Origin of the sequence: Kocuria sp. JC486 (assembly GCF_011602805.1) — a bacterium.
Taxonomy (GTDB): domain Bacteria; phylum Actinomycetota; class Actinomycetes; order Actinomycetales; family Micrococcaceae; genus Kocuria; species Kocuria soli.
In genome coordinates this window covers 1-57,671 of sequence record NZ_JAAOZS010000017.1, presented here as the reverse complement: position 1 = coordinate 57,671, position 57,671 = coordinate 1, and the positions used below count along the sequence as shown (strand labels likewise).

Genomic DNA, 57,671 nt, shown 5'->3' with positions numbered 1-57,671 from the left:
CCAGGACGGTGCCCACCTCGGCGACGTCGACCAGGGGGTCCCAGCGGTGGATCAGGAACCGGTCCACCGCGTCCACGCCCAGCCGGGCCAGGGATCCTTCCAACCCGTCACGCAACGTGGCACGGTCCAGGCGGTAGTGGACGGGTGCATCCTCCGGCGCGGTGTTGCCCGGAAGGCGGATGCCGGCCTTGGTCTGCAGGGTCAGTTCCGGGCGGACAGGGTTCTCGGCCAACCACTGCCCGACGACGGACTCGGACTTCCCCGCGGTGTAGATGTCGGCCAGGTCGATCACGCGGAATCCGGCGTCATGAGCCGCCGAGAGAGCGGCGAAACCGTGTGCGAACTCCTGGTCCGTGAGATCGGCCCCGTCCCAGGAGCCGCCCAGCGCCATGGCCCCGTAGACCAACCGTGTGGTGAGTCTCTCGCCGTGAGCCGTGCCGTGCGCGTCGTGGTCGGAGACAATGGAGGATGAGGCATCGGCTGGTTGCATGTCGACATTATCGCCGAGTCACGTCCCGTCCCAGAGCCCAGGAGGCAACCGCATGCTCGCGTTCATGCGCCACGGTGAAACCGATTGGAACCGCGCGCAGCGTCTGCAAGGGGGATCGGACATCCCCCTCAACCGGACCGGCAGGGCGCAAGCGGTGGAGGCCGCCGAACGCATGCGGGGAATGGACCCGGGGTGGGACCTGGTGGTCACCTCCCCGCTGGTCCGGGCCCGCGAAACCGGGCAGATCGTGGCACGTGAACTCGGCGTGGAACTGGGCGGAACCTACCCCGGGCTCGTCGAACGGTCCTTCGGCCCCAGTGAGGGGCTGTCCATCGAGGGCATCACGCCCACGGAGTACGACCGCCTTCTGGAAGGTGCCGAGCTCGAACACCTGGTCGTCGACCGGGCACTGGCCGTGCTTCACCAGGTGAAACGCGAGTTCCCCCAACGCAACGTCCTGTTGGTGGCCCACGGGGCCCTCATCCGCTTCACGGTGGCCCACCTGCAGGACACCGAGCCCGTGCGGGTCAAGAACGCGGAAGTGGTTCCGGTGGACGAGGGGCTGCTCTCCGTGCCCACCGCGTGACCCCCCGGGAGGGCGGACCACCGCGTGACCCCGGGCGGGTGCCCGCCGTGAGTCACACGGCGGGGTACCGGGACGGAAGACTCATGCCACGCTGGGCCATGATCTCCCGCAACTGCCACGGATAATCCGTGATCAGCCCGTCCACGCCCCAGTCCATCAACCGCTGCATGTCCGAGGCGTCGTTGACCGTCCACGGCACCACCTTGAGTCCCAGGTCATGGGCCTCGGCGATGTCGTCCTCCGACGGGATGGTGTGGTTCGGGACCCACACGTCATACCCGCGGCGGGCAACCTCCTGCGGGTTCTGCCCGGCGCCGCTGGGGTTCTTCGCCGTCGCCAACGCACCCAGACGCACCTCGGGTGCGGTGACGGCCACCCTGTCCAGCACCGCCCAGTCGAAGGACTGGATCTGCGTTCTGCCCGGGTCACCGGCGGCGTAGACCTCCTGGAGCACTGCATCCGTGTGCAGGTTCCGCTCGGCGGCGTCAGAGGGGTCCTCGATCTTGATCTCGATGTTCCACCACATGCTTTCTGCGCCGCGCTCGCGGGCGAGGGCCAGGAACTCACTGAGCGGGGCGATGCGGTGCCCGGTCACGACCTCTTGGTCCGGGAAGCCCGGGGCCGGTTGGAATCCGCAGTCCACCGACTGGATCTGTTCCAGAGTCAGGTCGCGCAGGTGGTCACCGACGTACGGGTATGCCGGGTCACCGTCCGTGACCGGCCCGGTGTCGCGGCACTTGTCCGCCTGCAGAGTGCTGTCGTGCCACACGACCACCACGCCGTCTCGGGTCAGTTGGGTGTCCACTTCCACGGCGCCGACCCCCGTGTCCAGGGAGCGGCCGGTGGCGTGGAGGGAGTTCTCCGTCCAGTGCCCCCGGCCCGCGCGGTGTGCCTGTAGCTCGAACTCGTCGGTGGTGCGGGACTGGTTCGAATCGGTCATGGGATCCTCGCTGTCGGTTGCGTGTACCGGGGGCGTGCCTGCCGCGAACAACATCGACGCTACACAGCAAGCCAGGACTCGGGTCAGAAAACGTGGACGGCGGGTGGGTCGGTCGGTGCGGTACGGGGTGTTCGTCGGATGGCTCGATCCAGCACGGTGCACAGTCGCCTCCAGCTACGTGGGAAGAGGTCAGTCGACCCTCGTGGAGTCGACCACTGACCCGGCCCACGCTAGGAACGCGCCAGTAACTATCAGTTGACATGCGGAAATGTCAGGAAGTCGGCGTTGTGACCGGGGAGTGAACTGCGGGCCCTGGGAAAAGTGCTGATCACGACTAGGGTGAGTGTCGTCTCCTACCGTGCGCGGGCCCGGACGGCCACCGTCGCCCGTCGCCCGTCGCCACCTCACAATCCCTCACAAAGGCGTGATCGAGCAGTGACACAAGACCATTACCGTTCAGAGGTCTCGGACCGAACCGACGTGATTCCCGTGGTCGGCCGGCGGCCGCAGTTCACCGGTCCGGACGCCTGGATCCAGGCCTACTACGACAACGTCTCGGCCGAGGACCTGACCTCCCGGCCCGTCGAATCCCTGGTCGAGCGCGCCAGGCACCACCGCGCGCTGGCGAACCGGCGTGCTCCGGGGGAGACCCTCATCCAGGTCGAACGGGAGCCGCAGCGGTCGGTGCTCTACGTGGTCACGGACGACGTCCCGTTCGTCGTGTCCACGATCAACACCCAGATCGCGCGGAACTGGGGCGGTGCTCGACTGGTGGTCCACCCCATCCTGCTTGTCACCCGCGACGACGACGGCGTCCTGACCTCCGTGGGCGAGGTCCCGGACTTCGCGGCGCATTCCAGCGGGGACACTCAGACGATCCCGGCCGTGGGCGGGCTGGGGGAGCGGACCGCCGTCGAATCCTGGGTCCAGGTGGTGCTCACCCGCGAGTGCGACGACGAATCGGCCCAACAGCTCGTCGAAACGCTGCGGCCCGTCCTGGCCGACGTCGCACTGATCTCGCACGACCAGAACGCACTGCGGGCCGCGGTCGAGAACCTGGTGGGTTCCCTGGACGGACTTGCCGACCGGGACAGGTCCGACGGGTTGGGGCTGGGGGACGTCACGGAGACCCAGGAGTTCCTGCGCTGGATCCTGGACGCGAACTTCGTCCTCATGGGCTTCAAGGAGTACGACCTCAACGGGCCCGACGACCAGCTGTACCTGGAGTCCCGCCCGGACACCGGTTTGGGCCTGCTGAGCGAATCCGGGGAGGGGACGCACCGTAGTCGACTCACCAGCCAGGCACAGGAGCACGCCAAGGACCGGGAAACCCTGTTCGTGACCAAGGCCAACGCCCGCTCGGAGATCCATCGCAGCGAGTTCCTGGACTACATCGGGGTCAGGCGCTTCGACGACGAGGGCCGGGTCAACGGTGAATACCTGATCATCGGGCTGTTCGCCCGCAAGGCCTACTCAACCCCTGCGCAGGAGACCCCGTGGGTGCGGCGCAAGATCGACGCCGTGACTCGGCGGTTCGGCTTCCGCGAGGACTCCCACTCCGCCCGCGACCTGCTGAGCCTGATGGAGGAGTACCCCAGGGACGAGCTCCTGCACATGTCCGTGCCGGAGCTGCAAGAAGTGGCCGAGGGCGTTCTGGGACTCGACGAGCGGCGCGTGACCAAGACCTTCGTGCGCCCGGACCTGTTCGGACGCTTCGTCTCCGCGGTCATCTACGTGCCGCGGGATCGGTACAACACCTCCGTGCGGCAGCGCATCGAGGAGGTCCTGGTGGATCTCTACCAGGCCACGGACGTGGACTTCCAGATCCGGTTGTCCTCGTCCTCCCTGGCACGGTTGTTCTTCCGCCTGCGGCTGCCCAGCGACACCCCGCCCCCGGTCAACATGGCCGATCTACAGTCCAGGGTCCGTTCGGCCGTGCGGTCCTGGCCCGACGCCTTGGTGCGCGCGATCGGGGAGGAATTCGACGAGGAGCAGGCCCGCGAGTACGCCTACGCCTGGGCAGAGGCCTTCCCCCCGGCCTACCGGGCGGATTACGAGATCGACGAGGCGGTGGCGGACCTCCAGCGCTGCGAGATGCTCTCCGGCCGTGACCCGGATCTTCCGGCGGAGGTCCGTGTGGCCACCATCGGAGAGGCGGGCGAACCCGCGGAAGTCCCGGGCCAGGTGCGGGTCAACATCTACCTGACCCGCCGGTTGAGTCTGACCGAGTTGCTGCCGATGGAACAGAACCTGGGCATGACCGTGCTGGACCAGAAGCCTTACGAGATCACCCCGGCCGACGGGCGTGAGTTCCAGCTCTATGACTTCGGTGTGGAACTGCCCGCGGGCGTCGACCCGGTGGGCCCGGACGAGGCCCGGACGGAGGACCTGATCGAAGAGGTCCTGTGTGCGGTACTCTCCGGCCGCTCGGAGTCCGATGCGCTGGACCGGTTGGTGCTCGCCGAGCGGTTGCACTGGCGGACCATCGCCGTGCTGCGTGCCTACGTGAAATACCTGCTACAGCTCGGGGTCCCGCACTCCTTCGACTTCATGGCCAACACCTTGTTGGCCCACCCGGGTGTCACGCGCGCTGTCGTCGAGCTGTTCGAGACCTCCTTCGACCCCGACCTGTTCACCACCTCCGGTGGCGACGACGACGCCGAGGCCCGGGCGGCCGCGCGTCGTGAGGCCCACGACCGGGTCACCGCGGAACTCGAGAACGTCCCCACGCTGGACGCCGACCGGTTCCTGCGCGCACTGGTGGAAGTCGTGGACGCCACCGTGCGGACCAACGCCTACAAGCCGGACCGGCCGGCCATCGCGTTCAAACTGAACCCACGCAGGATCTCCGTGGCACCGTTGCCTCGCCCGGCCCATGAGATCTGGGTGTGGTCCCCGCGGGTGGAGGGCACCCACCTGCGCTTCGGCCCGGTCTCCCGCGGCGGCCTGCGGTGGTCCGATCGTCAGGAGGATTTCCGCACCGAGGTCCTGGGGCTGGTCAAAGCCCAGATGGTCAAGAACGCGGTGATCATCCCGAACGGCGCCAAGGGTGGCTTCTACCCCAAGCAGCTGCCGGACCCGTCCGTGGACCGGGAGGCCTGGGGGGCTGCGGGCGAGGATGCCTACAAGGAGTTCGTTGGCGCGCTGCTGGACGTCACGGACAACTTGGAGATCAGTACCGGCGACGGCGAAGACCGCACCGTGCCGCCTCACCGCACGATTCGCCGCGACGGTGACGACTCCTACCTGGTGGTCGCCGCGGACAAAGGCACGGCCCGATTCTCGGACACGGCCAACGCGATCAGCCTGGAACGCGGTTTCTGGTTGGGCGACGCCTTCGCCTCCGGTGGCTCGGTCGGCTACGACCACAAGGCCATGGGCATCACAGCTCGTGGCGCGTGGGAATCCGTGAAACGACACTTCTTCGAACTCGGTCACGACACCCAGACGGAGGACTTCACCGTGGTGGGCGTGGGCGACATGTCCGGGGACGTGTTCGGCAACGGGACGCTGCTGTCCGAACACATCAAGTTGGTCGCGGCCTTCGACCACCGGGACATCTTCCTGGACCCGAACCCGAACCCAGCCGTGTCCTACGCGGAGCGGGAGCGGTTGTTCGGGCTGCCCAGGTCCTCCTGGCAGGACTACGACGTCGCCAAGATTTCCGAGGGTGGTGGGGTCTACTCCCGCCAGTCCAAGTCCGTGCCGGTCACCGAGCAGGTCCGGGCGGCCCTGGACCTGCCGGACGGCACCGATGCCCTGTCCCCGATCGAGCTCATCCGGGCCATCCTGCAGGCACCGGCGGACCTGTTCTACAACGGTGGTATCGGCACCTACATCAAGGGTTCTGAGGAATCGCACGCCGAGGTCGGGGACAAGGCCAACGACGCCATCCGGGTCGACGGGCGGCAGCTGCGGGTCAAGGTGGTCGGTGAAGGCGGCAACCTGGGTGCCACCCAGCTCGGCCGGATCGAGGCGGCGCGCAACGACGTGCTGATCAACACCGATGCCATCGACAATTCGGGCGGTGTGGAGTCCTCCGACCGGGAGGTCAACATCAAGATCCTGGTGGACAGGATGGTCACCGCCGGGCGTCTGTCGGAAGAGGACCGGGCGCAGTTCATCGAGTCCATGACCGATGAGGTCGCCGATCTGGTGTTGCGCACCAACGTGGCGCAGAACGTCACCCTCACCGTGGACCGGTGGAAAGCCGACGACTACATGGTGACCTACGAACGCCTCATGGACTGGCTGGAGGACACCGCCGACCTGGACCGGGCCATCGAGTACCTCCCGTCCACGGACGCCATGGAGGAGCGCATCGCCGCGGGAGAGACCATGACCTCCCCCGAACTGTCCGTGCTCACGGCGTACGCCAAGATCCAGCTCTCCGAGGCGCTGGTGGAGTCGGACCTGGCGGAGGACCCCTGGACCGACCGGGTGGTGGATGCCTATTTCCCGGCGCCGGTGCTGGAGCGCTTCGGCGGCGATCTCCAGACCCACCCGCTGCGTCGCGAGATCGTGTGCACGATCGCCGCGAACCACATGATCAACGTCGGCGGCGCGACTTTCGCCTTCCGTGCCATGGACGAATCCTCCTGCTCGGCGGGTGAACTCGCCAAGGCGTTCCTGGCCACGGTGGAGATTTTCGACGTCGATCCCTACCTGGACGCGGTGGCCCACCTCCCCGCGGAGATCCCCACGGAACTGTGGGTGCGGATGCTCCAGGACCAGCGGCGCTTGGTGGACCGCGCGGTGCGCTGGCTCGTGCGGCGCAGGGAGACGGCGCAGCCGATCGCCGAGGTCACCGAGCGCTACGCGCCGATCGCCGGACTGCGCAGCAGTGACACTGTGCTGTTGGGGCATGAGTCCGCGACCCGGGACGACGAACTGTTGGAGATCGCCCAACGCCAGGGCGTCCCGCAGGAGCTCGCCCGGGAATGGTCCTGGATCCTGGATTCCTACCCACTGCTGGACGTCGTGCGTCTGGGCAGCCAGGCGGGGGAGGACCTGGAACTGGTGGGCCGGGTCTACTTCCTGCTCTACGACCGGTTCGGCATCGAAGCGCTGCTCAAGCGCATCGGGGCCTTGCCGCAGACCACCCGGTGGGAGTCACTGGCGCGCATGTCCATGCGGGAGGACGTCTACACCACGTTGGTGTCGATGGCCGCTGAAGCCCTGCAGGCCGAGGGAGAGACGGCCGAGGACCACGTGGACACGTGGGAGCGGGAGAACCAGATCCAGTTGACTCGCCTGCGCTCGACCTTGGAGGACATCGCGGCGAGCGAGACCGGCGATCCCGCCGCGGATCTCGCGGCCCTGTCGGTCGCGCTGCGAACCATGCGAGCCTCCATCCAGGACTGACCCGTGCGGACGCCACCGGGTCAGCGGGATCGGCCTGGCTCGGTGGCGTCCGTCGCGGCGCTGCCGGGCGCGGGCTCAGCCCGTGCAGACGTCGGCGTAGCGGGTGCCGGCCAGTTCGTTGATCTGCGAGACGTAGTTCTCCGTCTCCTCGAACTCCGGGACCCCGCCCTCTTCCAGGACGGCGGTCGGTCCGGCGTTGTACGCGGCCAGCACCAGATCGAGCTCCTCCTGCTCGTCGGCGGGCTCGAGCTGGGCCATCATGCGCCGCAGATCGCGCAGGTAGTGGCCTTGCGCAGCGATGGAGGCCTCCGGGCTGGTGGCTTCACCCTGCCCGTACTGGTCCCAGGTCTCGGGCATGAACTGTGCCAGGCCCTCCGCGCCCACGGGGCTCTCGGCCTCCGGATCCCAATTGCTCTCGGTCTGGATCTGAGCGGCGATGACCGACGGAGAGAAGCCCGAGATTTCCGCGGCGTTCACGACGTCGTCGGACCAGTCCTCAGGGATCACACCGTTCCGGTCGGCGCAGGTGGGGTTCGTGTTCTGGATGACTGCCCCCACGGCCCCGATCACCAGCAGACCCACCGCGGTGAAGGGCAACCAGTTGTTGGTGAGTGCACCGCGTGCCTTGCCTGCGCGCCCGGCTGAGGCTCCCTTGGAGCCCGGGGTGCGTGAGCGCCGCGAAGTGGCGGACTTCGTGGACTTGGCGCGCTTGGGGGATTTGGCTGAGGAAGCAGACATCCCGGTCAGCGTAGGCCATGAAGTGGGCCTCGGCTGACCGGGATGTCGGCGTTTTCGGACGGTGAACGCTCAGCGCTTGTCGCCGTCGTTCCGTTCGCTCACTTCACCCAGGGGTGCGGAACCGGGAACACCCATGGTCCGGCTGCGGATGACCACCCCGTCGTCATCGCTGTGGATGACGGGGATCTGCTCCGTGTTCCCGCTCGAGGTCTGCAGCTCGATGGTCTCGATCTCCTCGCCGTCGGTGGACGTGGTGGCGGTCGTGACCGAATCCACCAGGACCTGACGCGCCAGCTGATGGCGCAGCACCAGCGGATCGTTGCTGAGGTCCTTGTAGATGGCCACGCACAGCAGGAGCATCACGACGACGAACGGCAAGGCCGAGACGATCGTGATGTTCTTCAGGCCGTTCAGAGCCTCGCTGGGGTCGGAGCCACCCGCAAGCAACATGGCTGCGGCAACGGCACCGGTGGCCACGCCCCAGAACACCACGGAGCCCTTGGACGGTTCGACCGACCCGTTCTCCGAGATGCCGCCCATGACGATCGAGGCCGAGTCGGCACCGGTGACGAAGAAGATCGCCACCAGGATCACCGCGAGAACCATCAGGATCACCGTGACGACCTGCGGAACCGGCAGGGCGTTGAGCAGGTCGAAGAGGATCAGGTCGAAGTTCAGATCCGGGCCTTCGGCCGTCTGCTGGGCCAGCATGGAGCCGGTGTCACCGGCGCGCTCAGCGCGCTCCTGCAGACCGATGGCACCGCCACCGAAGATCGCGAACCAGATCAGGGACACGATCGACGGCACGAACATCACGCCCGCGATGAACTGGCGGACAGTGCGCCCACGCGAGATACGGGCGATGAACATGCCCACGAAGGGCGTCCAGGAGATCCACCACGCCCAGTAGAAGATCGTCCAGGAGGACAGCCATTCGGCCACCGTCTCGTCGCCCACGGCGGAGGTGCGGGAAGCCATGCCCGGCAGCTCGGAGATGAAGTTGCCGATGGCCGACGGGATGATGTTCAGGATGAACAGGGTGGGGCCGCCGATGAACACGATCACGGCCAGCAGCACGGCCAGCACCATGTTGATGTTGGACAGCCACTGGATGCCGCGCTCCACGCCTGAGACCGCGGAGGCCACGAAGCAGGCGGTCAAGATGGCGATGATGGCCACCAGGATGACCGACGACATCTGTTCGAACAGCCCGGCAGCCTGAAGGCCACCGCCGATCTGCAGTGCACCCAGGCCCAGCGAACAGGCGGAACCGAACAGCGTGGCCGCGATGGCCAGGATGTTGATGATGTTTCCGCCCACGCCGTTGACGGCCTTGTGGCCGAAGAGGGACGTGAACATGGAGGAGAACAGCTGGGAGCGGCCCACACGGAACGTGCCGTAGGCCATGCCCAGACCGACCAGGGCGTACATGGCCCACGGGTAGATGGTCCAGTGGAACAGTGTGGTTCCCATGGCCGTCGCGGCGGCCTCGACGGTCTGACCGTCAACCGTGCCGGGCGGGGGTGACATGTAGAACCACAGGGGCTCGCCGACGCCGTAGAACATCAAACCGATGCCCATACCGGTCGCGAACATCATCGCGATCCAGGAGGTCGTCCGGAATTCCGGGCTCTCGCCGTCGCGCCCCAGAGGGATCTGCCCGAAACGGGACAGGGCGATGAAGACCACGAAGACCACGAAGACCACGAAAACCGTGGCCGAGATGACGAAGAGCCAACCGAAGTTGGACATGGTCCACGCAAGGGCGTTGGACGAGAAGACCCCGAGGCTCTCACTGCTGGCGAAGCCCCAGGTGATGAAGGCGAGGGCCAGGATGCCGGCGATGCCGAAGACCACCTTGTCCAGACCCTTGCGGATCTCGGGTTCGGGGCGGGTCAGGGATTCCTTGAGGCGGGTCAGCAGGTGCTGCTGACGTTCCTGGGCCGTCTCGGGGGAGACGTCGAAGGCCGATTCAGTGGACTCTCCGGGGGTCGACTCGGTATCCGCATTCGGGGTGTCGACGGCGTCAGGATCGGTCTGTTCGGGGAGATCGGACGGTGGTGCACTTTCTGTGGTGCTCACGGGTTCTCCTGTGCAGGATTAGCTCGTTGCTTGCTTGGACAAGTACTGGACAAGAAATACAACTTATCAAATTGGTCCTGAGCGCCGTCGTCGAGGATGGTGGAAGGAGGTCCCGTCCCTGTCCCTCTGGAGGTCCTGTGGTGGAAGCCGTCGTCGTCGGTTCCGGGCCGAACGGCCTGACCGCAGGGTGTTTCCTGGCCCGAGCCGGACTGCAGGTCACTGTGCTCGAGGCGCAGTCCACCGTGGGCGGCGCGGCCCGCTCGGCACCCGTGTTGGGAGACGGGACCGTGGTGGACCTGGGGGCTGCGTGCCACCCGTTCGGGGCGGCATCACCGGCCTTCGACGCGTTGGACCTGGAAACCCACGGCCTGCACTGGTTGTCCCCGCAGGTCGCTGCCGCCCATCCCTTGGACGGTCAGGACCCGGGGCTGCTGTTCCCGGACCTGGCACGGACTGCGGATGGTTTGGGCGACGACGCCGCAGCCTGGCGGTCTCTGCACGCAGGCCCGCAAGCGAACATCCAGGCCATCCTGGCTGATTCTCTCGGTCCCCTCGCGCGGTGGCCCGAGCACCCTCTGGCCATGGCGGCATTCGGGTTGCGCGCACCGTGGCCGGTCTCCTGGATGGCTCGGGCCTTCCGCTCGGAACAGGCGCGTGGACTCCTGGCGGGATCGGCTGCGCACGCGACGCTGCCCATGACGGCGCCGTTGACCAGTGCCTTCGCGGTCATGTTCAACACGCTGGCGGCGGTCAACGGCTGGCCCGTGGCCTGGGGCGGCACCCAGTCCGTCGTCAACGCGCTCGTGGCTGAACTGACCGCACGCGGCGGGCGGATCGAGACGGGCCGGAGGGTCGATGATCTTCGGGACCTGGGGAACCCCGGCGTCGTTCTGTTGGACCTGACCCCACAACAGATGCTGCGGTTGAAGGGCTTAGAGTTTCCGCCCCGGTACCGCCGGTCGCTCAGCCGCTGGCGCTACGGCGCGGCGGTCCACAAGGTCGATCTGCTCCTGGACGGACCGGTGCCCTGGTACGACCCACGCATCGCCAACGCGGGAACGGTGCACGTCGGTGGGACCCTGGAGGAGATCAACCGTGCGGAACGCTTGGCGGCCAACGGGACCCTGCCGGAGAGGCCTTTCGTCATGGCCACCCAGCCCACCGCCGTCGACCCGTCACGGGCCCCGGCCGGACAGCACATCCTGTGGGCCTACGCCCACGTCCCCCACGGCCACCGGGGGCCCTCGAAGAATCCGAACCTCGCGGGGGACCGGGTGATCGAGCAGATCGAGCGGTTCGCGCCGGGGCTGCGCGAGCGCATCGTTCACCGCGTTGACCACAGCCCGCGAGACCTGGAGGCGATGAACGCGAATCTGGTCGGTGGGAGCATCGGCGGCGGGTCCCTCGCCGGCCTCCAACAGGTCTTCCGTCCCACTGCCGTGCTCAACCCGTACCGGACCGGGGCCCCGGGTGTGTACCTGTGCTCGTCATCGACCCCGCCCGGAGGGGGAGTGCACGGCATGGGCGGTCACAACGCTGCCATGACGGCGCTTGCGGATCTGGGTGCCCGCGGGTGAGGAACAATGGTCGGCATGACACCGGAGATCATCGCCACCATCGTCACGGTCCTGCTGATCGCAGTGGGCACCGTCGGCATCATCGTGCCCGTCCTGCCCGGGTCGGTCACGATCCTGATCGGGCTGCTGATCTGGGCGTTCGTGGTGCAGTCCGTCGAAGGCTGGGTTGCGCTTGCGCTCGGTGGAACGCTGGTCATCGCGGGGATGTCGGCGTCGTGGATCCTGACGGGTCAGCGGCTCAAGAAACGAGAGATCCCCAACCGGTCACTCCTGTTCGGAGTCATCGGCGCGGTGGTGGGCGTGTTCGTGATCCCGGTGGTCGGGCTGTTCGTGGGCTTCATCGTCGGGCTCCTGGGCTCGGAAACCTACCGCCACAAGGACCTCAACGCCGCGCTCGAATCCTCCTGGGTCGCCGCCAAGGCCATGGGCATCGGCATCCTGGTGGAACTCCTGTGCGCCATGATCGCGATCTCCACGTTCGTGGTCTGCGCGGTCGTGCACTTCGCCACGATCTGAGCGGCTCAGGCGCCTTCAGACCAGGGGCGGCTCACAACCAGGGCAGCGGAACGGCGACGACGGTCCCGCCTTCCGGGACCCCCTCCTGCGGGATGACCAGAAGGACGTTGGCCTGGGAGAACCCACGCATCATGTTGGACCCCGCGTAGGCCAGCGGAGCAGCCGAGGGAGTGGTGCTCCTGGCCCACGGGTGGGCCTCGTGTGCCAGGGCCGCAGCGGAGGTTGCTGCCAGGCCCGGCAGCAGGCGAACGGACTTGAATGCGTCCACGGGCCGGGTGACGGAAACCTCCACGGTCGGCGGCAGTCCGGCGCCGCCGAAGGCCGCCAGAAGGGGGGCTCCCAGCAGCATCAGGGCCGTCATGGCAGCCAGTGGGTTGCCGGGAAGCCCCAGCACGAAGGGCCCGTCGTCGGGCATGCGGGCCAGCAGGGCCGGGTGGCCGGGCCGCAGCGCCAGTTCGTCAACGATCAGGTGCGCACCTGAATCCGCCAAGGCCTTGCGCAGGTGATCGGCGGAGGAGCCACCCGTGCCACCGGTGGTGATGATCAATTGGGCCCGGGAATCGAGCACGGAATCCGCGCCCGTGACCGGGACGGTCAAGCGCTCGGTCAACACTTCCAAGTCATCGCCGACGCGGTGCACGGCGTCCACCTGACCGCCCAAGAGGTGCACGAACTGCGGAAGCTGTGGCCCGAAGGCATCGCGCACGCGCCCGGGTTCGGGCAGACCGGACTCGTCGACCTCGTCACCGGTCAGCAGCAGGGTCACGCGCGGGCGGCGTTGGACGGGCAACATGTCCTGGCCGGTCACGGCTGCAAAGGCGATGTGGGCGGGATTCAACCGAGCACCCGGGGCCAGCAGCACGTCACCGACCGCTGCTTCCTCCCCGGCGGGCCGGATGTGGTCGCCGGGTTGCGGTGCGCCTGGGGCGGCGTCGTCGTTGACGGACAGCTGCCCGTCGTTCTCGGTCCCCCACTCGGAGCGGAGAACGGCGGTGGCGCCCTCCGGGACCAGGCCGCCCGTGACGATCGCCGTTGCCTGGCCCTCGCTCAGGGAGGTGACACGGGTGACCGGTTCGTCTCCGGTCCGGGCCCAGGTCAGGCGAGGGTCCTCTTCGGCGCGCTCCGGCACAACGATGCTCCACGGTCCCTGCCCGCTCACGGCCCAGCCGTCCATGGCGGAGGACGAGTAGTGCGGAAGTGGCGTCTGTGCCGTCACCGGCCGGGCCAGGGTCTCCCCGATGGTCTCGGCCAGCGGCAGCCACTGTTCCGGCAACGGGGAGGCGGCAGCGTGCGCGGCCGCGCGGGCCTGGTCCCAGGTCGCGTGCTTGACGGTCGGCCGGGCCTGATCGTCGGCTCCGGTGGTGGGGGTGGCGTCGGTCATCGTCAGCGACTCCTTCAGGGGTCTTGTCGTGCGGAAGCTGCCACGTGCCGCGGAACCCGGCGGACTCGTGCCGGTCAGTCCCGGGGTGGGAGCAACCCGAACCTGTCGACATCGTCCCACGTGTCTACGTCGTCCGTGACCCCGCTGAGGGCCAGCTCCCGGTCCCACAGCGTTCCCACCAGTGAGCGCACGGACCGGTTCACGGAGGGCTGATCGCGCACCACCTCGCGGAGGGCGCCCGTGCGGTAGATGCCTGCCAGCGGTTGGAGTCGACCGTCGTCGATCACCACGATTCCGCGGTCCTCCGGGGCGCAGGTTGCGGCGGCCTCCAGAAGTGCGACGACGGCGGGACGGACCGCGGGCATGTCGCAGGCCAGCAGCAGGGTCCAGGCCGGGGTGGGCTGGGTCTTGTCCAGAGCGTTCAGGCCCGCGACGATCCCCGCGGCGGGCCCGGAGAACGGCGGGTCCTCCCGGGTGCGCAGCGTCGGCATGCGGGGCAGGTCCTCGGGTCCGACGACGACGACCGCTTGCGTGCCCAGCCCCAGCTCCAGCAGGTCGCCGACCAGGTGCTCGACCAGTGTGGACCCGTGCTCGGCCTCCCGGCCGTGCGCACGGTCGTTCGTGCGGAACAGGGCCTTGGGCGTGCCGCCCAGTCGAGAGGAACGTCCGCCCGCAAGGACCACGGCGCGGGCGCTGACGTTGCCGGGGGTGTCACCCACCGGCGAACGGGGGCAGGACGTCCAGCACGGCACCGTCGCGCACCGGGGAGGCCGGAGTCGGGCAGGACTGGCCGTCCAGAAGGAAGGAACTGCGGGCCAGGACTTCGATCAGCGGGCGTTCTCCGGCCGGCGCTGCAGGATGCAGTTCCACCAGGTGGTTCTCCACCGCACCGCGGGTCCACGGTCCGTCCAGGTGGGACAGGTTGATCTGGTCCGAGGAACGGCCGGTCGCGGCCTTTGCGGCGGCGAAGTAGCGAACGGTCAGCATGTTCACCCTCCGATTGCGGACATCGAACGTTCCGGCTGGACGAAGTCGGCGGAGTCCAACCCCACGTGGTCCATGCCGTGCGCGGCGGGCTTGATCCACATGGCCGCACGCCACCGGTCGGCTATCGCTGAGTCACGCTCATCCGCGCTCTCCCCGGCCGCAAGGGGTTCACGCAACAGGTCCCGGAGTCCGAACTCCTCGTGTGAGAACAGACAGGAGCGCACCTCACCTTCGGCGGTGATGCGCGTGCGCTTGCAGTCGCCGCAGAAGGGCTCAGTCACGGAGGCGATGATGCCCACGGTGCCCAGGACGTCGTCGTCAGCGGCTGAACGGGCCTGCTCCGTGGAACTCTGGCGGACGCGGACGTCCCACAGCTCGGCGGGGGCGCCGTCGCGGTCAGCGGGGTGAGGGGACAGATCGAAGCGCGTGCTCAGACGGTCGCGGATCTCCTGAGCCGTGATCATGCCTTCCCGGGTCCAGCCGTGATCGGCATCCAGCGGCATCTGCTCGATGAACCGCAGGCTCAGGCCGCGTTCGAGCGCCCAGGCAAGGAGCTCCGGCGCCTCGTGGTCGTTGATCCCGCGCATCAGCACGGCATTGAGCTTGACGGGGGTCAGCCCGGCGTCGACGGCGGTCTCCACGCCTTCCAGTACATCGGCCAGACGGTCACGACGGGCCAGGGAGCGGAAGGTCTGCGGATCCAGGGTGTCCAGGGAGACGTTGAGCCGGGTCAGGCCTGCTTTCTTGAGGCCGACGGCGCGGCGGGCAAGACCAATGGCGTTGGTGGTGATGGACACCGGGAGGTCGGGGTGGTCTGCGCGCACACCCGCCACAATGTCTTCGAGATCGGTCCGGATGAGGGGCTCTCCGCCGGTCAGGCGTAGTTCTCGCACGCCCAGGCGGTCCACGCCCACACGGACCAGATGGCGGATCTCGGCCGCGGTGAGCAGATCCTGCTTGGGCAGCCAGTCCATGCCGTCGGCGGGCATGCAATAGGTGCAGCGCAGGTTGCACTTGTCGGTCAGGGAGATGCGCAAGTCTGTGGCGCGCCGCCCGAACCGGTCCACCAGGCCTCGGGCCGGGTCGGCGGGTGAGGGCTCGAGCTTGGTGCGCAGCGTGGGGATCCCCAATGCGGTGGGCACCTCGATCACCTCTCCTCTGGACCTCTGCCGGGTTGTCGTGCCGAATCCGGCGGTTGGGTCAGTCTACGAGCCATCTAGTCTGGCCTCCATGACACGGGTCAACCACCAGCACTCCAAGGGCCCCCACGAAATGCCCGCGACGGGCGGAGACCGGCCCCGGACGGACCACGGACACAGTCACCACGCCCCGCCCAGAAGCGTCGAGGATCACCTCCGCGCGGTCACCGAGTTGCTGGGGCGCAGCCCGTGGTTCGGGCGAGAACCCGTGCGACTGCCGCTCGAGCAGGCGGCCGGTCGGGTCCTGGCGGAGGACGTGGAAGCAGGTCTGGACCTGCCTCCGTTCACCAATTCCCAGATGGACGGGTACGCCGTGCGATCCGCAGACACTGCGGTTCCGTCCGGCCTGCAGAACCAGCACGAACAGGTCGATGCAACCGCTGGCAACCCGGGGGCGGCCGACTCCACGGAGTCCCTGACGTCGTTGCGGGTGGGGCCCACGGTTCCGGCCGGACACGCCCCCGATCCGATTGAAGCCGGCCAAGCGGTTCCCGTCATGACCGGGGCGACTCTTCCACCCGGGGCCGACTGCGTGGTCCCGGTGGAGGACGCGCGCCCGAGCGGGTTCCACGCGCAGGGGGCCACCGTGTCGGTTCCTGCCGGGCAGGCCCCGGGGCGGTTCGTACGCCCCGCAGGCGACGACGTCGTCCGCGGCACCAGAGTGTTGCGGGCAGGGGACAGGCTCACTCCGCTGGCCCTGGGGACCTGCGCGGCGCTGGGCTTGGGTGATGTGCTCGTTCGGCCGCCGTTGCGCGTCGGAATCCTCACCACGGGGGACGAGGTCGTCCAGCCGGGGACTCCCCGGGGCCCAGCGCAGATCTTCGATTCCAATGCCACGATTCTGCGAGGAGTCTTGGCGGATGCGGGGGCGGAGGTCGTTGCGGTCCATCACGTCCCGGACGATGACGACGTCTTGCGTGCCCTCCTGGCCCCCGAAGCCGCTGAAGCCCCGCATCCGGACCTCTGGATCAGCTCGGGAGGCATCTCCGAGGGCGCCTTCGAGGTCGTGCGCCGAGTCCTGAGCGGACCGGACGTGGCGGAATTCAGCGAATTTCTCCACGTGGCCATGCAACCCGGCGGCCCTCAGGGCCTGGCGCGGGTCGACGGCGTGCCGTTCGTGTGTTTTCCGGGCAACCCCATCTCCACGTGGGTCTCTTGGGAGATGTTCCTGCGGCCCGCCCTCACCGCGGTCACGGGGGCGCCGTCGACCAGGACCGAGGTCCGGGTTCGATCCGGGGACGAGTTCGAATGCCTGCCCGGTCGTGCGCGGGTGGTGCGGGCGCACTGGGACGGCGAGGTCCTGACGAAGGTCGGGGGGTACGGGTCGCATCTGTTGGCTGCCGCCGTGGGAGTGAACGCACTGGTGATCCTTCCCCCGGGGCGCGGAACGGTGCCGTCGGGGCAGGACGTCGTCGTGCGACTGTTGACCTGAGTGCCAGATCCCGGACCACATGCACGCGGCACCGACGATCCGGGTGGTGCGGACGGAACCGGATCATGGGCTCCGTATCCTCGGTGGACCGTGCCGGCTCCCACCTACACTGGATGCTCGGGTTCCGGCCCCGTCCGTCGTCGCTCCCGCCAGGAGAACAGGTTCATGAAGTCAGTCATCGCCCCGTTGTTGCTCGCCGTCGTCGCCGTGGTTCAGGCGCTGGGGCGGTACATGTACCACCAGGACACGATCGTGGTGACGGGGCAGATGTTCTTTCCGATCTTTCTGGCGGGCATTTCGATCTTCTACGCGCTGCGCGCCAAGACCGGGGCCTACGGCACGGTCAAACTCGCGCTGCTGATTCTTGCGGTCGTCGCCGCGGCCCTGACCGCAGCGGGATGGGGCATGGCCCTGTTCTGGTTCTACCCGTCGATCTGGATCTACTACGCGGCCTTCCTGCTCCTGGTCGTGTATGCCGTGGTCTCCGTGTTGTCCACGCCCTCGGCGAAGCAGACCGCGAAGCAGTCGGGCGCCGATGAAGCGGATGAAGCGGATGCCCATGCTGAACCGACCGAGGGCGCTCGGGGCGCCTCCGTGGCGAAGCAAGCAGAGGTTGACGGCGGCTCCGACGGCGGGTGGCGCACCACGGGTCGGTGACCCCGGAAATCACGCGGAATACGACATGTAAAAATTGTCGAATTGTCCGCAAACACACTGGTGGCGGCCCCTTCCTTGACGGAAATCAAGTGGGTTTTTCGGAAACTCGAACAATTGCTGGCAACAGGCCTCGCGGACCACGAGCCCAAGGTGTTTTCTGGATAGCTTCATGGGCATGAGTACTTCCATGCCTCCAGGAGAGACCAGGGAGCCCGCCCGCCTCGACGGCCCCGCCTCCAATGCCTTGCTCAAGGTCGGAAAATTCTTCTCCCGATGGGACGAGACCGACGACGGTCGCGCGGTCTTCCGCGAGGGTGGCCGGTCCGGGGATTCCTTCTACCGCAGCCGGTGGAGCCACGACAAGGTGGTCCGCTCCACCCACGGCGTGAACTGCACGGGTTCCTGCTCGTGGAAGGTCTACGTCAAGGACGGCATCATCACCTGGGAGGCGCAGGAGACGGACTACCCGTCCGTTGGCCCCGACCGCCCCGAGTACGAGCCCCGCGGCTGCCCCCGCGGTGCGGCCTTCTCCTGGTACACGTACTCACCCACCCGCGTTCGTTATCCCTACGTCCGCGGCGTGCTCCTAGACATGTACCGCGAGGCCAAGCGCGCCGTCGGCGGCGACCCCGTGGAAGCCTGGGCCTCGATCGTCAACGACGACGAAAAGCGCCGCACCTTCCAGCAGGCTCGCGGCAAGGGCGGTCTGGTGCGCGCTTCCTGGCAGGAAGCCATCGAGATGACGGCCGCCGCCCACGTGCACACTATCGCCAAGCACGGGCCGGACCGCTGCATCGGCTTCTCGCCGATCCCCGCCATGTCCATGGTGTCCCACGCCGCCGGAGCCCGGTTCATCAACCTCATCGGCGGTGTGATGAACAGCTTCTACGACTGGTACGCCGACCTTCCCGTGGCGTCGCCGCAGGTCTTCGGCGACCAGACCGACGTCCCCGAGTCCGGTGACTGGTGGGACGCGACGTACCTGATGATGTGGGGTTCCAACATCCCCGTCACGCGTACGCCGGACGCCCACTGGGTGGCTGAGGTCCGCTACCGCGGCACCAAGGTGGTCTCGGTGTCCCCGGACTACGCGGACAACACCAAGTTCGCCGACGAGTGGCTGCCCGCGCAGGCCGGCTCGGATGCGGCGTTGGCCATGTCGATGGGCCACGTGGTCCTCAAGGAGCACTTCGTCGACAAGCGCACGGAGTTCTTCGAGGACTACGTCCAGCAGTTCACGGACCTGCCGTTCCTGATCACCCTGGACACCCGCGAGGACGGGGCCGTGGTCCCGGGCAAGTTCTTGACCGCAGCGGATCTGGGCGCAGAGGACCAGGCCGATGCCGCGTTCAAGACCATCCTGCTGGACCGCACCACGGGCGAGGAATTCATCCCGCAGGGCTCCATGGGCTTCCGCTACAACGAGCAGGACGAGGGCCGCTGGAACCTGGACCTGCAGGGCCGTACGCCGTCGCTGTCGATCTCGGACACCGCCGGCTACGACGGCGCTGTGTCCCCGGTCGCGCTGCCGGCCTTCGTCGACGACGACGGGACGGGCTCCGTGATCAACCGCGGCGTCCCCGTCACGCAGGTCGCAGGCAAGACCGTGACCACGGTCCTGGACCTCATGCTCGCCCAGTACGGCGTGGGCCGTGACGGTCTGCCGGGTGACTGGGCCACGGGTTACGACGACGTCGACACCGCCTACACCCCGGCCTGGCAGGAGGCCGTGACCTCGGTTCCGGCCGAGGCCGTGATCCGCGTGGCCCGCGAGTTCGCGACCAACGCGGTCAAGTCGGGCGGCCGGTCCATGATCATCCTGGGCGCCGGCATCTGCCAGTGGTACCACGGTGACGCCACCTACCGCGCGATCTTGGCGCTGCTCATGCTGTGCGGCTGCCAGGGCCGAAACGGCGGTGGCTGGGCGCACTACGTGGGCCAGGAGAAGGCCCGCCCGATCACGGGCTGGGCCACCATGGCCTCCGCCGGCGACTGGTCGCGTCCGCCGCGCTTCATGATCGGCACCGCGTTCTGGTACATGCACACGGACCAGTTCCGTCAGGACGGTCACTCGTCGGCGTCCCTGCAGTCCCCGTTGGCCGAAGGTCACCTGGACGGCATGCACACGGCGGACGTGGTCGCCAAGTCCACGCGCCTGGGTTGGATGCCGTTCTACCCGCAGTTCTTCGAGAACCCGCTGGAGGTTGCCGATCAGGCCGCGGCCGCCGTCGCAGCCGGGGAGGCCGAGGACGAAGGCAAGTGGATCGCCGCTCAGCTAAAGGCGGGCAACCTGCGTTTCGCCGTCGAAGATCCCGACGACGCCCGGAACTGGCCGCGCACCCTGGTGCTGTGGCGTTCCAACCTGCTGGGCTCCTCGGCCAAGGGCGAGGAGTACTTCCTCAAGCACCTGCTGGGCACCCAGAACAACGTGCTGGGCGAGGACCACGTCAACTCCAAGCCGCAGGAAGTCGTATGGCACGACGAGGCACCCGAAGGCAAGCTGGATCTGTTGGTCTCGGCGGACTTCCGTATGACCTCATCGACGCTGCTCTCCGACGTCGTGTTCCCCGCGGCCACCTGGTACGAGAAGCACGACCTCTCCTCCACGGACATGCACCCCTACGTGCACGCGTTCACTCCGGCGATCAACCCGCCGTGGGAGGCCAAGACCGACTGGGAGATGTTCCGGTTGCTCTCGGACGAGGTCGGGCGCCTGTCTAAGGGCACGCTCGACACCCGCAAGGATCTGGTGGCCACCGCGCTGACCCACGACACCCCGGGTGAGATCGGGCAGCCGGGCGGTCACGCACCGGACTGGAAGAACACCGACCTGCCCGCGATCCCGGGTAAGAACATGCCCGCCTTCAAGGTGGTCGAACGCGACTACACCGCGATCGGCGAGAAGTACGTGTCGGTCGGTCCGCTGGCTGACAAGCTCGGGTTGACCACCAAGAACATCACGTTCGACGTCGGTCACGAGACCGAGCGGCTGGCCCGCCAGCACGGCGTGTTCGACTCCGGTGCTGCTGCGGGGCGCCCCGCGATCGATTCGGACTCGCGGATGGCCGAGGCCATCCTGACCCTGTCCGGTACGACCAACGGCGAACTCGCGGTGCAGGGCTTCAAGAAGCTTGAAAAGCGTGTGGGCAAGCAGCTGCACGACCTGGCACTGGGCTCCGAAGAGAAGCGCATCACCTTCAAGGACACCCAGGCCGCGCCGGTTCCGGTCATCACCTCACCGGAGTGGTCGGGTTCGGAGACCGGCGGGCGGCGCTACGCACCGTTCACGGTCAACATCGAACGCCTCAAGCCGTTCCACACGTTGACCGGACGCATGCACTTCTTCTTGGATCATGACTGGATGAAGGACATGGGCGAGATGATGCCCACGTACCGGCCGCCGTTGAACATGAGTGCCCTGTTCGGCGAACCGCGGTTGGGTGAGCGTGGGGATCTCTCGATCTCCGTGCGTTACCTGACCCCCCACAACAAGTGGTCGATCCACTCCGAGTACCAGGACAACCTGTTCATGCTCTCGCTCTCCCGAGGCGGCACGAGCGTGTGGATGTCCCCGCAGGACGCGGAACTGATCGAGGCCAAGGACAACGACTGGGTCGAGTGCGTGAACACCAACGGCGTGTTCGTGGGACGTGCGATCGTCTCCCACCGCATGCCGACCGGCGTCGTCTACGTCCACCACGCCCAGGAGCGAACGATCGACGTTCCCAAGTCCGAGGCAACCGGTCGCCGTGGTGGCATCCACAACTCGGTGACCCGAATCCTGCTCAAACCCACCCACATGATCGGCGGATACGCCCAGCAGTCGTGGGCGTTCAACTACCACGGTCCCACGGGCAACCAGCGCGACATCATCTCCGTGGTCCGCAAGCGCTCCCAGGAGGTTCAGTACTAATGCGTGTCATGGCCCAAACCGCCATGGTGATGACGCTCGACAAGTGCATCGGGTGCCACACCTGTTCGGTGACGTGTAAGCAAGCCTGGACCAACCGTGCCGGTACGGAGTACGTGTGGTTCAACAACGTGGAGACCCGTCCCGGTCAGGGGTACCCCCGCCGGTACGAGGACCAGGAGAAGTGGCGCGGTGGCTGGACGCTGAACAAGCGCGGCAACCTCCAGCTCAAGTCGGGCAACCGCCTGCAGAAGCTGTTCGGCATCTTCGCCTCTCCCGTCCAGCCGGAGCTCGATGACTACTACGAGCCCTGGACCTACGACTACGAGAACCTGGTGGCCTCCCCGGCGACCGACGACTTCCCGGTGGCCCGGCCCAAGTCGCTGATCACGGGCAAGGACACCAAGGTCGAGTGGTCCGCGAACTGGGACGACGACCTGGGTGGCACCGCCAACACGGACGAGAAGGACCCGATTCTCCAGAAGATCCGTGAGCAGTCGGAAGAACAGATCCGTCTTGAATTCGAGAAGACGTTCATGTTCTACCTGCCGCGCATCTGCGAGCACTGCCTGAACCCGTCCTGCATGGCCTCCTGCCCCTCCGGCGCGATCTACAAGCGCTCGGAGGACGGCATCGTGCTGGTGGACCAGGACCGCTGCCGCGGCTGGCGTCAGTGCATCACGGGCTGCCCGTACAAGAAGATCTACTACAACCACAAGTCGGGCAAGGCCGAGAAGTGCACCTTCTGCTACCCGCGCGTGGAGGTGGGCATTCCCACGGTGTGCGCGGAGACCTGCGTGGGCCGTATGCGTTACATCGGCATCTTCCTCTACGACGCCGACCGCGTCACCGAGGCCGCCGCGACCCCCGACGAGAAGGACCTCTACGAGGCGCAGTTGGACATCCTCCTGGATCCCAACGACCCCGAGGTCATCCGTCAGGCTCGTGCCGACGGCATCGCGGAGGACTGGCTGGATGCGGCCCGCAAGTCCCCGGTCTACGCCATGGCCAAGGAACTGCGCGTCGCGCTCCCGCTGCACCCCGAGTACCGCACCATGCCCATGGTCTGGTACGTCCCGCCGCTATCCCCGATCGTGGATCTGCTCCGCGGCCAGGGCCACGACGGCGAGGACGCGGACGTGCTCTTCGGGGCGATCGACTCGCTGCGCATCCCGGTGGAGTACCTCGCGGAGCTGTTCACCGCGGGCGACACGGAGGTTGTGACCAACGTCCTGCGCAAGCTGGCGGCCATGCGTTCCTACATGCGTGACCTCACGCTGGGCAACGAACCGGACGAGTCCATCGCCGAGGCCGTCGGCATGACCGGCAGCCAGATCCAGCAGATGTACCGCCTCATGGCCATCGCCAAGTACGAGGAGCGCTACGTCATCCCGACTGCGCACCTCGAGGAGGCCCACGGGCTCGAGGAGATGGGCTGTTCCCTGGACGTCGACGGCGGTCCCGGCATGGGCCAGATGGGCGGACTGGGTGAAGCCTCCGGCCGCCCCACGCCCGTGGCGATCGAGAACTTCAACGCCCTGCGCGCACGCCAGACCAGTGAGGACCCTACGGGCAACTCGCAGTTGGCCGGTCGGGTCAACCTGCTCAACTGGGACGGTCAGGGCAACCCTGACGGCCTGTTCCCGGCCGAGCAAGGTGGCCAGGGAGATGCGGGCGGACGCCGATGAGCCGCCTTGCGCGACTGTTCGGCTTGGCCAAGAAGGGAACGGTCGAGGCCGAACCCTGGGAGGACACCGATCCAGGACGCTCGGCAGTGGTGCGGCAGGCCGCCGCGCTGCTGCTGGGCTACCCGGACCAGGACCTCATCGACCAGCTGCCTGCCATCCGGCAGGCACTGACCGAGGTCGGGGCGAACGCGGATGCGATCGCACCCCTGGTCGAGTGGCTCACGGCGCGTCCGTTGGCCGATGTCCAGGGTGACTACGTCCAGGAGTTCGACCTCTCCCGCCGCCATCCCCTGCACCTGACCTACTGGACCGACGGGGACACCCGGCGTCGTGGGGAGGCCCTGCTGGCCTTCAAGCAGATGTACCGGGAAAACGGGCGAGAGCTGGATGATTCTGAGCTTCCCGACCACCTGCCGGTGGTGTTGGAATTCGCGGCGTTGGTCAACCCCGAGGACGGGGCCCAGCTGCTGCAGCGGTACCGTCCGTCGCTCGAACTGCTCCGCCTCGCCCTGCGCGACGACGACCTCCCGCAGCTGGGCGTGATCGAGCTCGTGTGCTCGACGCTGCCCGGGGCCTCTCCGGAGGACCGGGACGCCGTCATGAAGATGGCCGGCTACGGCCCGCCCACCGAAACCGTGGGGCTGCAGCCCTTCGATCCCCGGCTCCTTCCGGTGGTCGACGGCGCCCAGTCCGCAGGATTGTCCGCACCGCAGGGACCCGGACCGGACACCTCGGCTGCCGACTTCCTACCCACTCATTCCGAGGCCGCAGCCTCGCCTAGTTCAAGGGGATCCGCATGAGTTCCGTCGTCGACATCCTGCTGTGGGGCGTGCTGCCCTACGTGGTGCTGCTGGTGGTGATCGGCGGAACCATCTGGCGCTACAAGTTCGACCAGTTCGGGTGGACCACACGTTCCTCCCAGCTCTACGAATCCCGGTTGCTGCGGATCGGCTCCCCGCTGTTCCACTTCGGCATCCTGGCCGTGCTGATCGGGCACATCGTGGGCCTGATCATCCCCAAGAACTGGACGGACGCGGTGGGGCTGAGTGAACACGCATACCACATCCTGGCGCTGTCCACGGGCACGTTCGCGGGCATCGGCACCTTCGTGGGCCTGGCGTTGCTGATCTACCGTCGGCGGAAGACCGGCCCCGTGTTCATGGCGACCACCAACAACGACAAGATCATGTACGTCATGTTGGTCGTGACCCTGATCGCCGGTCTGGCAACCACCATCATCTCGGTGTTCGACCACAGTGTTCCGAACTACCGCGAGACCGTTTCCCCGTGGTTCCGTTCCATCTGGATCCTCCAGCCCGACGTCGCCGCCATGGCGGCCGCAGGACTGTCCTTCAAGGTGCACGTGCTGTTCGCGTTCACCCTCTTCATGGCTTGGCCGTTCACCAGGCTGGTGCACGCGTTCACCGCGCCCCTGCACTACCTGTTCCGGCCCTACATCGTCTACCGCTCCCGCGACCGCGTGACCCGCTCCGGCTCCGTTCCGGCCCGTCGCGGATGGGACCCGGTTGGCACCCAGGACCGCGATCGCGGTGCACGCCGCGGCGGATCCACTCGGCGCGAAAAGACTCCCTCGGGCCGATAAGCCGCTCTCCATTCCGTGGGGCAGTCAGGAGCTGCCCGCGGCACCCTTCAAAGGAGCAATACGACAATGTCTGCAACTCAGACCAATGACGCCCTCGCGGCGGAATTGAAGTCCGGGCAGCTGCGCAACCTGCTGCTGGCCACACTCGCCTCGATCATGGGCTTCTGGGCCTGGACCATCATCGGCCCGTTGTCCAAGACCTACGCCGCGAACATGGACCTCGGCGCCGGACAGACCTCGATCCTGGTCGCCATGCCGATTCTGGTCGGATCCGTCGCCCGCGTGCCCGTGGGTGCGTTGACCGACCGTTACGGCGGACGGGTCATGTTCACCCTGATCCTGGGGCTGGCCGCACCGCTGGTGCTTCTGACCGCTTTGGTGGGCCAGATGAACAACTTCGGCCTGCTGGTGTTCGTGTCCTTCTTCCTGGGCATCGCCGGCACCGTCTTCGCGATCGGCATCCCGTTCTCCTCGTCCTGGTACGAGGCACACCGCAAGGGCTTCGCCACCGGTGTGTTCGGCGCAGGCATGGTGGGCACCGCGGTGTCCGCGTTCTTCACCCCGCGCCTGGTGGCTGCGCTCGGCTACATGGGCGCCCACGTGCTGATCGCCGTTCTGGTGGCCCTCATGGCCGCGATCTGCTGGCTGGGCCTGCGCGAATCGCCCACGCGTCGCGGTGTCGAGCACACCCCGATCATGCCGAAGCTCAAGGTCGCGTTCGCGCTCAAGGAGACCTGGCTGCTGTGCTTCATGTACGCCATCGTCTTCGGTGCTTTCGTGGCGTTCTCCAACTACCTGCCGACCTACCTGGCCAACGTGTACGGCTTCGATCCCACCGGTGCAGGTACCCGTACCGCGGGCTTCGCCGCCGCCGCCGTGGTGGCCCGCCCGATCGGTGGCACCGTTGCGGACAAGATCGGCCCCAAGATCGTGTCCATCACGTCCTACGTGGGTGCCGCTGTGCTGGCCATCGTGGTGGCTTTCCAGCCGTCGGCCGAGCACGTCTACGGTCCGATCTTCATCCTGATGGCGCTGTTCCTGGGCCTGGGAACTGGCGGCGTGTTCGCCTGGGTGGCCCGTGCTTCCGAGCCGCGCACGGTGGGTACCGTGTCCGGCATCATCGCCGCAGCCGGGGGCCTGGGCGGTTACTTCCCGCCGCTGGTCATGGGCGCCACCTACAACGAGGCCCAGAACTCTTACTTCGTGGGGCTGACCTTGCTGGCGGTGTTCTGCGCCCTGGGTCTGGTGACCTGTTTCATCCTGCGCAACGGCGGCAAGGTGGACGACCGCACCGCTGCGACTGCCTAGTCCGGCGTTCTAGGGTTGTGGGCGGGTGTTCGGAACTCGAACGCCCGCCCACAGTCTTTGTCCGGGCGGACCTTCTGCCACTCACGACCGCGGTTCGCCACGCGCTACCGCACCTCACCATTCGGGAGACCCCTTGCCACACGAAGACCCGGCCGCACCGAAGGGCCTGAGCCACGTCCGCGAGGACGGCTCGGCGCACATGGTGGATGTCTCGCACAAGGCCGAGACCACCCGGGAGGCCACCGCCGTGGCTCACCTGCAAACCCGCCCCGACGTCGTCGAGATGATCTTCACCGCAGACCTTCCCAAGGGCGATGCGCTGCCCGTGGCCAGGGTCGCGGGGATCATGGCCGCCAAGAAGACCCCCGAACTGATCCCACTGTGCCATCCACTGCCGATCAGCAAGGTCACGGTGGACTTCGAGCGCCTGGCGTCAGGGGTGAAGATCACTGCAATGGTGCGGACCCGCGGGGCCACGGGTGTGGAGATGGAGGCCCTGACCGCCGTCAACGTGGCAGCGCTGACCGTCTACGACATGATCAAAGCGGTCGACAAGCTCGCTGAAATCACAGACATCAAGGTGCTGGCCAAGTCCGGCGGGAAATCCGGGGACTGGCAGCGGGAGGACACATGAGCGACCAACCATTCGATCAGACTCAGCAACCTCCCGTCCACGGGGGTGCTCCCGGAGAGCCTCGCCGCGAGCACGACGCGAGGCACACTGCGGAGATCTCCGGAACGTACCGCGCCGTGGTCCTCGTGGCCTCCACCCGGGCGGCCGCGGGCACGTATCCGGACAAGTCCGGGCCCACCGCCGTCACGTTGATCCGTGAGGCGGGACACGAGTGCTCGGATCCCGTTGTGGTGGCCGACGGTGAGCCCTTGCGCGCCGAACTCGACCACCACCTGCGGGGGCTGCCGGTCGAGCAACGCCCGGACCTGTTGATCGTCTCCGGAGGCACCGGTCTGATGCCCGACGACGTCACCCCGGAGCTGACGCGCGAGTACCTGGACCGTGAGCTGCCCGGAGTGGTGCACGCGATCTGGGACGCGGGCCTGCGCAACACCCACACGGCCGTGCTCTCCCGGGGCGCGGTTGGGGTGTCGGGGCGGACGCTCGTGGCGAACCTGCCTGGTTCCCGCGGGGGAGTCAAAGACGGCGTCGGCGTGATCCTGCCGCTGTTGGACCACGTCTTCCAGCAGCTCAACGGACACCGGGACGCGGGGCATCAGGCACCGAGTGCCGCTGATGATCGGGTCGACGCCGATGCCGAGCGAACTGAGCCGGCCGCGGGGTATCAGCCCAGCGGTGTCCAAGGCGACCATCCGGTGGACCGGGCGCCGTCCGTCGTCGTCACCGCCCGCGTCACGGACAATCGACTGGATGCCGCGGAGGTACAGGCGGCCGCAGCCTCCCGGACCACGGGCGCCGTGGTGGGCTTCAGCGGGCTGGTCCGTGACCACGACGGCGGCCGGCCGGTGACCGAACTCGACTACACCGCCCACCCGACCGCGCAGAACGTGCTCCTGCGGGTGTGTGAAGAACTCGCCCAGGAGCACACGGGGGTGCGGATCGTGGCCGAACACCGGACCGGGCGACTGCGCGTGGGGGATTCGGCGATGGAGGTGGCCGTGGCGGCCTCACACCGCAAGCGCGCCTTCGAGGTGTGTGACGCGCTGGTGGACCGGATCAAGCAGAGGGTGCCGATCTGGAAGGAACAGCACCTGGGCGACGGCTCCAAGGAATGGGTGAACCTGTGAAACTCCCGCCGCTGGTCGAACCCGGGCCCGCGCTGACGCTCGAGCAGGTGCAGCGCTACGCACGGAACTTGCGCGTGCCTGCGATCGGCGAGGACGGGCAACGTCGGCTCCGGGCCGCCCGGGTGCTGTGCCTGGGGGCTGGAGGCCTGGGTTCCCCCGCGATCCTGTACCTGGCCGCCGCCGGGGTGGGCACCTTGGGCATCGTGGACGACGACCGGGTGGAGATCTCCAACCTGCAACGTCAGGTCATCCACGGGAACGCCGCCGTGGGTGAGCCCAAGGTCGGGGCCGCGGCCGCTCGGGTGCGGGACCTGAATCCCGATGTGCGCGTGGTGGAGCACACGGAGCGGCTCACTGCCGCCAATGCGGTGGAGCTGGTCTCCGGCTACGACCTGGTCCTCGACGGTTCGGACACCTTCGAAACGCGCTACGTGCTCTCGGACGCCTGCTCGGTGACCGGAGTGCCGCACGTGTGGGGGTCGATCCTGCGCTTCGACGGGCAGTTCTCCGTATTCTGGTCGACCCACGGGCCGACCTATCGCGACCTGCATCCCGTGCCACCGGCACCGGGGTCCGTGCCGAACTGCGCCGAGGCCGGGGTTCTCGGCGCACTGCCCGGCGTGATCGGTTCGGCCATGGCGCTCGAGGCCATGAAGGTGATCATGGGCGCGGGGGAGCCGCTGGTCGGCCGCGTGACCACGTACGACGCGCTGGACGGGACCTGGGCCACGATTCCGCTGGTGCGGTCGCAGCCGCCGGTGAGTTCGATGCATCCGTTCGGGGTCTTCGACCGGGACGGATACGGGGCGGAGGGTTCCGGGGCTGCCTGCGCGGTGCCTGACCCGGAATCGGGTTCGGAGGGCGAGGACCTGGACACCGTCGGCGTCTTGGAATTACAAGAAATGCTGGCGGCACGGGAACGCGGGGACCGCGACTTCGTGCTGATCGACGTCCGCGAGTCGTGGGAAAACCAGCTGTCCGCAATTCCCGGGTCGGTCCTGGTGCCGTTGGGGGAGTTCCGCTCGGGGGCTGCCTTCGACCGGCTGGGCGATGCTGCGGAAGTGGTGTTGCACTGCCAGGGTGGGGTGCGCTCCGCGGAAGCGCTCGGCCTCCTGCGCAACGACGACGCCGAAGCCCGCCGGAACCGGCGCGTCAAGCATCTGGGCGGTGGGATCACCGCCTGGCTGGACGGGCAGTCGCGCACGGTCTGAGACGGGGCGCCCGGACTCTGCCCGCGTCATCCCGTGACGAGGGCAGAGTCCGGAACATCGTGTCGGGCTGTTCACCTCCTTGTCAGGCCGGGGTGTCATCATGGCCCCGACCATGGGCGCATTGCAGATGTGGGGAGGCCACCAGATGGATGCTCGTCAAGCCGACGCTGGGTTCGCCGACCCAAGTGACTACGACTTCGCCGTCGTCCATCTGACCGACACCCAGTACATCGCCGAGGGCGCCGCCGATGCGACAGACCCCGAGCGTCAGGCACGTTTCCGGGCTACGCAAGATGCCATCGGGCGGTGGGTCGCGGAGAACGCGGGGCCGCGAAAGATCGTGTACCTGGCCCACACGGGTGACCTGGTCGAGAACTGGTGCTGGTTCTGGAACCGGCGTTCCACCGCGCGAGCCGAGTTCAAGGAGGCCAGGCGCCTGATCAAGACGGTCGAGGCAGCGGGGGTCCCGGTCGGGGTGTTGCCGGGGAACCACGACAACCGCTGGGGTTCTGACGAAGGGCACGGGTCGCCGGAGCTGACCATGTTCAACCGGTTCTTCGGCCCCCCTCGAAGTGCCGTTGCGGCCCGCAAGTGGCGGCCTTCCGCCGGCGATTTGCCGGTCCAGGCGCATTACGGCGGCCCATGGCGCCCGCTGGACAACAGCTGCCACGTCGACCTGGTGGACGTCGGGGAACTGCGGTTGGTCTTCCTCCACCTCGGCTACGGGGTCCGGGATGAACACGTCTCGTGGGCCAACAGAATGCTCGAACGCCATGCGGACCGGGATGCGGTGATCTGTACGCACCACTACCTCGACCTGGGGACGAACCCTGACGGCTCCGGGGCGCAGTTCGGGGGTCCCGGGAGCTATGGGGCGGACGACGGGGAGAAGATCCACCGGGAGATCGTGTCCCGTAACGCGAACGTGGTCATGGTCCTCTGTGGCCACGTCTCAGGCACGGGGTGGGTCCTGGAGACCGAAGGCGGACACCGGGTCACCAGCGTGTTGGCGGACTACCAGGCGCATCGCCTGCCGGACGAGCAGTTTCCCGCGGGGTACGAAGAACCGGACGGTGACAAGCGCACGGGTTTCTTGCGGCTCCTGCAGTTCCGGGTTGCCGACGGATCGGTTCGGATCACCACCTACTCTCCCGTCCTGGACAGTTTCGCACCGGCCGACTACGCGCCGCAGGTCCAGATGGATGCCATGCGATCGGGAGGGAGAGCGGCCGCCGTTCCCCCTGAGCAGTGGGTGAACCCCGACCACCTGATCCTCCCCGTGGACCTCCGATCCCACTTGATGAGGAACGACGGGCTTCCGCACGAGGGTGGGGCTACGGACAGTCCGGGAGTTCATACGGGCGGTACTGCGGACACCACGGGGCGAGCTGTCCCGGACCCCTGGGGGACGGCCCTCACGTTGGCCGGTGCCGTGGGTGCCGCCGTCGTGGGGCGTTGGATGGTCAAACGGCGGTAGGGACAGTCAGCGGTTGGTATCAGGTGCCGCGTGCGGGGACGCCAATTCCTGCAGGAGATAGACCAGCCGGGTCAGGTCGTCGACCTGCTGTCGCACGTCCGGTGCAGCGGTCCCGGGGGAGATGGTGACCTCGTATCGAGTGAACTCCGTGGATTCAACGGACCCATCGGCACCGTGTTGCTGAAGACAGCGAACGGCGACGTCCGCACCTGTCGTGCTCCATCCGGCCTTCGTGGTGAGGGTGGCCGAGTCTCCCTCCTGTGAAACGGACTTCAGCTGGAGCCGCGGATAGACCTCGGTCGCCTGCATCAAGACGGACTCCAGGTTCACAGGGGTCAATCCCGGGACCTCTCCGGTCCAGCGGTGAGAATCACCATCCTGTTCGAGGTCCATCGGAGCCGGTTCACCCGGGCCCACCGGGGCCGGGAGTTTCCAAAAGACGACAAGCATTGCCAGCATCACGCCCAGCCCCACCAGGGCGCCGATCTGCTCGGCATCCCAGATCCAACCGGCCAAGCTCCTGAAGGCGAACACCACGAAAAGCGTCAGCACAGGCCATGCTCCGGCGAGCGTGATCAACGTCGTGCGGCGCTTCCAAGCGCGAGGTGGGCGAAAGCGCCCCTGATGTGGCTCCCCGCGTACCGTCACAGTCGTCCTGTCCTGACCGGCATGGGCAAGGAACCTGTCCGGAGCCGCGCGAGGCACTGGAGGGCCAGGACGAACTCGGCTGCATCGTGTGCGGCAGCCCTGAAGTCGAGGATTGCAGTGGGCACGAGCGGGTCGACCGTCACCGTCACGTCCTGGCCGCCACTTCCCGCGGGTACGCGGATGGTCACGATTCGTCCGTAGCCGTGAAGGTACGACTCGGGGACCCAGCGGAACACCGCCAAACTGGACCGCGAATGGCGGTGGTCCCGGGTCAAACGTGGTGCCACCTCGGTGAGTGCCTCCGCGAAGGAATCCAGTGAATTGCGGTCAAGGCTGTCGACCACACCCGACCACTCGGCGTGCCCCAATTCGCTGGGAATCTCCTTGGCAAGTGCCCGCCGCCGCTGCCCCCGGGTACTGCGTGCACGTGTCATCCTGCCCACCGAGTCGTACAACAGGGCAGCAACCACGAGGGCAACACAGGCCCGGCCCACCAGTTCCGGAACGGGAACAAAGTCCGTAAAAACCAGAGGAATGAAGAACAACACAAAGCCGACAATCAGCAGCACGGGACGCCATCGCTGCCACCCGGTGACCGGGACCGGTAGCGGGAAGTCGTCGTTCGGTTCCTTGCCCATCGGTCCTGCGCCTCCACGCAGTCGGCTGATCGGCTCATGACTCATTTCACGTTAACGGTCCGTCGCACCTTGCCACGACAGTCGTCATCGAATTGTTGTCGCGATGCTGACGGCCACGGAGGCACGTCGTGGGCTCGGGCAGCACCCGTTCCGAATGGGTGGGTGACGGAGCGCATGCCCGTCGTCGTGGGCAATCACGGGGAAGGACCCGGGGCCGCGGGTACTCTGTGGTGGGCCCCGAACTCGGGGTACCAACAGGCCGTCCGCGTGCCGAATCACCACCGCGCGCGGGGCATTTCGTGATCGACCCCAGGAACCCCGCCGCAGGAGGCCCGTTTGTCCGCGTCCGTTCGCACCACCCGCGCCGAAGGCGAGAGCAGAGGCCGGTGGCTGGTTCCGCACGTGCCCGGGACCGGGCCTGCTTGGGCCAAGGCACTCGCCTACGTGGCACTGGTGGCCGCGCTGGTCTGGGCCGTCAAGCTGGTCTTCGAAGGTTCCCTGGACCTCATGGTCTACAACATGGGCGCCCAGTGGGTTGCCCACCCGAACACGCGCCAGGAGCCGCTGTACGACCTGGCCTTCCCCGTCCCGTGGGGCGGGCCGGACACCCTGCCGTTCACGTATCCACCGTTTGCGGCACTGCTCTTCGGACTGCTGGCCTGGATCCCGTTCGGCATCACCCAGTACCTGCTGCTGGTTCTCGACGTCGTCGTCGGGGCCCTGTTGACCGGGGCGCTGATCTCCTACGCCAACCGCAAGGGTCGCCCCATCCCGTTGACCGGTTACCTGGGCAGCCGTGCCATGTGGGCGCTGGTGCTGGCGGTGATTCTGTTCTGCGGGCCCTGGATCCGAACGATCTCCCTGGGGCAGGTCAACATCCTGCTGTTCGGCTTGATCTTCCTGGACCTTGTGCGGCGCACCGACGGCACGGGTTCGGGCCTGGAACGCGCGACGGCGTTCATTCCCCGCGGTGTGCTGATCGGCCTGGCGGCGGGCATCAAGTTGACGCCGCTGGCCTTCGGCCTGATCTTCCTGATGCAGAAGCAGTTCAAGGCCATCATCGCCATGGGGTTGGCGTTCGCCGCCACCGTCGGAATCGGCTTCCTGGTCATCTTCAACGACTCGATGCAGTTCTGGACGGAGTCCGTGTCTGCTTCGGATCGCGTCGGTTCCATCAAGTACATCGACAACACGGCGCTGACCGGCATCATCATCAAGAACTGGCTGCCGGAGTCCGTGGTAGACCCCATCCGTTATCCGCTGGTCCTGATCATGATCGCTTTGGTGGCCGTCGCCCTCGTGTACCTGACGCGCAGAGGGATGATCCTATCGGCGATTTCCATGAATGCCCTGGTCATGCTGTTCATGTCACCCATCTCCTGGTCGCACCACCAGGTCTATTTCCCGGTCATCGCCGCCGCCCTGTGGGTCGAGGCCTTCCCCCGTCTGTTCCACGGAACCGTGCGCACCGTGGCTGCTCTGCTGACGTGGATCTGGCTGATCGGCGCCTACATCGGGCCCATGCGCGGGCTGTACCTGACGGACCGGGTGGGCGTCCACCTGCACGTCGCGGAGACCATCTGGGTGTTCCCGTACCTGGTCCTCTTCGTGCTGCTGCTGCTCTGGGCGTCCGTCGTCATCCGCGACGGACGCCGCGAAGCACGTTCATAACCCCCTCCGGACAGCACCCCCGGACAGCGCTGAACCCTCGCGAAACTCGCGCATCAACGCCTGATGCGCGAGTTTCGCGAGGGTTCAGCGCTGGGTGAGCGGGTGATCAGATCACTCGGCGTCCAGGTCCTTCTCGACCAGGGCGGCGATCTTCTCCACGGCGTCGGCGTTCTCGGAGCTGACCTCGACCTCGGTGCCCTTCTCCGCACCCAGGGCCATGATCAGCAGGGAGGAGGATGCGTCAGCGGGCTCCTCGTCGGGATCGTTGACCAGGCCGATCAGGATCTCGTCGTCGAACTCGCCTGCTGCCTCCGCGATGATCGCGGCGGGGCGGGCGTGCAGACCGACTGCGGAACCGACGACAACCTTCTTGCTGGGCATGTTTCCTCCTGTGGATTGCAACTTGCTGGGTAGCTGTACGCTGTGGCGAGACTACCGCCACGCGCCTGTGAAACCGGTACCAGTGTTGCAGCCGGTGGCCGACTGGGCCATTTTGTGGCCGGAACAGTCCGCTACGTGACGTGGCCCCGCCGGTCCATTCGGATCGGTGGGGCCACGTGGGTGGAGAGGCGCTGTGGAAACGGTGCCTATCCGGCTGCGTTCGTCATGCGGCCACGGAGGCTGCGGTCGGCGCGTTCTCCGACTGTGCTTCGCGCTGTGCCTTGGCCATGAGCGACTTCTGGCGCTGGCCCTTGAGGACGGTCACGATCGCCGCAGCGACGACGACGCCGGCCACCAGTGCGATCAGGAAGCCCCAGGGGTTGCCCATGGCGGGAACCACGAAGATGCCACCGTGCGGGGCGTTGAGCGTGACGTTCAGGGCCATGGTCAGGGCACCGGTCACGGCACCGCCGGCCATCATCGACGGGATCACGCGGAGCGGGTCCGCCGCGGCGAACGGGATGGCACCCTCGGAGATGAACGAGGCGCCCAGCAGCCACGCGGTGCGACCGTTCTCGCGCTCGGCCTCCGAGTACAGCTTGCCCCGAACAGTGGTGGACAGCGCCATGGCCAGCGGCGGAACCATGCCCGCAGCCATGACGGTGGCCATGATGCCCATCGCGGCGTCGGTGCCCTGTGCCAGGCCGGCTGTGGCGAACAGGTAGGCCGCCTTGTTGACCGGGCCGCCCAGGTCGAAGCACATCATGAGGCCCAGGATGATGCCCAGCAGAATGGCCGAGGTGCCGGTCATGGAGTTCAGGCCATTCTGAAGCCAGGTCATGAGGTTGGCCAGGGGCTTGCCCAGCAGGAGGTACATGAGCAGGCCGACCAGGGTGGTCGTGACCAGCGGGATGATGACCACGGGCATGAGGCCCGCCAACCAACGCGGCACCTTGATCGCGGCGATCGCCATGGCGATCAGACCGGCCACCAGGCCGGTAACCAGACCACCGATGAACCCGGCGCCCACGGCGACGGCGATGGCGCCGCCCACGAAGCCCGGTGCGATACCGGGTCGACCGGCAAGCGCATAGGCGATGTAGCCGGACAGCGCCGGGACCAGGAAGCCCATGGCCAGACCACCCACGGTGAAGAACACCGAGCCCAGGTAGAGCCACAGTCCGCCGTCAGCCGGCAGGTTGAACAGCGAGTTCTCGGCCATGACCGTCTCCGCGACCTCGGCCACGCGCTCGGCACCACCCAGCGCGAAGCCAAGGGCGATCAACAGACCACCCGCGGCCACGAACGGGATCATGTAGGACACACCGGTCATGAGCGCCTGCTGGATGCGGCGTCCCCAGGACTGGCCCTCCGAGGAACCGGAGCCTTCGCCACCGCCGGAACCACCGCCACCGGCGATCCGGTGACCGTTGGGGTTGTCGGCGGCTGCCAGCGCCTTGGTGATCAGCCCTTCGGGATCGGAGACGCCGACGTTGACGCCCGCTTCCACGCCGGGCTTGCCCGCGAAGCGCTCGCGGTCACGGACGCCCACACCGACGGCGAACACCACGGCGTCGGCGGCGTCGATCTGCTCCTGGGTCAACGCCGTGCCGCCGGAGGAGCCCTGGGTCTCGACCACGAGTTCGTGGCCCATTTCCTGCGCCTTTTGCTCCAGCGCCTCGGCGGCCATGTAGGTGTGCGCGATACCCGTGGGGCACGACGTCACGGCCACCAGACGGCGCTTGCCGGAACCGGAAGTACCAGCGGAAGCACCGGCCGCGGCAGCACCGGCACCCGCGCCAGCTGCCCCGGCAGCGGTGGCACCAGCGGCAGTGGAGCCGGAGGCGCCCCCGGAAGTGGCGGCGTCGCCGGAACCTGCGCCGGTCTGCTTGGGAGCCAGCACCTCTTCGACGATCGCCACGACCTCCTCGGCCGTCTGGGCCTCACGCAGGGAGGACAGGAAGGTCTTGCGGGCCATGGCGCGGGCCAGCTTGGACAGGAGCTTGAGGTGTTCCTTGCCTTCGCCGTCGGCCGCGGCGATCAGGAAGATCAGGTCCGCGGGGCCGTCCTTGGCGCCGAAGTCGATCGGTTCGGCCAACCGGGCAAAGCCCAGGGAAGTGGTGTTGACGTGCGTGGATCGGCAGTGAGGGATGCCGATGCCACCGGGCTGACCGGTGGGGGACTGATCTTCACGGGCCAACGCGTCGGCCGCCAGGCCGTCGGCTGAGTCCGCGCGACCGGCTGCGGCCACGACGCCGGAGAGTTGAGTGATCACATCGTTCTTGTGAGCGCCCAGATTCTGATCGAGGACGACCAGCTCCGGGACGATCAGAGGTTGCTCTGACATTGAGGATTCCTTGCTCGGTGGGTTGTGGATGGTTACTTCTGGATCTGAAGGGTGGGTCAGTCGAGCGGGAGCTCGGTGACGCGCGTGCGTTGCAGGTCGACCTGCTCGGGGGCCGGGACGCCGGTGCCGGCCAGTGCGGTGGCGGCGGAGCCGTAGGCGACCGCGTGACGCAGACATTCGGCGGGTTCCAGGCCCTGGGTGAAGGCCAGCAGCAGACCGGCCAGGGAGGAATCTCCCGCGCCGACGGTGGACACGGGGGTGATGGGCGGCGGGTTGCCGACCCAGGCGCCGTCGGCGGTCACCAGGACCGCCCCCGCGGCTCCGAGCGTGGCCAGGACCGCACTCACCCCGCGATCCACGAGCTTCCGTGCTGCTTGAGCGGCGGGGAGGAAGTCCCCGTTCTCGGCGGCGGCTTCGATGGCGGGGCCGTCAGCGCCGACCAATTGCCCCAGTTCGAGTCCGTTGGGCTTCAACAGGCTCGGGGCAGCGGCTTCCAGGTCCTGGGCCAGCGCGATCAGGGGTGCATCGGAGGTGTCGACGGCGACCTCCAGGCCGGCCTGCTTCAACTCGGCAACCATGTCCGCGTACCAGGTCTCGGTCGGTCCCGGAGGCAGGGAGCCACAGAGGGCGACCCAGTCACCGGCACCGGCCGCAGCCAGGATCGCGTCCATACAGGCGCGCTGTGCGGCCTCGTCCAGCGGGGACCCCGGCTCGTTGATCTTCGTCGTCGTGCCGTCGGGCTCCGTGACCGTCAGGTTGGTGCGGGCACGCACGTCGGTCTCCACCAGGGCGAAGCCCACGCCCGCGTCCTTGACGGCCTGGACCAGGGGATCTCCATCGGGTGCCGGGAAGATCGCCGTGGTCGGGGCGTCGGCCAACGTCAATGCGCGGGACACGTTGATCCCCTTGCCGCCAGGCCCGTCGTCGACGGACACGATGCGGTTGACGCCGCCGCGTTCCAGGGCGACGGACAGATTCGCCGTGCGGTCGATGCTGGGGTTGGCGGTAAAAGTGATGATCATGCGATCACGACCTCGATTTCGTGGGCTTTCAGGGCTTGGGCCAGATGCCGAGGCGGCTGGGCATCCGTGATCAGGACATCGAGCTGCTCGAGTTCGGCGAACGTGCACATGTAGTTCGAATCGAACTTGGACGCGTCGGCCAGCAGGATGCATCGGCGGGAGCGGGTGGTCATGAGCCGCTTGACGGCGGCTTCCTCGACGTCCGGGGTGGTGAGCCCGAAGTCCGCGGAGAGTCCGTTGGTACCCAGGAAGGCGACGTCGGCCGAAACCTGCCCGAGCATGGTCAGCGCCATGGCGCCCACCACCGTTTCCGTCACGTCACGAATAACCCCGCCGAGCAGGTGCACGGTCAGGCTGCGCGTGGTGGAGAGCTCCAGGCCGGTCCGTACGGAGTCCGTGATCACGGTCAGCGGGCCCGCGGTCGGATCCTGCTCGGAGCGCAGAGTCATCTCGGCCGCCAGCGCGCCCGTGGTGGTCCCGCCGTCCAGGATGATGCTCCCGTGGGACTCGGGTAGGTAGTCCATGGCGGCGCGGGCGATGGCGGCCTTGGCGTCCCCGCGGGTGGTCCGGCGCTCGCGGGCCGTGGATTCGATGGTGCCGAACGACGAACGAGGGATGGCACCGCCGTGCACCCGGTCCACCTGCCCGGAGCGGACCAGCACGTCAAGGTCACGTCGAATGGTCTCCGGCGCCACCGCGAACGTGACGGCCAGGTCCGCCACCGACACCCGACCACGAGCTGCGGTCAGTCGGACGATGGCCTGGCGGCGTTCCTTCGCGTACATGACGGGAACGGGAGGTTGCTCACGATCATGCTCGCCGATGCCCGGTCGGGCACCGGCCGGGACCTGGGTGGTCGACCCGGCATCGTTGCCGGCGTCGGACCCGGTGCGATCCGGACCGGATGAGGGATCAGGGGCACCGGGCGTGATCTCTGTTACGCCCATATGTGAATGATCATGCCCGAATCTGTTGCTTGTCAACCTTTGTTGTCGCCCGTTCCACGCGCCGCGTATCCTGAGGATTCCGCCACTGCCACGTGCGCAGGAGAACTCGAAGGCGAGGAGCACTCCCCATGTCTGTTGATGCCCGTTTCGATCCGGCGACTCCGGCTGGCGAATCCACCGACGCTGCCCCGGCACCTTTGCTGGGGATCGGCGTGGTTGCCGGAATCGCGGCCAGTCCGGCGCTTTGGGCCAGGCCACGGCCACAATTGCCGACCGACGGCCCGGTGGTTCCCGAAGCCGAACGCGACGAGCAGAAGGAGCGTTTCGACGTCGCGGCGGCCACCGTGGCGGACCGTCTGAAGGGGCGTTCGGAGAAGGCCGAGGGCCACGCCGCCGAGGTTCTGGAGGCCACCGCAGCCCTGGTCACGGACAAGGGATGGCGCCGCGCCGTGGCCAAACACATCGATTCGGGCACCACCGCAGTTGTTGCCACCGTGCGTGCAACCGACACTTTTGTTGCCAAGTTCGAGAAGATCGGTGGGCTCATGGCCGAGCGCACCACGGACCTCAAGGACATCCGCGACCGTGTGGTCGCCGAACTGCGCGGCGAGCCCGAACCGGGTGTCCCGTCCCCGGAGGAGCCGGTGATTCTGCTCGCCGAGGACCTGGCCCCCGCTGACACCGCCGGCCTGGATCCGGAGCTGGTCCGCGGCATCGTGACGCAGCTGGGCGGCAAGACCAGCCACACCGCGATCATCGCGCGGCAGTTCGGCATCCCCTGCGTCGTGGGCGCGGGCTCGGCGCTCACCCAGATCCAGGACGGTTCCTTGATCCTGATCGACGGCGAGGCCGGTGAGATCGAGACCACCCCGGATCCGCTCAAGGCGGAGGCCCGTGCCAAGGAGTCCGCCGAGGTCCAGGCCAAGATCAGGTCCTGGACCGGCCCCGCCGTCACCGCTGACGGCACGCGGGTCCAACTGCTGGCCAACGTGCAGGACGGGGCCGGTGCCCGGACCGCCGCGGCAACCGGCCTGCCCGAGGGTGTCGGTCTGTTCCGTACGGAGCTCTGCTTCCTCTCCGCCCAGTCCGAACCTTCCGTGGAGACCCAGGCCGGGATCTACCGGGAGGTCTTCGAGGCCTTCCACGACCAGAAGGTCGTGGTCCGGACCCTGGACGCGGGTTCAGACAAGCCGCTGGCTTTCGCCACCATGCCGGACGAACCGAACCCCTCCCTGGGCGTGCGCGGCGTGCGCATCGCCTTCGACGAGCCCGGAGTCCTGGAACGCCAGCTGGACGCCGTCGCAGAAGCCGTCAAGGGCACCGGTGCCAAACCGTGGGTCATGGCCCCCATGATCGCCACCGTCGAGGAAGCGGAGTGGTACGGCAAGCTGTGCCGCGACCGCGGTCTGATCCCCGGCGTCATGATCGAGGTCCCGTCCGCGGCACTGCTCGGGGACGAACTGCTCAAGCACGTGGAGTTCTTCTCGATCGGCACGAACGATCTGACCCAGTACGCCATGGCCGCCGACCGCATGGCCTCGCAGCTTTCTCAGCTCACGGACCCCTGGCAGCCCGCCGTGCTCAAGCTCATCAAGATGGCAGCAGACGCCGGACAGCGCGCGGACAAGCCCGTGGGAGTGTGCGGTGAGGCCGCGGCCGACCCGCTGCTGGCCTGCGTGCTCGTGGGCCTCGGCGTGACCTCGCTGTCCGCTGCCGCACCGGCCCTGGCCGCCGTCGGCGTCCAGCTGGGTCAGGCGACGGACGAGCAGATCGCCCGCGCCGCCGAGGCCGCGGTGTCCGCACCGACCGCCCAGGCGGCCAGGGACTCTGCTTTCGACATCATCAAGGGCGGCAAGTGAGGGCGGTCTGAGGCACCCGTGACGCGTTCGACCCAGCGGCGCCGCGTACAGCGCATCCGCACCGACCAGGAAGGCCGCCTGTGGGAAAGTACCCGCGCGGACACCCTGGTGGGGGAGGAGCCGCTGGAGATCCGGCTCAACGGGGAGTCCTTCGCGGTCACCATGCGGACGCCCGGTCACGACTTCGCCATGGTCGCCGGGTTCCTGGTCTCCGAGGGCGTGCTGGGCTCCCAGTCCGAGATTCTGCGGATGGATTACCGCTCGGGCATCGACGCCGAAGGCATGCGTGACTACAACGTGGTCGACGTCCAACTGCCCCCGGAGGTCGCGGCCCGGGCGGATCGCGGTCGCCGGGAGGTCTACACGTCGTCGTCCTGCGGGGTGTGCGGCACGGCCTCGATGGACGGCGTCCTCAAGGTCTCCCCGTACGAGCCGCTCACGGACCCGCTCACGGTGGACCTTGCCACCGTCCTGGGGCTGCCCGACCGGCTGCGAGCCGAACAGCGGTTGTTCTCCTCGACCGGGGGCGTGCACGCGGCCGCATTGTTCCGGATGCCCGACGCCGGTGACGAGCCCGACGCCGGTGTGGGGCCCGGCCTCGTGGGCAGCGGGGAGCCCGAACTCCTGTGCGTCCGCGAGGACGTGGGGCGGCACAACGCCGTGGACAAGGTAGTCGGGTGGGCCCTCGAGCAGGACCTGCTGCCGTTGACCGGGACGGTCCTGCAGGTCTCGGCCAGAGCCTCCTTCGAACTGGTCCAGAAGGCCGTGATGGCGGGCATTCCCATGCTCTCGGCCGTCTCCGCCCCCTCCGCGCTGGCAGTGGACGTCGCGGATCGGACGGGACTGACGCTGGTGGGCTTCAACCGGGGCACGGGGGCGAACATCTACGCGGGCGGGCAACGGATCGACACATCCTGCGTGGGCGACTGAACGCGCCACTACAGTGTGACCATGCTGCCGTTCCTGCTGGTCTCCACCCGTCCCGAAGACACCATTGCGGACGAGGAACACGAGACCATGTGCCGCTTCGCGGGCCTGGAACCGAGCCAGCTCCACAGGCTGCGGCTCGAGCAGGGCGAAGAAGCCTCCCGTGAACTCGCGGCCCTGGACCTGAGCCGCTACTCGGGGGTCCTGGTGGGCGGTTCGCCCTTCAACACCTCCCTGCCGCAGGCCGAGAAGTCCGCCACTCAGGTCCGCGTCGAACTGTCCCTGGGCGAGCTGCTGGACCGCGTCATGGCGGACCGGATTCCGTTCTTCGGTGCCTGCTACGGCGTCGGGACCTTGGGCGTACATCAGGGTGGCATCGTGGACGGCACCTACGGGGAGGACGTCGGCGCCATCGAGGTCACGGTGACCGACGACGGCGCCCGGGACCCGCTGCTGGCCGCCCTGCCCCGGCGGTTCCACGCTTTCGTGGGACACAAGGAGGCGATTCGGGAGCTGCCGCCCAACGCCGTGCTGCTGGCCACGGGGGAGACCTGCCCCGTGCAGATGTTCCGGGTGGGCACGCACGCCTACGCCACACAGTTCCACCCCGAACTGGACGAACCCGCGCTGATCGGACGTATCGAGGCCTACAAGCACCACGGCTACTTCCGCCTGGAGGACGCCGAATCGGTGAAGCAACACGTCAAGGACGGCCCGAAGGTGCACGTCCCGTCCTTGCTCCTGCGGGAGTTCGTGCGAGTCTTCGCCCGGTAGCCCTTGGGCCGAGGTGCCGGTAATCGTTTCGGTAATCGTTCAAAGGGGTGATTCGGGTGTCTCCCGACTTGGATACGGTGAACACATGACAACTCAGACCGGGGTGTTTCCCCCAGCCACAGTGCCGAGTTCTTGGACTGCGGCTCCCGGTCCCACCACACCTCCTCCGCCGTCGCTGCCGCCCCTGGACCCCCGGACCGGCCTGCCGACCGGCGCCCACTACCGTGACCTCGCCTACCACCGGCTTGCTCTGTCCGATCCCAAGCACCGGCGATGGTCACCCCTGGCCGAGGGCGGTGCCCTGGTGGCCGGGATCATGCTGGTGACCATCGTGTTCGCTATCGGTGCCGCGATCGTCGCACTGATCCTGGGCGCAGATTCGTTCTTCATGGACATGAGTTCCACGGACGCGGAACAGATGGACATGACCAATCCATGGATCTTCCTGTTCCTCTTCGGGTCCGTGGCCATCTGGATGCCCGTGGTCCTGTTCATGCGATGGCTCCTGCGGCCCCGGCCGCTCGGGTTGATCTGGTCTGTCACCGGCCGGATCCGCTGGAAGTGGCTGTTGACCACCATGGGACTGGCCACGGCCGTGTTCGTGCTGATCTACGGCCTGATGACCGTGCTGGAAGTGGCCCTGGCAGGTGCAGGCGGTGGCGAAGCCACGGCGACCGTCCAGCGCCACCCTTTGTGGTGGCTCACCCTGATCATGGGTTTCCTGGTGGTGCCCATCCAGTGCACCGCGGAGGAACTCGTCTTCCGCGGCTATCTCGCCCAGGCGATCGGTCGGTGGCTCAAGAACCCCGCCTGGGCCATCCTGCTCCCGGCACCCGTGTTCATGCTGGGCCACATGTACGACGTGTGGGGTCAGCTCTCGGTGCTCTGGATGGCCGTCGTCGCGGGCTTCATCACGTGGCGCACCGGCGGGCTGGAGGCCGCCATCAGCCTGCACGTGGTCAACAACATGGTGGTGACCGTGACCAGCGTTCTGTGGCCTTCCGATCCCACGCAGGCCTCGGAGAGTTCCGTGGGGTTCATGGGGTTCGGCGTGATCTTCGTGATCGAACTGGTTTACGGTCTGCTCGTCCTGCTGCTCTCCCGCGCCGGACGTGTGGCGCGCAGCCGCCACGCGATCGTGTGGCCCAAGAAGGATCAAGACGCCTGGTACGACCGGGTCCGCGCCGCCTACGCGCCCGTCGGCTACCCGTCCGCGGGGGCCCCCTGTGCCCCCCCCCCCCCCCCCCCGCCCCCCGCCGCCCACCAGGGTGCGGGCGCCTGCGGCCCCGGCCACCCGCCGCAACCCGCTCAATTCGCGCAACACCACCAGCCTGTCGCGCAGCCGCCCCTGGTACCGGTCACGATCCCTGCATCCATGGCCTACGTAGACCCCGGGCAGGTCGGCGAGAACCAGAGCCTCCGGCTCGTCCCGGCCGAGGGCTTGATCGCCTATGCCGCTCCGGAACTCGAACCGGTCCCCGGAACCAACCCGCCCGTCTACGCCCACCGGGTTGTCTGGATGGCGCGACCCCTTTCCCAGCAGGCTGACGGCACACCCGCGCCGTGGCAGGAAGGCCAGTCACAGTGACCCACACATCCCCGGTGCAGGCAACGCCGATCGACCCGCTTGCGGTGGACCACGCCGAGGACCTCGGACGCTTCGTCACGGAAGCCCCGAGCTCCTACCACGCCGTGGAGGCGGCCGCTCGGCGGCTCGAGTCCGCGGGCTTCACCCGGCTCGAAGAGACCCGGCCCTGGGGGTCTGAGGTCGCCACCGGTCGGCACTACACGGTCAGGGACGGGGCCTTCATCGCCTGGATCGCTCCCGCGGGCGACCCCCAGGAGCCCGCCGGGTTCCGCATCCTGGGCACCCACACCGATTCGCCGTCGTTCAAACTCAAGCCGCACCCGGGTACGGGAATGAGCCCCTGGTGGCAGTTGGGCGTGGAGGTCTACGGCGGTCCGCTGCTGAACTCCTGGCTGGACCGTGAACTGCGCCTGGCCGGGAGACTCACCGTCCGGGACGGGGACGGAACCAGGACCTGCACGGTGGCCACCGACCCCGTGGCGCGCATTCCGCAGTTGGCCATCCACCTGGACCGTGGGGCGAACAAGGGGCTCACGTTGGACCCGCAGCAGCACACCCAACCGGTGTGGGGCTGCGGCCGGACCGCGGGGGACGTTCTGGCCTACCTCGGCTCCCACGTGGCCGACGGGGCGGTGGCACCCGAAGACATCCTGGGCTGGGACGTGGTCCTGGCCGACGGGCAGGAGCCCCGGCGTTTCGGTGCCCACGGTGAGTTCCTGGCCTCGGGCCGTCTGGACAACCTGAGTTCCGTGCACGCCGGCCTCACGGCGATGATCGACCGGGCGGAGGAATTCGAGAACCTGCGGACCACCACGGTCCTGGCGGCTTTCGACCACGAGGAAGTGGGGTCCAGAACCAGATCCGGCGCGGCCGGGCCGTTCCTCGAGGACGTCCTGGTCCGGATCGGTGCGGCCCACGACTGGTCGGAGGACCGACGCCGGGCCCAGTGGGCGTCGTCGTCATGCCTGTCCGCGGACGCCGGGCACCTGGTCCACCCCAACTACCCGGGTCACCACGACCCTGCCAACCGGCCCGTCCCCGGTGGCGGCCCTCTGCTGAAGATCAACGCCGATCAGCACTACACCACGGACGCGGAGGGTGCGGCGCAGTGGGCGCTGGCCTGCCAGTCTGCAGGCGTGCCCACACAGGAGTTCGTCTCCCACAACGCGGTGCCCTGTGGGTCCACGATCGGCCCGATCACCGCAGCGCGGCTGGGCATCCGAACGCTGGACGTCGGCGTCGGGCTGCTGTCCATGCACTCCGCCCGGGAGATGGTTCACGTCCAAGACCTGTACTCCCTGAGACGTGCGGTGGCTGCCTGGTGGGTTGCCTGACGGCTGGCCGAGGAGTCGCCCCACAACCCCCGTCAACGGGCGTCAGCGCGGGGGACGAAATCCCTTGCGATGCTACTGTTTGAGCCATGCTGACAGTCATCGGGGAAGCCCTCATCGACGTTGTTTCGCGCCCTGATCAGGACCCCGTGCGCCACCCCGGAGGCAGCCCCATGAACGTGGCGCTCGGCCTCGCGCGCCTGGGCCACCCCGTGAGGTTCCTGGGTGCCTGGGGCGACGACGACGACGGTCGTCTGCTCCACCAACACCTCAGTGCGGAGGGCGTCGAGTTGCCCCTGCCGACCCACGACTCCGCGACATCCGTGGCCGAGGCCAGGATCGCAGAGAACGGTTCGGCCGACTACGACTTCAGCATGACCTGGGAGTTCCCGGTCGAACAGGCCGAGTTGGAGGCCATGGTCGGCAACTCCACCGCGTTGCACGTCGGGTCGATCGCGACCGTGCTGGAACCCGGGTCCGCCAACGTCGTGAAGGCCGTGAAGGCTGCCGCCGGCAACGTGTTGGTCACCTATGACCCCAACTGTCGTCCCCAGATCACCCAGGACGTGGACGAGGTCCGGGAGCGGGCGGAGTTGTTGGCCGGACAGGCGGACGTCATCAAGGCGTCGGACGAAGACCTGCAGTGGCTCTACCCGACCTCGACCCTCCAGGAGTCGGCGCGTGCCTGGCACCGGTCGGGAGCCAAACTGGTGGTCGTGACCCGCGGGGAACTCGGCCCCTGGGCGATCAACGCAGCCACGGCACCGGAAGGGGTCGAAGTGCCCGCGCGCAGGACCGACGTCGTGGACACGGTCGGGGCGGGGGACACGTTCATGGCTGCCTTGATCAGCCAACTGGTCGACCTGGGGCTCGACGGTGCCGAAGGTGCGGACAAGATCGGGGACCTGGACGAGTCGCAGATCGCTGCGCTGCTGCGGCGTGCGGCGGACGCGGCGGCCATCACCGTTTCCCGGGCCGGGGCTGATCTTCCCCGACGCGAAGAACTGGACGCACTGGGCGAATCCGAGGGTGCCACCCGCCCGTGAGACGCGCACTTTGGGTAGCGTGACAGGACACGGTCGTTGAATCCGGCCGGATCGAACCGTCGCGGATCTGATCGAGATCAGATCGAGGAGGACCCATGCTCAACCGTGATCCCTACGCCGACCTTCCGCAGCTGCCAACCTTCACGTTGACCTCGGAGGACATCACCGATGGGCAACCGCTGCCCACAGCCCAGGTCACGGCCGGACTCGGTGGCTCCGACACCTCACCCCAGCTCTCCTGGACGGGTGCACCGGAGGGGACCAAGTCGTACGTCGTGACCTGCTACGACCCCGATGCCCCCACCCCTTCTGGTTACTGGCACTGGTGCCTGGCCAACATCCCGGCGGACGTGACCAGCCTGGCAACGGATGCCGCAACCGCACCTCCGGAAGGCGCCACCCGGCACCGCACCGACGGTGGATCCGATGCCTTCGAAGGGGCTGCGCCGCCCCCCGGCCATGGTGCCCACCGCTACATTTTCTGCGTCACCGCCGTGGACACCGAACACCTGGACGTGGAGGGTGCCTCACCGGCCGTGGTGAACTTCAATTTGTTCTTCCACGGGATCGGCCGGGCCTTCCTGACCGGAACTCACGAGGAGCGGGAAGACTGACCGACCTGCTGGGACCCGATCCGCTGGGTCTGGTCCGGGACGTTCGCCTGGTGGCCAGCGACCTGGACGGCACTCTGATCGGTGAGGACTTCCGATTCCGCCCCCGTTCCCTCGACGCCCTTGTGGCCCTCGAGGAGGCGGGGGTTCCCGTCGTCTTCGTGACCGGGCGGCCGTCGCGTTGGCTGCACCCGTTGCGCGAGCAGGTGACCCCTGCGCTGTCCCAGGTGGGGACGGTGATCTGCGCCAACGGTGCCATGGTCTACGACCTGGCCTGCGACCGCGTGATCTCGTCGAACACGTTCGAGGGGAGGGTGGCCCTGCGCGTGGCGCGTCGCCTGCGCAGCGAGATCCCCGGGGTGTACTTCAGCGCCGAGACCCTGCGGGGAGTCGTCGCGGAACCCGGGTGGATCCCCACGGACCGGACCGCCATGGACACCAACACCGACGACGTCGTGGTCGGCGACATCGAGACGCTCCTCCATCCCGCGGACCAGGTGGTCAAGTTCCTGGCCAAACGAGACCACCACGACCCTGAGGACTTCGTGCGGGAGGTCGCACGGCATGCCGCCGAACACATGGCGGTGACGCACTCCGTCCCCACCGAGGCCCTTGCCGAAATGTCCCAACTCGGGCTGAGCAAGGCCCAGACCTTGCGAAAACTCTGCGCGGACCTCGGTGTGGAACGGGGCCAGGTCATGGCCTTCGGGGACATGACCAACGACCTGGAGATGTTGACCTGGGCGGGGTACGGATTCGCCATGGCCTCCGGCTCACCCGTGGTCGTGGAGGCCGTGGAACGTACGGCCCCGCCCTTCGAACAGGACGGTGTGGCACAGGTCGTCGAACAATTCCTGGCAGCGCGTCAGACCGGTGACCTGGCGGGTTGAGGCGTGGCCCGGCGCGAAAGATCGCGGTCGTCGTCGCCGTCGTTACGCACGGGTAACCATGACCCGTATGCTCGGCCCATGAAACTTTGCCCCGTAAATGCACCGGCCGACATGGTCCTGGCCCACCGCGGGTTCGCCCCGGACGGTGCGGAGAACACCCTGACTGCATTCCGGGCGGCACGCGACCTGGGGTGTCGGTGGATCGAAACCGACGTCCACACCACCAAGGACGGGGTGGTGCTCGCGTTCCATGACGCGACCCTGGACCGGGTGACCCAGGGCGCGGGGCAGATCAACGACCTGAACCACGCAGAACTGGCCGACTTGATGGTGGCCGGAACCAGCCCGGTCCCCACGCTGCGCGAAGTCTTGGACGAGCTGCCCGAGCTGTACGTCAACATCGACGTCAAGGACGAGGCGTCGGTGACTGCGCTGCCCGCGGTACTCGAGGCCACCGGTGCCGCCGGTCGCGTGCGGATCGCCTCCTTCTCCGACTCCCGGCGGGGGCGGACCCTTGCCGAACTGAGTGCGCGGGGGCTACGGCCGTTGAGCACGTCCGTCGGCGCCACGGGGTTCTTGACGGCACTGGTCCTCTTCCACACGGTGCCTGCCGCGTGGCCGGCCGCTCGGTGGCTGTCGCGCCGTCGTGTCCCGAAGTTCGACGTGATCCAGATGCCCATGAAGCTCGGGTGGATGCTCCCCAAGGTGCGCTGCCTCCCCCTGGTCGGGGAATGGTTGGGGCGCAGGGTCGTGGCCACGCGGCGGTTCGTCGCGGCGGCTCACCGGCACGGAATCCAGGTGCACGTGTGGACGGTCAATCGGCCGGAGGACATGGAGCTGATCCTGCACCACGGCGTTGACGCCTTGGTGACCGATCGCGCGGACCTCGCGTTGGAGGTCGTGGCACGGGCGGCCCGGGAGGGAACCGGCACTGGTTCCGCCCTGTGACACCCGTCTAGGGTTGGACTATGACGCAGAGCACAGTTCCCGTTGATCCTGAACAGTACGTCCGGACCGAGGTCCGCAACGGCACGGGGGTCATCACCCTCGACCGCCCCAAAGCCCTCAACGCCTTGACCGCCCAGATGTACCGGGACCTCCTGGAAACCCTGTGGGCCTGGGAGAACGACGACGCCGTGGAGCAGGTCCTGATCCACGCCAGCGCCCCGCGCGCCTTCTGCGCCGGTGGAGACATCCGCCAGATCCGTGAGGCCGTGGTGGACGGGGACATCGACCGCGGAGTGGCAGCCTTCACCGACGAGTACACGCTCAACAACCTGATCGCCAACTACCCCAAGCCCTACATCGCCCTCATGGAGGGGTACACCATGGGCGGCGGCATGGGCCTGTCCGTGCACGGCAGCCACCGGATCGTCACGGAGAACACCGTGATGTCCATGCCCGAGTGCGTCATCGGTTTCTTCCCGGACGTGGGGGCGTCCTGGTTCCTTCCCCGCGTGAACCTGCTGGGCCGCGGTCCGTCGCTGGCCGTCGGGCGTTGGCTGGGTCTGGGTGGTCAGCGCATCACCGGTCCCGACGCCGTCGCCGTGGGGCTGGCCGACGTCCTGGTGCCCTCGGCCCGGCTGGAGGAGTTCCGCGAACTGGCGATCTCCGACGGCGTGGAGGAAGCCGTCGCCCGCATTGCCGCCACGGACGACGACGTTCTGCCGGCCGCCACGCTGCCGGAACGCTGGGACGAGATCGAAGCCGTCTACGGGGCGGACTCCCTGGCCGAGGTCGTCGCTGCAGCGGGTGAGGACCTGGCGGGGGCGTCGCCGTCGTCGTTGGCGCGGACCTGGGAGATCCTGGACGCCGGTGCCGCTGCGGAATCCGTGACCCAGTGCCTGGAGCGCGAGCTGGCCATGGCGCGGGACACGATTTCGGGCGCCGATTTCAGCGAGGGTGTGCGCTGCACCCTGATCGACAAGCAGGACGACCCCGTGTGGCAGCCGCCCACGGTGGAGGATGTGGACGTTGCCGCGATCCGCGACGTCGTCGCCACCTCGGCGCAACTGCGGACCCGACCCTGACCGGTCAATCCGTTCAGACGTGAATTGTCCCGCCCGTCAGCGCTGACGGGCGGGACAATTCACTGGTCGCTGCTCATGCTGCGGAGAGGCGGATCACCCCATGGGACCGGAATGTTCCTTGGGGACAGGCGTGTAGTCGGGCTGGATCGGGTCCACGCCGCCGGTGGTTCCGCGCCACAGGGCAAGGCCCCGCATGCCGTGGAAGACCAACAGGGTGGCGGCGGTGCCCAGGGCGATGCCCGCGAACTCGATGCCGAACGCCGTCCAGGTGTAGTCCGCGATGCCGATGATCATGGCGATGGCTGCGGTGGTCAGGTTGACGGGGTTGGAGAAGTCCACGCGGTTCTGGACCCAGATGCGCACGCCGAGCATGCCGATCATTCCGTAGAGCACCGTGGCGGCACCGCCGAGCACGCCGGCCGGCACCGATGCCACGGCTGCGCCGAACACCGGCAGGAACGACAGCAACAGGGCGAAGACCGCCGCCACCCAGTAGGCGGCCGTCGAATAGACCTTGGTGGCCGCCATGACGCCGATGTTCTCCGCGTAGGTGGTGGTGCCCGAACCGCCGCCGGAACCGGCCAGGACCGTCGCCATGCCGTCGGCCATGATCGCGCGGCCCATGACGGGGTCCAGGTTCTTGCCGGTCATGAGCGACACCGACTTCACGTGACCGATGTTCTCCGCGACCAGCACCAGGATCACCGGGACGAACAGGCCGATCAGGGACAGGTGGAACTCCGGGGAATGGAAGCTCGGGAGGCCGATCAGCCCGTCGTTCTCCCAAGCGGCCCGGATCGGGGCGAAGTCCACCTCACCGCGGGCGACCGCGGTCAGGTAGCCGATGACCACCCCGATCAGGATGGAGAGGCGCCCCAGAATGCTGCGGAACAGTACGGAGACAAGGACGATCGAGGCCAGGGTGACCAAGGCCGTGACGGGCGCCTTCATGAAGTTGTCCTTGGCCGCGGGGGCCAGGTTGAACCCGATCAGCGCCACGATGGTGCCGGTGACCAATGGCGGCATGAGTGCCTGCAGCCATCCGGTGCCCAGGAACTGCACCAGGACGCCGATCAGGAACAGGGCGGCTCCGGCCATGACCACGCCACCCAGCGCCCCGCCCGGACCGTATTCGCCCATGGCGGCGCCGATCGGGGCGATGAAGGCGAAGGACGACCCCAGGTAGGACGGCACACGACCTGCCGTGAGCACCAGGAACAGGATGGTGCCCACACCGGAGAAGAACAGCGTGGTCGACGGCGGGAAACCGGTGATCAGGGGGACCAGGAAGGTCGCGCCGAACATCGCCACCACGTGCTGCGCGCCGATCCCGATGGTCCGGGGCCAGCTCAACCGCTCGTCGGGACGGACCACGTCACCGGCGGCCACGGCCCGGCCGTCGCCGTGGAGCTTCCAGCCGAGTCCGAGCCTGCCGGCGAAGGTGTCCGGGCGGTCCGCCGTCGTCGTGGTGTCGGGTTCCGGTGCGGAGGACGAAGGTTCTGGTGTGGGGGAACCGGTGGGCGCGGGCATGCAGCAACTCCTGGAGACAGAGACGTACGGCCCGGCACCGTGATCGCGGACCGGCCCCAGCGTAGTCCCACCCCCGCCGAACCCTCACGAAACTCCCGCATCAGCCCCCGATCCGCGAGTTTCGTGAGGGTTCGGCGGAGGAATGGAGCGTGAACAGGTTGGATGCGCACCCCTGGATGCAACTAGGGAAACCCCGCGTGGACATCTGCCAACTAAGGTGTACCTTAGTGATGTCTCAGCCGTTGAGATCCGCGCAATGACGGGCGAATTACGGGCAACGGAGCCCGTTTGAACCGTTCGCGATCTCGCAGTCACCACGTGAGGAGTGGGCCGTGGGCGTCCTTCCGTTTTCCACCGCGACGGGTAGAACCCCGGGGCGTTCTACAGCCTCCTCGAAGGACCGGGCCACGTGTCTTGACAGCATCCGGCCCGGTGGGACCGCTCGAATCGCGGGCTTCTCCGCCGACGCCGACCCCGTACTCTGTCAGCGACTCCAGGACCTGGGGTTCCACCCCGGGGCGGAGGTCTCCTGTCTCCGAGTGGCTCCGCTGGGCTGCCCCCTGATGCTGCGTGTGGGCAATGCCGACCTGTGCTTGCGTAAACAGCAGGCGCGCAGCATCCAGATCGACCTCGTCGCCTCGTGAGCTGCCACGCCGAGAACGGGGACCGCGACCTTCTCACGGGAACTCGCGACGTCGCGCTCATCGGTTGCCCCAATGCAGGCAAGTCCTCCCTGTTCAACCGGCTCACCGGTCTCTCCGCAACCACGGGGAACTACCCGGGCGTGACCGTCACCCGGTCCCGCGGCAAAGCAAGGATCGACGGCGCAGACGTCACGATCACGGATTTGCCCGGAACCTACTCGCTGAGTGCCGCCAGCCCCGACGAGCAGGTGGTCCTGGACCACATCCAGGGGCGTCTGCCCGGGGAAGGGGAATTCGGCAGTTCTCTGGTGGTCATGGACGCCACCACCCTTGAGCGCTCGATGATCCTGTTCGCCCACGTGTTCGAGCTCGGGCGACCCACGGCTGTCGTGCTGACCATGGTTGACGAACTGCGAGCCGGTGGCGGTGACATCGATTCCGCGCGGTTGTCCCAGGCTCTCGGGGTTCCCGTGGCGGAAGTGGTGGCGCACAAGGGTCGCGGTGTGGACGAGGTCCGGGAGCTGCTGGGGCGTGCCGGGGACTGGCCGACCGCCGTCGTGCCCCCGCCGACCGCTGACCGGGGCGAGACCCGTGAATGGATCGACTCCGTGCTGGCCACGTCCGGGTACCGGGCGAACCGTCCCAACGCCACAACTCGTGGGATCGACCGGATCTTGCTGCACCCCGTGTGGGGTGTGGCCGTGTTCTTCCTGGTCATGTTTCTGTTCTTCCAGACGATCTTCACCGTGGCCGCTCCGGCCCAGGGTTGGATCGAGACGCTGTTTGCGGCGTTGGGCGAGTGGGCGGGGGAGCGCATCGAGCAGCCGCTGGTCGCCGATTTCGTGTCCACGGCGTTGGTCGGTGGAGTGGGCGGGGTGCTGGTGTTCCTGCCGCAGATCGCTCTGTTGTACGTCCTGATCTCCATTCTGGAGTCCGTGGGATACATGTCCCGGGCGGCCTTCCTCATGGACCGGGTCATGGCCCACAGCGGGCTGGACGGACGCGCATTCGTTGCCATGCTGTCCTCCATGGCCTGCGCAGTGCCGGGGATCATGGCCACCAGGACCATGGCGTCTTCACGGGACCGGATCGCCACCATCTTGTCGGCCCCGCTCATGACCTGCTCCGCGCGGCTGCCCGTGTACGTCCTGCTCATCGCCATGTTGGTCCCCGACGACGCCCGGTTCGGTCCGTTCGGTTGGCAGGGCACGATCCTGTTCCTGATGTACGTCCTGGGTGGCCTGGCGGCGTTGACCGTCGCGCGCGTTCTCAAGGCAACGATTCTGCGCCGAGGATCCCTCCCGTTCTACCTGGAGATGCCGCCGTACCGGATTCCCACACCCCGCCAGATCGCCCGGGCGGTCTGGGTGCCGGTGTGGATGTTCACGCGCAAGGTCGGCACCATCATCCTGGCTGCAACCATCGCCCTGTGGGCGCTCATGAGTTTCCCGGCCAACACCGCGGCGACGGAAGGGATGGACGAACCGGAGGCCAGCGCGTACGTGCTCGAGCACAGCATTGCGGGACGGATCGGGCATGTGATCGAACCGGTTTTCGCTCCTCAGGGCTTCGACTGGCGGATCGACGTCGGGCTGTTGGGCTCCTTTGCGGCACGTGAGGTTTTCGTGTCCACCATGGGGCAGGTGGTTGCCGCGGATAATGCCGACGAACCCGCGGATGCCCTGTCCGCCATGACGTACACGCACGGGCCGAATGAAGGGGAGAAGGTGTTCTCCGCGCCGACAATCGCGGCGTTGCTTGTGTTCTTCGCCTTTGCCATGCAGTGCGTCTCCACACTGGCGACCATGCGGCGAGAGACGAACTCGTGGAAATGGCCTGCCGTGGCCACCGCATACATGTTCGTGCTGGCGTGGGTGGGTTCTTGGCTGGCGGCGGTGATCGTCAGGCTGGTCACGGGTGGATGACCAGGACCTGAACGCCGTCGCACTCCACCCGGAGCTGACCCAGGACCCCCGGGAACTGCGATGGGTGATCAGTACCTGTCCGCGCGACCTCCACCACGCGGCCACCCACCCGGACGGGCCGCTGTCAGGCCTGATCCGCGGCGGGCTCCTCAGCGACATCGACGGCGGGCCCGGGTGGATCATTACGAGCGTTGCGGACCCGGGTACGTGGAAGGACGTGGCCGGTGAGGTGCGGCGGGCCGTCCGCACCACCGCGGCGGCCGTCCAGGCGGAGGGGGTTCTTCCGGTTGGTTCCGGCAGTGGTGGCGGGGAGGTGCGGTGCCCGATTCCCGACGACGAATTGGCCCTCCTGGCCGCATCCCTACTTCAGGAGCACATCGCACCGATCGCCGGTGCCCACGGTGGGCGCATCAGCATCCGGAAGGTGACCGACGGCGTCGTCACGGTCGATCTTGCCGGTGCGTGCCACGGCTGCCCGGCGGCGGTGTTCACGCTCAAACAGCGTTTCGAAGCCGTCCTCCAGCGATCAGCACCCGGCGCTCGCGTGGTCGAGGCCTGACCTCGGTCTTTTCCAGCCCACCGAGTTCGGGGTTGTTCCGCCTATTTCGGCGAATAGGCGGAACAACCCCGAAGTCAGTGGAAGGCTGGGGCGGCGACGCCGGGGGAGAGAACGCCGTCGGTCATGGTGAAAACCTGATGGAACCGCTGCAGGAAGTCCAGGTCGTGGGTGACCAGAACCGTCGCCGTGCCGAGGGTCTCGGTCAGGGAACAGATCAGGCCGATGATCTCCCGGCTGCGGGCTCGGTCCAGCGCGGAAGTTGGTTCGTCAACGATCATGACTTCGGGGTCGTTCATCATGGCCCGGGCAATGTTCACGCGCTGGCGCTGACCGCCCGAGAGTTCATGCGGTCGAGCACGGTGGGCCCGTTCCAGGCCCACCTGGTCCAGCAGCTGCGCGGCGCGTGTCCGGCGTTCGCCACGAGGGGCAGAACCTGGCCCAAGTTCTCCCACGGCCAAGAGCTGGTCCAGAGCTGTCAGCGATGGCAGGAGGTTGGCCTGCTGGAACACGATTCCGATTCTCTCCCGACGTAGGGTCGCGGTCTGGGACGGGGAGAGATCGGTTGTCTCCACGTCGCCGATTCTGACCGATCCGGAATCCGGTGTGATCAGGGTCGCGGCCACAGCCAAGAGGCTTGACTTGCCCGAGCCGGAGGCTCCGGTGATACCCGTCACGGTGCCGGGTTCGGCTGTCAGGGAGACATCGTTCACGGCCGTGTGGCGGGACTGGCCGTCGGGAAATGTCAGAGTCACATCTTGCAAGGTCAACACGGTCATCGACTCCTGAGTCGGGGTGGTGGGTATGGGATGAATGCGGACTCAGCGGGCGCTGCCCAGCGCAGTGAGCGGGTCCGCCGTCGTGATGCTGCGCAGCGCAAAACCCGCGCCCACCAGCCCCAGAATCACCAGGATCACGGCGGGTAACGCGGTGGTGTACCACGCGATCACAAAGGGGAGAGCGGCCCCTGCCAGTGCCCCCAGGCCTGCAGTCAGGGCAATGCCCAGCCCCACGCCCAGCAGCAGGATGACCAGCGCTTGGCCCAAGGCGTCCGCCCGGAGCCGGCCGTTGGAGGCGCCCAGTGCCTTGAGCACGGCAATGTCTGCCTTGCGCTGGATGGTCCAGACAGTGAAGAACGCACCGATGACCAGGCCGGAGATGGCGAACAGCATGGCCACCATGGCCAACAGGGAGCTGACTTCCGAGCGGAAAGAGTCGATGGACAACAGTGCCGTCAAGGAGTTCGCGGTCACCGTGCCCTGCTCGGCGTCAATACTTGTGGCGTCAGCAGGGTCTCCCTTGATGGCAATCGCCGTGGCATAGGAGTCCGGATCACCCATGCGCTGCTGCAACTCTTGCCAATCGGTCAAGGTGGTGTAGACGACGCCGGTGTGCGCATAGGACCGCTCGCTGATCACGTCCGTGACCGTGAAGTCCTCGCCCGCAATGGTCATGGTGTCTCCGGAACCCAGTTTGAGATCATCGGCCACGGTCTGGCTGATGACGACTTCCTCGTCCTGGGAGGGGGAGTCTGCGGTTCCGCCGAAGACTGCCAGTGCAGCCGAGTGCCCGTCAGTCTCTCCCCGGGATTGGGAGATGCCGATTGCAGTGGACTCTTCCACGCCCTCCGCTTGGGACCAGGCCTTGGCTTGCTCCCGGGTGATCTGGGAGTCGGAGAACGTGGGGTCCTTCTCGGATGTGCTCTCCGCGACGTTGGCAAGGGCGATCTTGTCTGCGTTGAGTCCCTGAACTGCGGAAATGTTTTCGTTGGCCAATCCTCCGGTCAGACCCGTCAGGAATCCAACAAGCAGGGTGATCAGGACCACCACGGAGGTGATCAGGGTGAACCGGCCCTTTGCGAAAAGCATGTCACGCCATGCAACAAACACGATGCGTCCTCTTTCATGTCTGACTCCCGCATCACGGACCGGTCCTTGTCTGGAAGGCGTGGCCTTGGCCGGAGTTCTTGGTTGGCTCCAATCTCCCGGAATCCATGTCCCGTGCCATCGTGGAAAGGTGCACTGCTGCATCCGCGATGGAAGGGTGTCCGGGACCAACTTTCGATGGATGTCGCGCAGTGCGTCACAGGCATTAGCGTGAGGAGCATGGACTCTTCTGCGTTGTGTCCCGTGTTCGTGGGGCTGCGTGTGGGTCTCTACACGTTGATCGCGGGGCTGGGTTTGCTTGTGGTGCTTCGCGCTGCCCTGGGGGACAGCCTCGCCCCGGTGGCGGCGGTCTCTCTGGTGGTGATCTTCGAAGTCACCTTCTTCTCCGGTGTCTGGTTGGCGCGCCACGCCGTCGGCCTGGGGAGGGCGGAAAGCCTCCATCCGCGAACCGTTGGCTGGCTGATCCTGCTGACCGTCGAATGGATGCTTCTGGTCTTCCTCGCACCGGACGCAGCCTTTCTGGTCTTCCCGCTGTTCTTCTGCTATCTGCATCTGTTGCCGCGGTGGCACGGGCCGGCCGCCGTGGTGGTGTCTGCGGTTGCGGCCGTGGTGGTGTTGGGCGCACATCGTGGCCTTACCCTCGGTGGTGTCATCGGGCCCCTGATCGGCGCGGGGGTTGCGATCGCGATCGGACTGGGATATCGCGCGCTGTACCGGGAAGTGGCCGAGCGCAACAGATTGCTCGCAGACCTGATGGCTGCCCAGCAGCGTCTGGCGGCGACCGAACGCAACGCCGGGGTCGAGGCCGAACGGACCCGGTTGGCAGCAGAGATCCACGACACCGTGGCCCAAGGCTTGTCCAGCATCCAGATGCTGCTGAGTGCCGCCCAACGTGCCGATCCCGGCCGAGCCGGTTCTGAGAACATCGAGTTGGCGCGGCAGACCGCCGTTGACAATTTGGCCGAGACCAGGCGCTTCATCCGGGCGCTGTCCTCTCCGCACCTTGAGGCCCGAACACTTCTGGGCGCATTGGAGCGCGTGGTGGCACGAACGGATGCAGCGACGCCGACACGCGTCCGGCTGGTGGTGGACGGGTCACCACGCTCTCTGCCTCGTCCGGTCGAAGCCACGGTACTGCGGGTCGTGCAGGGCTCGTTGGCGAACGTGGTTTCGCACGCGCGTGCGAAAGAGGCGGTGGTCACCTTGAGTTTCCTGGAGGGCCAGGTACGGGTGGACGTGGTCGACGACGGCGTTGGGCTGGACACCGGTTCCCAAGGGCCGCTCCCCGGGGCGGCGGGTGCGGGTGTGACACCGGATCGTTCGAATGGGTCGTTCGGGCTGTCGATGATGCGAGAACGAGCGGCCCAATTGGGTGGCACGTGCGTGGTGGAGTCCTTCCCGGGGGCGGGGACCGCGGTGTCCGTTTCCTTCCCGGAATCCGTCCCCCGTTACCTTCTTCCCAGCTCGTCCGTCCATCAGGATGGGAGGGTGCTGACCGGCCGGTCCTCGGCAT

47 protein-coding genes (1 of these 47 running past the window's edge) are annotated in these 57,671 nt (G+C 67.5%); 30 read left to right on the top strand and 17 right to left on the bottom strand.

The window, feature by feature from the left end:
* Nucleotides 1–490, bottom strand: the 5' end (the start) of a protein-coding gene (locus tag GWK18_RS09555) for an aldo/keto reductase (protein ID WP_123825437.1). The gene continues 527 nt to the left of window position 1, outside the view; 490 of the gene's 1,017 nt are visible here — the first part of the coding sequence; its start codon is at nucleotides 488–490; the stop codon falls past the left edge of the window.
* 52 nt (nucleotides 491–542) lie between these two features.
* Between GWK18_RS09555 and GWK18_RS09550 the strand changes: the two genes are divergently transcribed.
* A complete protein-coding gene (locus GWK18_RS09550; RefSeq protein WP_123825436.1) occupies nucleotides 543–1,076 on the top strand; it encodes a histidine phosphatase family protein in 534 nt (177 codons plus the stop codon).
* 52 nt (nucleotides 1,077–1,128) lie between these two features.
* Here GWK18_RS09550 and GWK18_RS09545 read toward each other — a convergent pair whose 3' ends face one another.
* Nucleotides 1,129–2,016: a glycerophosphodiester phosphodiesterase family protein gene (locus tag GWK18_RS09545; RefSeq protein ID WP_158609570.1), complete on the bottom strand. Its 888-nt coding sequence runs from the start codon at nucleotides 2,014–2,016 to the stop codon at nucleotides 1,129–1,131.
* Nucleotides 2,017–2,451: 435 nt separating this feature from the next.
* On the opposite strand from GWK18_RS09545, the gene GWK18_RS09540 reads away from it, so the two are divergent.
* Nucleotides 2,452–7,380, top strand: coding sequence for an NAD-glutamate dehydrogenase (locus GWK18_RS09540; protein ID WP_348535917.1), 4,929 nt, complete (start codon nucleotides 2,452–2,454; stop codon nucleotides 7,378–7,380).
* 75 nt (nucleotides 7,381–7,455) lie between these two features.
* On the opposite strand, the gene GWK18_RS09535 is transcribed toward GWK18_RS09540, so the two are convergent.
* The gene (locus GWK18_RS09535; RefSeq protein WP_166834867.1) at nucleotides 7,456–8,118 is read right to left on the bottom strand and encodes a lytic transglycosylase domain-containing protein; all 663 of its coding nucleotides are present in this window, start codon (nucleotides 8,116–8,118) and stop codon (nucleotides 7,456–7,458) included.
* Between the two features lie 69 nt (nucleotides 8,119–8,187).
* Complete coding sequence (locus GWK18_RS09530; protein ID WP_166834896.1) at nucleotides 8,188–10,041, bottom strand: BCCT family transporter; 1,854 nt, start codon at nucleotides 10,039–10,041, stop codon at nucleotides 8,188–8,190.
* Between the two features lie 299 nt (nucleotides 10,042–10,340).
* Between GWK18_RS09530 and GWK18_RS09525 the strand changes: the two genes are divergently transcribed.
* Together GWK18_RS09525 and GWK18_RS09520 are read left to right on the top strand one after the other, a co-directional pair.
* Nucleotides 10,341–11,777 (top strand): NAD(P)/FAD-dependent oxidoreductase, encoded by a 1,437-nt coding sequence (locus GWK18_RS09525; protein ID WP_348535916.1) that lies wholly within the window; start codon nucleotides 10,341–10,343, stop codon nucleotides 11,775–11,777.
* 15 nt (nucleotides 11,778–11,792) lie between these two features.
* Complete coding sequence (locus tag GWK18_RS09520; protein ID WP_166834863.1) at nucleotides 11,793–12,293, top strand: DUF456 domain-containing protein; 501 nt, start codon at nucleotides 11,793–11,795, stop codon at nucleotides 12,291–12,293.
* A gap of 31 nt (nucleotides 12,294–12,324) precedes the next feature.
* Here GWK18_RS09520 and GWK18_RS09515 read toward each other — a convergent pair whose 3' ends face one another.
* The 4 genes from GWK18_RS09515 to moaA all read right to left on the bottom strand — a co-directional run bounded on the left by GWK18_RS09515 (nucleotide 12,325) and on the right by moaA (nucleotide 15,791).
* Nucleotides 12,325–13,674 (bottom strand): molybdopterin molybdotransferase MoeA, encoded by a 1,350-nt coding sequence (locus GWK18_RS09515; RefSeq protein WP_166834861.1) that lies wholly within the window; start codon nucleotides 13,672–13,674, stop codon nucleotides 12,325–12,327.
* Between the two features lie 74 nt (nucleotides 13,675–13,748).
* Nucleotides 13,749–14,393, bottom strand: a complete 645-nt coding sequence (locus GWK18_RS09510) for an NTP transferase domain-containing protein (RefSeq protein WP_166834860.1) — start codon at nucleotides 14,391–14,393, stop codon at nucleotides 13,749–13,751.
* Complete coding sequence (locus GWK18_RS09505) at nucleotides 14,386–14,661, bottom strand: MoaD/ThiS family protein (protein WP_245193154.1); 276 nt, start codon at nucleotides 14,659–14,661, stop codon at nucleotides 14,386–14,388. The genes GWK18_RS09510 and GWK18_RS09505 overlap by 8 nt, the downstream gene beginning before the upstream one ends.
* Before the next feature lie 2 nt (nucleotides 14,662–14,663).
* Complete coding sequence (moaA, locus tag GWK18_RS09500) at nucleotides 14,664–15,791, bottom strand: GTP 3',8-cyclase MoaA (protein WP_167739425.1); 1,128 nt, start codon at nucleotides 15,789–15,791, stop codon at nucleotides 14,664–14,666.
* 100 nt (nucleotides 15,792–15,891) lie between these two features.
* Between moaA and glp the strand changes: the two genes are divergently transcribed.
* The 11 genes from glp to GWK18_RS09445 all read left to right on the top strand — a co-directional run bounded on the left by glp (nucleotide 15,892) and on the right by GWK18_RS09445 (nucleotide 30,907).
* On the top strand, nucleotides 15,892–17,292 hold the full coding sequence (gene glp, locus GWK18_RS09495; RefSeq protein ID WP_245193152.1) for a gephyrin-like molybdotransferase Glp: 1,401 nt from the start codon (nucleotides 15,892–15,894) through the stop codon (nucleotides 17,290–17,292).
* Between the two features lie 165 nt (nucleotides 17,293–17,457).
* On the top strand, nucleotides 17,458–17,949 hold the full coding sequence (locus GWK18_RS09490; protein WP_209280926.1) for a hypothetical protein: 492 nt from the start codon (nucleotides 17,458–17,460) through the stop codon (nucleotides 17,947–17,949).
* Between the two features lie 175 nt (nucleotides 17,950–18,124).
* Nucleotides 18,125–21,862: a nitrate reductase subunit alpha gene (locus tag GWK18_RS09485; protein WP_245193150.1), complete on the top strand. Its 3,738-nt coding sequence runs from the start codon at nucleotides 18,125–18,127 to the stop codon at nucleotides 21,860–21,862.
* The gene (gene narH / locus GWK18_RS09480; protein ID WP_166834854.1) at nucleotides 21,862–23,547 is read left to right on the top strand and encodes a nitrate reductase subunit beta; all 1,686 of its coding nucleotides are present in this window, start codon (nucleotides 21,862–21,864) and stop codon (nucleotides 23,545–23,547) included. The genes GWK18_RS09485 and narH overlap by 1 nt, the downstream gene beginning before the upstream one ends.
* Nucleotides 23,544–24,347 (top strand): nitrate reductase molybdenum cofactor assembly chaperone, encoded by an 804-nt coding sequence (gene narJ / locus GWK18_RS09475; RefSeq protein WP_166834852.1) that lies wholly within the window; start codon nucleotides 23,544–23,546, stop codon nucleotides 24,345–24,347. The genes narH and narJ overlap by 4 nt, the downstream gene beginning before the upstream one ends.
* A complete protein-coding gene (gene narI / locus GWK18_RS09470; RefSeq protein ID WP_166834850.1) occupies nucleotides 24,344–25,150 on the top strand; it encodes a respiratory nitrate reductase subunit gamma in 807 nt (268 codons plus the stop codon). Before narJ ends, narI begins: the two co-directional genes overlap by 4 nt.
* Before the next feature lie 66 nt (nucleotides 25,151–25,216).
* Nucleotides 25,217–26,458 (top strand): MFS transporter, encoded by a 1,242-nt coding sequence (locus GWK18_RS09465; RefSeq protein ID WP_166834848.1) that lies wholly within the window; start codon nucleotides 25,217–25,219, stop codon nucleotides 26,456–26,458.
* 133 nt (nucleotides 26,459–26,591) lie between these two features.
* Nucleotides 26,592–27,092 carry a cyclic pyranopterin monophosphate synthase MoaC gene (gene moaC, locus GWK18_RS09460; protein WP_123825420.1) on the top strand — a complete coding sequence of 167 codons (501 nt, stop codon included), beginning with the start codon at nucleotides 26,592–26,594 and terminating at the stop codon, nucleotides 27,090–27,092.
* Nucleotides 27,089–28,219, top strand: a complete 1,131-nt coding sequence (locus GWK18_RS09455; RefSeq protein WP_167739422.1) for a molybdenum cofactor biosynthesis protein MoaE — start codon at nucleotides 27,089–27,091, stop codon at nucleotides 28,217–28,219. Before moaC ends, GWK18_RS09455 begins: the two co-directional genes overlap by 4 nt.
* A complete protein-coding gene (gene moeB, locus GWK18_RS09450) occupies nucleotides 28,216–29,430 on the top strand; it encodes a molybdopterin-synthase adenylyltransferase MoeB (protein ID WP_348535915.1) in 1,215 nt (404 codons plus the stop codon). Before GWK18_RS09455 ends, moeB begins: the two co-directional genes overlap by 4 nt.
* A 100-nt stretch (nucleotides 29,431–29,530) precedes the next feature.
* The gene (locus GWK18_RS09445) at nucleotides 29,531–30,907 is read left to right on the top strand and encodes a metallophosphoesterase (RefSeq protein WP_166834842.1); all 1,377 of its coding nucleotides are present in this window, start codon (nucleotides 29,531–29,533) and stop codon (nucleotides 30,905–30,907) included.
* A 6-nt stretch (nucleotides 30,908–30,913) separates the two neighbouring features.
* Here the strand turns inward: GWK18_RS09445 and GWK18_RS09440 are convergent, their stop codons facing one another.
* Complete coding sequence (locus tag GWK18_RS09440; RefSeq protein ID WP_166834840.1) at nucleotides 30,914–31,459, bottom strand: hypothetical protein; 546 nt, start codon at nucleotides 31,457–31,459, stop codon at nucleotides 30,914–30,916.
* 92 nt (nucleotides 31,460–31,551) lie between these two features.
* A complete protein-coding gene (locus GWK18_RS09435) occupies nucleotides 31,552–32,193 on the bottom strand; it encodes a hypothetical protein (RefSeq protein WP_166834838.1) in 642 nt (213 codons plus the stop codon).
* Between the two features lie 336 nt (nucleotides 32,194–32,529).
* Between GWK18_RS09435 and GWK18_RS09430 the strand changes: the two genes are divergently transcribed.
* Nucleotides 32,530–33,864 (top strand): glycosyltransferase 87 family protein, encoded by a 1,335-nt coding sequence (locus GWK18_RS09430; RefSeq protein WP_166834836.1) that lies wholly within the window; start codon nucleotides 32,530–32,532, stop codon nucleotides 33,862–33,864.
* Nucleotides 33,865–33,975: 111 nt separating this feature from the next.
* Here the strand turns inward: GWK18_RS09430 and GWK18_RS09425 are convergent, their stop codons facing one another.
* The 4 genes from GWK18_RS09425 to GWK18_RS09410 all read right to left on the bottom strand — a co-directional run bounded on the left by GWK18_RS09425 (nucleotide 33,976) and on the right by GWK18_RS09410 (nucleotide 38,561).
* Entirely contained in the window at nucleotides 33,976–34,245 is a 270-nt protein-coding gene (locus tag GWK18_RS09425; RefSeq protein ID WP_123825414.1) for an HPr family phosphocarrier protein, read from the bottom strand.
* A gap of 223 nt (nucleotides 34,246–34,468) precedes the next feature.
* Nucleotides 34,469–36,592, bottom strand: coding sequence for a fructose-specific PTS transporter subunit EIIC (locus tag GWK18_RS09420; protein WP_166834834.1), 2,124 nt, complete (start codon nucleotides 36,590–36,592; stop codon nucleotides 34,469–34,471).
* A gap of 56 nt (nucleotides 36,593–36,648) precedes the next feature.
* Nucleotides 36,649–37,614 carry a 1-phosphofructokinase family hexose kinase gene (locus tag GWK18_RS09415; protein ID WP_123825412.1) on the bottom strand — a complete coding sequence of 322 codons (966 nt, stop codon included), beginning with the start codon at nucleotides 37,612–37,614 and terminating at the stop codon, nucleotides 36,649–36,651.
* On the bottom strand, nucleotides 37,611–38,561 hold the full coding sequence (locus GWK18_RS09410; RefSeq protein ID WP_166834832.1) for a DeoR/GlpR family DNA-binding transcription regulator: 951 nt from the start codon (nucleotides 38,559–38,561) through the stop codon (nucleotides 37,611–37,613). Before GWK18_RS09410 ends, GWK18_RS09415 begins: the two co-directional genes overlap by 4 nt.
* A 128-nt stretch (nucleotides 38,562–38,689) precedes the next feature.
* Here GWK18_RS09410 and ptsP point away from each other — a divergent pair, with 128 nt between their 5' ends.
* The 10 genes from ptsP (at nucleotide 38,690) to GWK18_RS09360 (ending at nucleotide 49,617) form a co-directional block, all read left to right on the top strand.
* A complete protein-coding gene (ptsP, locus tag GWK18_RS09405) occupies nucleotides 38,690–40,420 on the top strand; it encodes a phosphoenolpyruvate--protein phosphotransferase (protein ID WP_123825410.1) in 1,731 nt (576 codons plus the stop codon).
* Nucleotides 40,421–40,474: 54 nt separating this feature from the next.
* A complete protein-coding gene (locus tag GWK18_RS09400; protein ID WP_233568796.1) occupies nucleotides 40,475–41,350 on the top strand; it encodes a formate dehydrogenase accessory sulfurtransferase FdhD in 876 nt (291 codons plus the stop codon).
* A gap of 21 nt (nucleotides 41,351–41,371) precedes the next feature.
* Nucleotides 41,372–42,121, top strand: coding sequence for a glutamine amidotransferase (locus GWK18_RS09395; RefSeq protein WP_123825408.1), 750 nt, complete (start codon nucleotides 41,372–41,374; stop codon nucleotides 42,119–42,121).
* Between the two features lie 85 nt (nucleotides 42,122–42,206).
* Entirely contained in the window at nucleotides 42,207–43,709 is a 1,503-nt protein-coding gene (locus GWK18_RS09390) for a type II CAAX endopeptidase family protein (RefSeq protein ID WP_166834830.1), read from the top strand.
* A complete protein-coding gene (locus GWK18_RS09385) occupies nucleotides 43,706–45,043 on the top strand; it encodes a M18 family aminopeptidase (RefSeq protein WP_233568788.1) in 1,338 nt (445 codons plus the stop codon). The genes GWK18_RS09390 and GWK18_RS09385 overlap by 4 nt, the downstream gene beginning before the upstream one ends.
* An 86-nt stretch (nucleotides 45,044–45,129) precedes the next feature.
* Nucleotides 45,130–46,086: a carbohydrate kinase gene (locus tag GWK18_RS09380; protein ID WP_166834828.1), complete on the top strand. Its 957-nt coding sequence runs from the start codon at nucleotides 45,130–45,132 to the stop codon at nucleotides 46,084–46,086.
* A 95-nt stretch (nucleotides 46,087–46,181) separates the two neighbouring features.
* Nucleotides 46,182–46,700 carry a YbhB/YbcL family Raf kinase inhibitor-like protein gene (locus GWK18_RS09375; protein ID WP_166834826.1) on the top strand — a complete coding sequence of 173 codons (519 nt, stop codon included), beginning with the start codon at nucleotides 46,182–46,184 and terminating at the stop codon, nucleotides 46,698–46,700.
* Between the two features lie 50 nt (nucleotides 46,701–46,750).
* Nucleotides 46,751–47,587 carry an HAD family hydrolase gene (locus GWK18_RS09370; RefSeq protein ID WP_348535914.1) on the top strand — a complete coding sequence of 279 codons (837 nt, stop codon included), beginning with the start codon at nucleotides 46,751–46,753 and terminating at the stop codon, nucleotides 47,585–47,587.
* 78 nt (nucleotides 47,588–47,665) lie between these two features.
* On the top strand, nucleotides 47,666–48,535 hold the full coding sequence (locus GWK18_RS09365; RefSeq protein ID WP_166834824.1) for a glycerophosphodiester phosphodiesterase family protein: 870 nt from the start codon (nucleotides 47,666–47,668) through the stop codon (nucleotides 48,533–48,535).
* Between the two features lie 20 nt (nucleotides 48,536–48,555).
* Nucleotides 48,556–49,617 (top strand): enoyl-CoA hydratase/isomerase family protein, encoded by a 1,062-nt coding sequence (locus tag GWK18_RS09360; protein ID WP_166834822.1) that lies wholly within the window; start codon nucleotides 48,556–48,558, stop codon nucleotides 49,615–49,617.
* Between the two features lie 93 nt (nucleotides 49,618–49,710).
* Here the strand turns inward: GWK18_RS09360 and GWK18_RS09355 are convergent, their stop codons facing one another.
* The gene (locus GWK18_RS09355; RefSeq protein WP_166834820.1) at nucleotides 49,711–51,147 is read right to left on the bottom strand and encodes a solute carrier family 23 protein; all 1,437 of its coding nucleotides are present in this window, start codon (nucleotides 51,145–51,147) and stop codon (nucleotides 49,711–49,713) included.
* Between the two features lie 332 nt (nucleotides 51,148–51,479).
* Here GWK18_RS09355 and GWK18_RS12925 point away from each other — a divergent pair, with 332 nt between their 5' ends.
* Genes GWK18_RS12925 through GWK18_RS13470 form a run of 3 tightly spaced genes read left to right on the top strand, consistent with a single transcriptional unit; the run spans nucleotide 51,480 to nucleotide 54,275 of the window.
* A complete protein-coding gene (locus GWK18_RS12925; protein WP_166834818.1) occupies nucleotides 51,480–51,791 on the top strand; it encodes a FeoA family protein in 312 nt (103 codons plus the stop codon).
* The gene (locus tag GWK18_RS13475) at nucleotides 51,788–53,716 is read left to right on the top strand and encodes a ferrous iron transporter B (RefSeq protein WP_348535913.1); all 1,929 of its coding nucleotides are present in this window, start codon (nucleotides 51,788–51,790) and stop codon (nucleotides 53,714–53,716) included. The genes GWK18_RS12925 and GWK18_RS13475 overlap by 4 nt, the downstream gene beginning before the upstream one ends.
* A complete protein-coding gene (locus GWK18_RS13470; RefSeq protein WP_166834816.1) occupies nucleotides 53,709–54,275 on the top strand; it encodes a NifU family protein in 567 nt (188 codons plus the stop codon). Before GWK18_RS13475 ends, GWK18_RS13470 begins: the two co-directional genes overlap by 8 nt.
* Before the next feature lie 74 nt (nucleotides 54,276–54,349).
* On the opposite strand, the gene GWK18_RS09335 is transcribed toward GWK18_RS13470, so the two are convergent.
* Together GWK18_RS09335 and GWK18_RS09330 are read right to left on the bottom strand one after the other, a co-directional pair.
* A complete protein-coding gene (locus GWK18_RS09335) occupies nucleotides 54,350–55,045 on the bottom strand; it encodes an ABC transporter ATP-binding protein (protein WP_166834884.1) in 696 nt (231 codons plus the stop codon).
* Between the two features lie 48 nt (nucleotides 55,046–55,093).
* On the bottom strand, nucleotides 55,094–56,140 hold the full coding sequence (locus GWK18_RS09330; protein ID WP_167739420.1) for an ABC transporter permease: 1,047 nt from the start codon (nucleotides 56,138–56,140) through the stop codon (nucleotides 55,094–55,096).
* Between the two features lie 237 nt (nucleotides 56,141–56,377).
* On the opposite strand from GWK18_RS09330, the gene GWK18_RS09325 reads away from it, so the two are divergent.
* Nucleotides 56,378–57,671: sensor histidine kinase (locus GWK18_RS09325; RefSeq protein ID WP_166834812.1), on the top strand; the 1,294-nt coding region annotated here is incomplete at its 3' end.

What these genes read in the sequence shown, in the direction of transcription:
- GWK18_RS09535 (WP_166834867.1), bottom strand. Translation starts at nt 8,118, where the DNA reads ATGTCTGCTTCCTCAGCCAAATCCCCCAAGCGCGCCAAGTCCACGAAG.
- GWK18_RS09360 (WP_166834822.1), top strand. Translation starts at nt 48,556, where the DNA reads ATGACGCAGAGCACAGTTCCCGTTGATCCTGAACAGTACGTCCGGACC.
- GWK18_RS09465 (WP_166834848.1), top strand. Translation starts at nt 25,217, where the DNA reads ATGTCTGCAACTCAGACCAATGACGCCCTCGCGGCGGAATTGAAGTCC.
- GWK18_RS09330 (WP_167739420.1), bottom strand. Translation starts at nt 56,140, where the DNA reads ATGCTTTTCGCAAAGGGCCGGTTCACCCTGATCACCTCCGTGGTGGTC.
- GWK18_RS09375 (WP_166834826.1), top strand. Translation starts at nt 46,182, where the DNA reads ATGCTCAACCGTGATCCCTACGCCGACCTTCCGCAGCTGCCAACCTTC.
- GWK18_RS09445 (WP_166834842.1), top strand. Translation starts at nt 29,531, where the DNA reads ATGGCCCCGACCATGGGCGCATTGCAGATGTGGGGAGGCCACCAGATG.
- GWK18_RS09425 (WP_123825414.1), bottom strand. Translation starts at nt 34,245, where the DNA reads ATGCCCAGCAAGAAGGTTGTCGTCGGTTCCGCAGTCGGTCTGCACGCC.
- GWK18_RS09515 (WP_166834861.1), bottom strand. Translation starts at nt 13,674, where the DNA reads ATGACCGACGCCACCCCCACCACCGGAGCCGACGATCAGGCCCGGCCG.
- GWK18_RS09435 (WP_166834838.1), bottom strand. Translation starts at nt 32,193, where the DNA reads ATGGGCAAGGAACCGAACGACGACTTCCCGCTACCGGTCCCGGTCACC.
- narH (WP_166834854.1), top strand. Translation starts at nt 21,862, where the DNA reads ATGCGTGTCATGGCCCAAACCGCCATGGTGATGACGCTCGACAAGTGC.
- GWK18_RS09505 (WP_245193154.1), bottom strand. Translation starts at nt 14,661, where the DNA reads ATGCTGACCGTTCGCTACTTCGCCGCCGCAAAGGCCGCGACCGGCCGT.
- GWK18_RS09490 (WP_209280926.1), top strand. Translation starts at nt 17,458, where the DNA reads ATGAAGTCAGTCATCGCCCCGTTGTTGCTCGCCGTCGTCGCCGTGGTT.
- GWK18_RS09390 (WP_166834830.1), top strand. Translation starts at nt 42,207, where the DNA reads ATGACAACTCAGACCGGGGTGTTTCCCCCAGCCACAGTGCCGAGTTCT.
- GWK18_RS09550 (WP_123825436.1), top strand. Translation starts at nt 543, where the DNA reads ATGCTCGCGTTCATGCGCCACGGTGAAACCGATTGGAACCGCGCGCAG.
- narI (WP_166834850.1), top strand. Translation starts at nt 24,344, where the DNA reads ATGAGTTCCGTCGTCGACATCCTGCTGTGGGGCGTGCTGCCCTACGTG.
- GWK18_RS09355 (WP_166834820.1), bottom strand. Translation starts at nt 51,147, where the DNA reads ATGCCCGCGCCCACCGGTTCCCCCACACCAGAACCTTCGTCCTCCGCA.
- narJ (WP_166834852.1), top strand. Translation starts at nt 23,544, where the DNA reads ATGAGCCGCCTTGCGCGACTGTTCGGCTTGGCCAAGAAGGGAACGGTC.
- GWK18_RS09545 (WP_158609570.1), bottom strand. Translation starts at nt 2,016, where the DNA reads ATGACCGATTCGAACCAGTCCCGCACCACCGACGAGTTCGAGCTACAG.
- GWK18_RS09395 (WP_123825408.1), top strand. Translation starts at nt 41,372, where the DNA reads ATGCTGCCGTTCCTGCTGGTCTCCACCCGTCCCGAAGACACCATTGCG.
- glp (WP_245193152.1), top strand. Translation starts at nt 15,892, where the DNA reads ATGACACGGGTCAACCACCAGCACTCCAAGGGCCCCCACGAAATGCCC.
- GWK18_RS09415 (WP_123825412.1), bottom strand. Translation starts at nt 37,614, where the DNA reads ATGATCATCACTTTTACCGCCAACCCCAGCATCGACCGCACGGCGAAT.
- ptsP (WP_123825410.1), top strand. Translation starts at nt 38,690, where the DNA reads ATGTCTGTTGATGCCCGTTTCGATCCGGCGACTCCGGCTGGCGAATCC.
- GWK18_RS09520 (WP_166834863.1), top strand. Translation starts at nt 11,793, where the DNA reads ATGACACCGGAGATCATCGCCACCATCGTCACGGTCCTGCTGATCGCA.
- GWK18_RS09410 (WP_166834832.1), bottom strand. Translation starts at nt 38,561, where the DNA reads ATGGGCGTAACAGAGATCACGCCCGGTGCCCCTGATCCCTCATCCGGT.
- GWK18_RS09455 (WP_167739422.1), top strand. Translation starts at nt 27,089, where the DNA reads ATGAGCGACCAACCATTCGATCAGACTCAGCAACCTCCCGTCCACGGG.
- GWK18_RS09365 (WP_166834824.1), top strand. Translation starts at nt 47,666, where the DNA reads ATGAAACTTTGCCCCGTAAATGCACCGGCCGACATGGTCCTGGCCCAC.
- GWK18_RS09420 (WP_166834834.1), bottom strand. Translation starts at nt 36,592, where the DNA reads ATGTCAGAGCAACCTCTGATCGTCCCGGAGCTGGTCGTCCTCGATCAG.
- GWK18_RS09380 (WP_166834828.1), top strand. Translation starts at nt 45,130, where the DNA reads ATGCTGACAGTCATCGGGGAAGCCCTCATCGACGTTGTTTCGCGCCCT.
- GWK18_RS09485 (WP_245193150.1), top strand. Translation starts at nt 18,125, where the DNA reads ATGAGTACTTCCATGCCTCCAGGAGAGACCAGGGAGCCCGCCCGCCTC.